The sequence below is a fragment of the Gluconacetobacter entanii genome (assembly GCF_003206495.1).
Lineage (GTDB): Bacteria > Pseudomonadota > Alphaproteobacteria > Acetobacterales > Acetobacteraceae > Novacetimonas > Novacetimonas entanii.
In genome coordinates this window covers 1-54,157 of sequence record NZ_NKUF01000021.1, presented here as the reverse complement: position 1 = coordinate 54,157, position 54,157 = coordinate 1, and the positions used below count along the sequence as shown (strand labels likewise).

General features: G+C 63.0%; 43 protein-coding genes and 1 pseudogene. 21 read left to right on the top strand and 23 right to left on the bottom strand.

Annotated features, from left to right (window positions below):
- The first annotated feature begins 98 nt into the window (after positions 1 to 98).
- From CFR72_RS10380 to CFR72_RS10355, 6 genes are all read left to right on the top strand, one after another.
- Positions 99 to 1,358 carry a PrkA family serine protein kinase gene (locus CFR72_RS10380; RefSeq protein WP_456303980.1) on the top strand — a complete coding sequence of 420 codons (1,260 nt, stop codon included), beginning with the start codon at positions 99 to 101 and terminating at the stop codon, positions 1,356 to 1,358.
- A gap of 26 nt (positions 1,359 to 1,384) precedes the next feature.
- Positions 1,385 to 2,695 (top strand): YeaH/YhbH family protein, encoded by a 1,311-nt coding sequence (locus tag CFR72_RS10375; RefSeq protein ID WP_110913876.1) that lies wholly within the window; start codon positions 1,385 to 1,387, stop codon positions 2,693 to 2,695.
- Positions 2,692 to 4,263 (top strand): SpoVR family protein, encoded by a 1,572-nt coding sequence (locus CFR72_RS10370; RefSeq protein ID WP_110913875.1) that lies wholly within the window; start codon positions 2,692 to 2,694, stop codon positions 4,261 to 4,263. The genes CFR72_RS10375 and CFR72_RS10370 overlap by 4 nt, the downstream gene beginning before the upstream one ends.
- A 154-nt stretch (positions 4,264 to 4,417) precedes the next feature.
- A complete protein-coding gene (guaB, locus tag CFR72_RS10365) occupies positions 4,418 to 5,920 on the top strand; it encodes an IMP dehydrogenase (RefSeq protein WP_110913874.1) in 1,503 nt (500 codons plus the stop codon).
- A 30-nt stretch (positions 5,921 to 5,950) separates the two neighbouring features.
- Positions 5,951 to 7,246, top strand: a complete 1,296-nt coding sequence (locus tag CFR72_RS10360) for an RsmB/NOP family class I SAM-dependent RNA methyltransferase (RefSeq protein WP_110913873.1) — start codon at positions 5,951 to 5,953, stop codon at positions 7,244 to 7,246.
- A gap of 143 nt (positions 7,247 to 7,389) precedes the next feature.
- Complete coding sequence (locus tag CFR72_RS10355; RefSeq protein WP_110913872.1) at positions 7,390 to 9,225, top strand: cation:proton antiporter; 1,836 nt, start codon at positions 7,390 to 7,392, stop codon at positions 9,223 to 9,225.
- 11 nt (positions 9,226 to 9,236) lie between these two features.
- Here CFR72_RS10355 and CFR72_RS10350 read toward each other — a convergent pair whose 3' ends face one another.
- The gene (locus tag CFR72_RS10350) at positions 9,237 to 9,704 is read right to left on the bottom strand and encodes a L,D-transpeptidase family protein (protein ID WP_110913883.1); all 468 of its coding nucleotides are present in this window, start codon (positions 9,702 to 9,704) and stop codon (positions 9,237 to 9,239) included.
- 219 nt (positions 9,705 to 9,923) lie between these two features.
- Here CFR72_RS10350 and CFR72_RS10345 point away from each other — a divergent pair, with 219 nt between their 5' ends.
- The gene (locus tag CFR72_RS10345) at positions 9,924 to 10,640 is read left to right on the top strand and encodes a response regulator transcription factor (RefSeq protein WP_110913871.1); all 717 of its coding nucleotides are present in this window, start codon (positions 9,924 to 9,926) and stop codon (positions 10,638 to 10,640) included.
- A gap of 102 nt (positions 10,641 to 10,742) precedes the next feature.
- On the opposite strand, the gene CFR72_RS10340 is transcribed toward CFR72_RS10345, so the two are convergent.
- Positions 10,743 to 11,537 carry an exodeoxyribonuclease III gene (locus CFR72_RS10340; RefSeq protein ID WP_110913870.1) on the bottom strand — a complete coding sequence of 265 codons (795 nt, stop codon included), beginning with the start codon at positions 11,535 to 11,537 and terminating at the stop codon, positions 10,743 to 10,745.
- A 487-nt stretch (positions 11,538 to 12,024) separates the two neighbouring features.
- On the opposite strand from CFR72_RS10340, the gene uvrC reads away from it, so the two are divergent.
- The 7 genes from uvrC to CFR72_RS10305 all read left to right on the top strand — a co-directional run bounded on the left by uvrC (position 12,025) and on the right by CFR72_RS10305 (position 19,377).
- Positions 12,025 to 13,896: an excinuclease ABC subunit UvrC gene (gene uvrC, locus CFR72_RS10335; RefSeq protein ID WP_110913882.1), complete on the top strand. Its 1,872-nt coding sequence runs from the start codon at positions 12,025 to 12,027 to the stop codon at positions 13,894 to 13,896.
- 93 nt (positions 13,897 to 13,989) lie between these two features.
- Complete coding sequence (gene pgsA, locus CFR72_RS10330) at positions 13,990 to 14,589, top strand: CDP-diacylglycerol--glycerol-3-phosphate 3-phosphatidyltransferase (RefSeq protein WP_110913869.1); 600 nt, start codon at positions 13,990 to 13,992, stop codon at positions 14,587 to 14,589.
- 106 nt (positions 14,590 to 14,695) lie between these two features.
- Complete coding sequence (locus CFR72_RS10325; RefSeq protein ID WP_110913868.1) at positions 14,696 to 15,202, top strand: hypothetical protein; 507 nt, start codon at positions 14,696 to 14,698, stop codon at positions 15,200 to 15,202.
- A 47-nt stretch (positions 15,203 to 15,249) separates the two neighbouring features.
- Positions 15,250 to 15,504, top strand: a complete 255-nt coding sequence (moaD, locus tag CFR72_RS10320; protein WP_110913867.1) for a molybdopterin converting factor subunit 1 — start codon at positions 15,250 to 15,252, stop codon at positions 15,502 to 15,504.
- A 7-nt stretch (positions 15,505 to 15,511) separates the two neighbouring features.
- Positions 15,512 to 16,030 (top strand): molybdenum cofactor biosynthesis protein MoaE, encoded by a 519-nt coding sequence (locus tag CFR72_RS10315; protein ID WP_110913866.1) that lies wholly within the window; start codon positions 15,512 to 15,514, stop codon positions 16,028 to 16,030.
- Between the two features lie 270 nt (positions 16,031 to 16,300).
- On the top strand, positions 16,301 to 18,157 hold the full coding sequence (locus CFR72_RS10310; RefSeq protein ID WP_227744381.1) for a ribonucleoside-diphosphate reductase subunit alpha: 1,857 nt from the start codon (positions 16,301 to 16,303) through the stop codon (positions 18,155 to 18,157).
- Positions 18,158 to 18,372: 215 nt separating this feature from the next.
- A complete protein-coding gene (locus CFR72_RS10305) occupies positions 18,373 to 19,377 on the top strand; it encodes a ribonucleotide-diphosphate reductase subunit beta (RefSeq protein WP_110913865.1) in 1,005 nt (334 codons plus the stop codon).
- An 83-nt stretch (positions 19,378 to 19,460) separates the two neighbouring features.
- Here the strand turns inward: CFR72_RS10305 and CFR72_RS10300 are convergent, their stop codons facing one another.
- Positions 19,461 to 20,219 carry a tRNA1(Val) (adenine(37)-N6)-methyltransferase gene (locus CFR72_RS10300; protein WP_244182249.1) on the bottom strand — a complete coding sequence of 253 codons (759 nt, stop codon included), beginning with the start codon at positions 20,217 to 20,219 and terminating at the stop codon, positions 19,461 to 19,463.
- A 194-nt stretch (positions 20,220 to 20,413) separates the two neighbouring features.
- On the opposite strand from CFR72_RS10300, the gene CFR72_RS10295 reads away from it, so the two are divergent.
- Positions 20,414 to 21,418, top strand: coding sequence for a polyprenyl synthetase family protein (locus CFR72_RS10295; RefSeq protein ID WP_110913863.1), 1,005 nt, complete (start codon positions 20,414 to 20,416; stop codon positions 21,416 to 21,418).
- A gap of 11 nt (positions 21,419 to 21,429) precedes the next feature.
- On the opposite strand, the gene murI is transcribed toward CFR72_RS10295, so the two are convergent.
- On the bottom strand, positions 21,430 to 22,233 hold the full coding sequence (gene murI / locus CFR72_RS10290; RefSeq protein WP_110913862.1) for a glutamate racemase: 804 nt from the start codon (positions 22,231 to 22,233) through the stop codon (positions 21,430 to 21,432).
- A 30-nt stretch (positions 22,234 to 22,263) separates the two neighbouring features.
- On the bottom strand, positions 22,264 to 23,025 hold the full coding sequence (locus tag CFR72_RS10285) for an orotate phosphoribosyltransferase (RefSeq protein ID WP_110093757.1): 762 nt from the start codon (positions 23,023 to 23,025) through the stop codon (positions 22,264 to 22,266).
- 234 nt (positions 23,026 to 23,259) lie between these two features.
- On the opposite strand from CFR72_RS10285, the gene CFR72_RS10280 reads away from it, so the two are divergent.
- Positions 23,260 to 23,499 (top strand): hypothetical protein, encoded by a 240-nt coding sequence (locus tag CFR72_RS10280; protein WP_110913861.1) that lies wholly within the window; start codon positions 23,260 to 23,262, stop codon positions 23,497 to 23,499.
- A gap of 158 nt (positions 23,500 to 23,657) precedes the next feature.
- On the opposite strand, the gene CFR72_RS10275 is transcribed toward CFR72_RS10280, so the two are convergent.
- The 4 genes from CFR72_RS10275 to CFR72_RS10260 all read right to left on the bottom strand — a co-directional run bounded on the left by CFR72_RS10275 (position 23,658) and on the right by CFR72_RS10260 (position 26,845).
- Positions 23,658 to 24,956, bottom strand: coding sequence for a citrate synthase (locus CFR72_RS10275; RefSeq protein ID WP_110913860.1), 1,299 nt, complete (start codon positions 24,954 to 24,956; stop codon positions 23,658 to 23,660).
- A 211-nt stretch (positions 24,957 to 25,167) separates the two neighbouring features.
- Entirely contained in the window at positions 25,168 to 25,719 is a 552-nt protein-coding gene (locus CFR72_RS10270; RefSeq protein ID WP_110913859.1) for a SixA phosphatase family protein, read from the bottom strand.
- Positions 25,720 to 25,729: 10 nt separating this feature from the next.
- On the bottom strand, positions 25,730 to 26,065 hold the full coding sequence (locus CFR72_RS10265) for a chorismate mutase (protein ID WP_110913858.1): 336 nt from the start codon (positions 26,063 to 26,065) through the stop codon (positions 25,730 to 25,732).
- 78 nt (positions 26,066 to 26,143) lie between these two features.
- A complete protein-coding gene (locus CFR72_RS10260; RefSeq protein ID WP_110913880.1) occupies positions 26,144 to 26,845 on the bottom strand; it encodes a metallophosphoesterase in 702 nt (233 codons plus the stop codon).
- Between the two features lie 751 nt (positions 26,846 to 27,596).
- Here CFR72_RS10260 and CFR72_RS10250 point away from each other — a divergent pair.
- On the top strand, positions 27,597 to 29,117 hold the full coding sequence (locus CFR72_RS10250; RefSeq protein ID WP_110913856.1) for an acetyl-CoA hydrolase/transferase family protein: 1,521 nt from the start codon (positions 27,597 to 27,599) through the stop codon (positions 29,115 to 29,117).
- Between the two features lie 67 nt (positions 29,118 to 29,184).
- On the opposite strand, the gene CFR72_RS10245 is transcribed toward CFR72_RS10250, so the two are convergent.
- The 6 genes from CFR72_RS10245 to miaB form a co-directional block, all read right to left on the bottom strand.
- Positions 29,185 to 33,741 carry an AAA family ATPase gene (locus CFR72_RS10245; protein ID WP_110913855.1) on the bottom strand — a complete coding sequence of 1,519 codons (4,557 nt, stop codon included), beginning with the start codon at positions 33,739 to 33,741 and terminating at the stop codon, positions 29,185 to 29,187.
- Positions 33,742 to 33,765: 24 nt separating this feature from the next.
- Entirely contained in the window at positions 33,766 to 34,386 is a 621-nt protein-coding gene (locus tag CFR72_RS10240) for a thioredoxin domain-containing protein (protein ID WP_110913854.1), read from the bottom strand.
- 158 nt (positions 34,387 to 34,544) lie between these two features.
- Positions 34,545 to 35,483: a hemolysin family protein gene (locus tag CFR72_RS10235; protein WP_110913853.1), complete on the bottom strand. Its 939-nt coding sequence runs from the start codon at positions 35,481 to 35,483 to the stop codon at positions 34,545 to 34,547.
- Complete coding sequence (ybeY, locus tag CFR72_RS10230) at positions 35,480 to 35,926, bottom strand: rRNA maturation RNase YbeY (protein ID WP_408869971.1); 447 nt, start codon at positions 35,924 to 35,926, stop codon at positions 35,480 to 35,482. The genes CFR72_RS10235 and ybeY overlap by 4 nt, the downstream gene beginning before the upstream one ends.
- 130 nt (positions 35,927 to 36,056) lie before the next feature.
- On the bottom strand, positions 36,057 to 37,208 hold the full coding sequence (locus CFR72_RS10225; RefSeq protein WP_408869969.1) for a PhoH family protein: 1,152 nt from the start codon (positions 37,206 to 37,208) through the stop codon (positions 36,057 to 36,059).
- Positions 37,209 to 37,225: 17 nt separating this feature from the next.
- Entirely contained in the window at positions 37,226 to 38,539 is a 1,314-nt protein-coding gene (gene miaB / locus CFR72_RS10220; protein WP_408869970.1) for a tRNA (N6-isopentenyl adenosine(37)-C2)-methylthiotransferase MiaB, read from the bottom strand.
- Positions 38,540 to 39,247: 708 nt separating this feature from the next.
- Here miaB and CFR72_RS10210 point away from each other — a divergent pair.
- Positions 39,248 to 41,131: an autotransporter assembly complex protein TamA gene (locus CFR72_RS10210; RefSeq protein WP_244182247.1), complete on the top strand. Its 1,884-nt coding sequence runs from the start codon at positions 39,248 to 39,250 to the stop codon at positions 41,129 to 41,131.
- Positions 41,131 to 45,318, top strand: a complete 4,188-nt coding sequence (locus tag CFR72_RS10205) for a translocation/assembly module TamB domain-containing protein (RefSeq protein WP_110913849.1) — start codon at positions 41,131 to 41,133, stop codon at positions 45,316 to 45,318. The genes CFR72_RS10210 and CFR72_RS10205 overlap by 1 nt, the downstream gene beginning before the upstream one ends.
- Positions 45,319 to 45,469: 151 nt before the next feature.
- On the opposite strand, the gene CFR72_RS10200 is transcribed toward CFR72_RS10205, so the two are convergent.
- Entirely contained in the window at positions 45,470 to 46,066 is a 597-nt protein-coding gene (locus CFR72_RS10200) for a CarD family transcriptional regulator (RefSeq protein ID WP_110913848.1), read from the bottom strand.
- Between the two features lie 75 nt (positions 46,067 to 46,141).
- The gene (locus CFR72_RS10195; RefSeq protein ID WP_110913847.1) at positions 46,142 to 47,017 is read right to left on the bottom strand and encodes a bestrophin family protein; all 876 of its coding nucleotides are present in this window, start codon (positions 47,015 to 47,017) and stop codon (positions 46,142 to 46,144) included.
- A gap of 243 nt (positions 47,018 to 47,260) precedes the next feature.
- On the opposite strand from CFR72_RS10195, the gene CFR72_RS10190 reads away from it, so the two are divergent.
- Together CFR72_RS10190 and fghA are read left to right on the top strand one after the other, a co-directional pair.
- Positions 47,261 to 48,376, top strand: a complete 1,116-nt coding sequence (locus CFR72_RS10190) for an S-(hydroxymethyl)glutathione dehydrogenase/class III alcohol dehydrogenase (protein ID WP_110913846.1) — start codon at positions 47,261 to 47,263, stop codon at positions 48,374 to 48,376.
- Between the two features lie 14 nt (positions 48,377 to 48,390).
- Entirely contained in the window at positions 48,391 to 49,266 is an 876-nt protein-coding gene (fghA, locus tag CFR72_RS10185) for an S-formylglutathione hydrolase (RefSeq protein ID WP_110913877.1), read from the top strand.
- Between the two features lie 35 nt (positions 49,267 to 49,301).
- Here the strand turns inward: fghA and CFR72_RS10180 are convergent, their stop codons facing one another.
- The 6 genes and pseudogenes from CFR72_RS10180 to rlmN all read right to left on the bottom strand — a co-directional run.
- Positions 49,302 to 49,721, bottom strand: coding sequence for a secondary thiamine-phosphate synthase enzyme YjbQ (locus CFR72_RS10180; RefSeq protein WP_110913845.1), 420 nt, complete (start codon positions 49,719 to 49,721; stop codon positions 49,302 to 49,304).
- A 16-nt stretch (positions 49,722 to 49,737) separates the two neighbouring features.
- Entirely contained in the window at positions 49,738 to 50,733 is a 996-nt protein-coding gene (trpS, locus tag CFR72_RS10175) for a tryptophan--tRNA ligase (RefSeq protein ID WP_110913844.1), read from the bottom strand.
- 47 nt (positions 50,734 to 50,780) lie between these two features.
- Positions 50,781 to 51,227 carry a c-type cytochrome gene (locus CFR72_RS10170; protein ID WP_233043044.1) on the bottom strand — a complete coding sequence of 149 codons (447 nt, stop codon included), beginning with the start codon at positions 51,225 to 51,227 and terminating at the stop codon, positions 50,781 to 50,783.
- Between the two features lie 140 nt (positions 51,228 to 51,367).
- The gene (locus CFR72_RS10165; RefSeq protein WP_110913842.1) at positions 51,368 to 51,862 is read right to left on the bottom strand and encodes an FKBP-type peptidyl-prolyl cis-trans isomerase; all 495 of its coding nucleotides are present in this window, start codon (positions 51,860 to 51,862) and stop codon (positions 51,368 to 51,370) included.
- A 41-nt stretch (positions 51,863 to 51,903) separates the two neighbouring features.
- Positions 51,904 to 53,133: an argininosuccinate synthase gene (locus CFR72_RS10160; protein ID WP_110913841.1), complete on the bottom strand. Its 1,230-nt coding sequence runs from the start codon at positions 53,131 to 53,133 to the stop codon at positions 51,904 to 51,906.
- A gap of 150 nt (positions 53,134 to 53,283) precedes the next feature.
- Positions 53,284 to 54,060, bottom strand: a pseudogene (gene rlmN, locus CFR72_RS10155) (23S rRNA (adenine(2503)-C(2))-methyltransferase RlmN); the annotation flags it as partial.
- Positions 54,061 to 54,157: the final 97 nt, after the last annotated feature.

Genomic DNA, 54,157 nt, shown 5'->3' with positions numbered 1-54,157 from the left:
GATGATCAGATGCCTCGAGCATGGTTCTGCCCTCCAGAGAGTTTCAGCAAGCACACTCTGACACGGCGCGGCTCGCTATCCACTCCTCATGGAATCTGGTGGGGAAAGTCGATATCCGGCAGTTGGAAAATTACAGCCAGAACGATCCCGATGCCTACAGCTTCTCCGGCGGGCTGAACCGTGCCAACCAGGGCATCCTTGAATTCGTGGAGATGTTCAAGGCCCCCATCAAGATGCTCCATCCGCTGCTGACGGCAACGCAGGAGGGGAATTATGTCGGCACGGAGAATATCGGCGCCATTCCCTTTACCGGCGTGATCCTTGCCCATTCGAACGAGGCCGAATGGCAGACCTTCCGCAACAACCGCTCCAACGAGGCCTTCCTCGACCGTGTCTGCGTCATCAAGGTGCCTTACTGCCTGCGCGTCAGCGAGGAGGCGATGATCTATGAAAAGCTGATCGACACCTCCAGCCTTTCGTCCGCCCCGTGTGCGCCCAACACGCTGGAAATGCTGGCGCGCTTCGCCGTCATGTCGCGGCTCAAACCACACCCCAACTCCACCCAGTTCGCCAAGATGCGGGTCTATGACGGGGAAAACATCCGCGAGACCGACACCAAGGCCCGCACGATGCAGGAATATCGCGACGCCGCCGGCGTGAACGAAGGGATGAACGGCATTTCCACCCGCTTCGCCTACAAGGTGCTGTCGGCCACGTTCAACCACGACCCCACGGAAATCGCGGCCGACCCGGTCCATCTGATGTATGTGCTGGAACAGGCCATCAGGCGCGAACAGTTCCCGGCGGAGGTGGAGGCCCAGTACCTCGCCACCCTCAAGTCCGAACTTGCCGGGCGCTATGCCGAATATCTGGGGCACGAGATCCAGAAGGCGTATCTGGAAAGCTATAACGACTATGGCCAGAACCTGTTCGACCGTTACCTCGAACATGCCGATGCGTGGATCGAGGACCAGGATTTCAAGGATCCCGACACGGGGCAGATGCTCAACCGCGACCTGCTCAATTCCGAACTGACGAAGACGGAAAAGCCCGCGGGTATCGCCAATCCCAAGGATTTCCGTAACGAGGTCGTGAAATTCGCCCTGCGCGCACGCGCGAACAATGCCGGCCGCAACCCGTCATGGACGTCATACGAGAAAATCCGCGACGTCATTGAAAAGCGGATGTTCAGCCAGGTGGAGGACCTGCTGCCGGTCATCAGCTTCGGGTCGAAGAAGGACAGGGAAACCGGGCACAAGCACGACGAATTCGTGGGACGCATGATTGCGCGTGGTTACACGGAACGCCAGGTCCGTCGATTGGTTGAATGGTACATGCGGGTCAAGCAGTCCGCCTGACACACGGAACATGGTGGTAATGCGCAGTGGACATCATTGACAGACGTTCCAATCCCCATGGGAAAAATATCGAGAACCGGCGCCGCGTGATCGAACGCGCCCGCGACGCCGTCCAGAAATCCGTGCGCGAAGCGATCGCACACGGCAGCATACAGGAGACCGGACATGACAGAAGCGTCACCGTCCCGGCGGACGCGCTGCACGAACCCTCTTTCCACCGGGTCTTCAGCGGGGGCAGCCGTCATTTCATCCTGACGGGCAACAAGGAATTCTGCCGTGGCGACAAGCTGCAGCGACCACCATCCGCAGGGCAGGGCGGTGGCGGCGCAGGCGAAGGCAACCCGTCGGAAACCGGGGAGGGGGAGGACAGCTTCCGCTTTGTCCTGAGCCGGGAGGAATTCCTCGACCTTTTCCTTGATGACCTTGAACTGCCGGACCTCATCAAGCGCGAACTCTCGACAACCGAGACGACGGCCCCCATGCGCGCGGGACTGAGCAACGAAGGCTCACCCTCGCAACTGGACCTGTCGCGCACGATGCGCCGTTCCATCGCCCGGCGCATCGGCCTGCGCCGCCCGCGTCCCGATGAAATGGTGCAGGTGGAGCAGCGCATCGCGGCACTGGAGGAACAGCGCCCCCTGAGCACGGGCGAGCTTGAGGAACTCCAGCAGTTGCGTGAACAGCGCGCGACCATGCAGCGCCGGTTGGCGCGCATTCCGTGGGTGGACCCGGTTGACCTGCGTTATCGCCGTCATGCCGTGGTGCCGCAGCCTGTGACACGCGCGGTAATGTTCTGCCTGATGGATGTCTCCGGCTCCATGACCGAGCGGATGAAGGACCTTGCCAAGCAGTTCTTCTCGCTGCTGCACGTGTTCCTCGAACGGCGCTACCGCACGCTCGACATCGTGTTCATCCGCCATGCAGAACGGGCGGAGGAAGTGGATGAGAACACGTTCTTCCACGACCCGAGCACGGGGGGCACGCTGGTCTCCTCCGCGCTGGAACTGATGGCCGAGATCCAGAAGCGCCGCTACCCGGTCCATAGCTGGAACATCTATGCCGCGCAGGTCTCAGACGGTGACAACCTGCCTTCGGACATGGCGCGCGCCTGCACGCTGCTGAGCGATGAGATCCTGCCGAACGTGCAGTATTTCGCCTATATCGAGGTCTCGGCCTCCGGCGCGGTGATCCGGGGGCAGACGGACCTGTGGCGTGCCTATCACGACATTTCCACCCATGTGCCCCACCTTGCGGTCCGGCGCGTTGCCGAACGCAAGGATATCTTCCCTGTCTTTCGCGACCTCTTCTCGCAGCAGCCTGAAAGGGAACACGCATGATGGACCTTCGCCCCGTATCCCCGCCCACGCGGGCACGCTCCGGCCTGCTGTATCAGGGGAATGACTGGAATTTCGAGATCCTGCGCGACTGCTACGACGCGGTGGCAGAGATCGCGGAGGGGGAACTTGGCCTTACGACCTATCCCAACCGGCTGGAGATCATCACATCCGAACAGATGCTCGATGTCTATACCGCCCACGGCATGCCACTTGGCTATCGTCACTGGTCACTGGGCAAGCGGTTCATCGCCCACGAAAACGCCTATCGCCTGGGCATGATGGGGCTGGCGTACGAGGTCGTCATCAATTCCGACCCGTGCATCAGCTACCTGATGGAGGAAAACTCCGCCACGATGCAGACGCTGGTGATCGCGCATGCCGCGTTCGGCCACAACCATTTCTTCCACAACAACCGCCTGTTCCGCGAATGGACCAACGCGTCGGAGATCCTCGACTACCTCGAATTCGCGCGTGGCTACATCCACCAGTGCGAGGAACGCCATGGCATCGCGGCGGTGGAGCGTATCCTTGACGCCGCCCACGCGCTGCAGGGGCAGGGGGTGCATCGCCATTCGGGCTCAAGGCGGCTTGACCTGCGGGGCGAGCAGCGCCGCGCGCAGGCCCGCCTCCTGCATGAGGAGGCGACCTTCAACGACCTGTGGCGCACCGTGCCCGTCGATGAGGAGCAGCAGCCCGACACGACACTGAACGACCCGCTGCGCCACCGCCTTGGCCTGCCGGAAGAAAACCTGCTCTATTTCCTGGAAAAACATGCCCCGCTGCTCGCCCCGTGGGAGCGTGAGGTCATCCGCATCGTGCGCATGATCGCGCAGTATTTCTATCCGCAGCCGCAACTCAAGATGATGAACGAAGGCTGTGCGACATGGGTGCATGACTACATCATGCGCCGCCTGCATGAAAACGGCCGCATTGACGACGCCGCGTATCTGGAGGCCATCCATTCCACCAGCAATGTCATCACCCAGCCCGATTTTGACGCAGGTGGCGGCCCGTCCTTCAACCCCTATGCGCTGGGCTTTGCGATGATGGGCGACATCGCGCGCATCTGCACGTCCCCGACCGAGGAGGACCGCGCATGGTTCCCCGACATCGCGGGCAACAACCGTCCCGTCGAGACACTGAAACATGCATGGTCCGAATTCCGCGACGAGAGCTTCATCCTGCAGTACCTCTCCCCCGCCGTGATGCGCAGGTTCCGCATGTTCCGTCTCCATGACGATACCTCGGCCCCCTATCTGCTGGTGGATGCGATCCATGATGATGCGGGATATCGCGACATCCGGCGCACGGTGGCGCAGAACCACGATCCCGCCAACATGAATGCGGAAATCGAGATCATCAGCGCCAACATGCACACTGACCGCCTGCTGACGATGGAACACCGCACGACGCGGGGGCACCAGTTCCACCCCGACGATGCGCGCAAGACCCTGCAGCATATGGCGGACCTGTGGGGATATGGTGTGCAGTTGATCGAACGCGACACGGAGGACGGCGCGGTGCTGGCCACCCATGAGGCGACGGGGCGCGGCGGCCCCGGACGCTGATTGCAGCGGACGATCTTTCTTTTCTGGACCGAATCCGGGCCGAAGGAAGCGCACAACGCTTGCAAGGCCCCGATTCACGGCTTATGAGGGTGCGCCAACGGTCGGGTACCCGCGGCACTGGGGACCCTCCACTGTCTGATGAGGTTCCTGCAGCATGTCTTCCACGACAAAACCGGTTTCCACTCCCCGTATCGAGGATCGCATCCGCGAGGCCCTGGCATTTGACGATGTGCTGGTGGTGCCGGACGAATCCAATGTCCTGCCTTCGGAAACATCGACAAAAACCCGTCTGACGCGCCGGATCGAACTGAACATCCCGCTTGTCTCCTCCGCCATGGACACCGTGACGGAAGACAACATGGCGATCGCCATGGCGCAGAACGGCGGCCTGGGCGTCATTCACAAAAACCTGACGATCGAGCAGCAGGCCGAGCAGGTCCGCCGCGTCAAGCGTTTTGAATCCGGCATGGTCGTCAATCCCGTCACGGTCTTCCCCGACCAGACCCTGGCGGAGGTGAACGCCATCATGTCGCGCCACGGCATCAGTGGCCTGCCGGTGGTCGAACGCGACACCAACCGCCTTGTGGGTATCCTGACCAACCGCGACGTGCGTTTCGCCACCGATCCGGGGCAGCGTGTCTATGAACTGATGACGCGTGAAAACCTGATTACCGTGCGCCAGAACGTCGCCCGCGACCAGGCGCGCCAGTTGCTGCACCGCCACCGCATCGAAAAACTGCTGGTCATTGATGACGAGGACCGCTGCGTCGGCCTGATTACCGTCAAGGACATGGACAAGGCGGTGATGCACCCCAACGCCAACAAGGACGAACTTGGCCGCCTGCTGTGCGCCGCGGCGACCGGCGTGGGCGAGGACGGACTGACCCGTGCGCGCGAACTGATTGACGCCGGGGTGGACGTGATCGTGGTCGATACCGCCCATGGCCATTCCCGCGGCGTCCTGACCTCCATCGAGAAGATCAAGGCCATCCGCGAGGATATCCAGATCATCGCCGGCAATGTCGCAACGCCGGAGGCCGCGCGCGCCCTGATCAAATCGGGCGCGGACTGCGTGAAGATCGGCATCGGGCCGGGGTCGATCTGCACCACCCGTATTGTCGCAGGCGTGGGCGTGCCGCAGTTTTCCGCCGTCATGGAAACGGCCGCCGCATGTCATGAACTCGACATCCCCGCCATTGCCGATGGTGGCATCCGGACGTCGGGCGATGTCGTAAAGGCCATCGGTGCGGGCGCGGACGTCGTGATGATCGGCTCCCTGCTGGCCGGGACGGAAGAAGCCCCCGGCGAGGTGTTCCTGTATCAGGGCCGGACCTACAAGTCGTATCGCGGGATGGGCAGCCTTGGCGCGATGGCGCGCGGTTCGGCCGATCGCTATTTCCAGCAGGAAATCAAGGACACCCACAAGATGGTGCCCGAAGGGATCGAAGGCCGCGTCGCCTACAAGGGCGCGATGGGCGCGGTCATCCACCAGTTGGTCGGCGGCCTGCGTGCGGGCATGGGCTATACCGGTTCCGCCACCATTACCGACCTGCAGCAGCGCGCACGCTTCCGCCGCATCACCGGTGCGGGCCTGCGTGAAAGCCACGTCCATGACGTGTCCATCACCCGCGAAGCGCCGAATTACCGGCAGGATTGATAGTACCATTACAAAAGCGATTACGATTCCATGACCCCCAGTGCACGGCTGTCGGCCGCCATCGACCTTATTTCCGCGATGGAGGCCACGCCGTACCGGCCCGCCGACGCCGTCGCCAATTCGTTTTTCCGCGAACGCCGGTATATCGGCGGGGGGGATCGCCGGGCCATTTCAGGCCGGGTGTGGGAGATCCTGCGTCACTGGCGGCATCTGTGCTGGTGGATTGAACAGGCCCAGGCCCCGGTCACGCCGCGCAATCTGGTTCTGGCGCTGGTGGTGCTGGCGCGACAGGACAGGATGACGCCGGACGAACTGTTCAGCGGGGAGCGTTATGCACCCGCCCGGCTTGACCAGCATGAACGCGCCCTGTGCGCCTTCCTGCGGGGCAAGTCGATGGAGCATCCCGAAATGTCGCGGGCCGTAAGGCTGGAGGTTCCGGACTGGCTGCTGCCACGGCTGGACGCGACCTTTGGCGCGCAGACCGATGCGGAACTGGCGGCGATGGCGGGGGAGGCGACGCTGGACCTGCGCGCCAACCTGCTCAAGACCACGCGGGAGGCCGCGCGCATCGCACTGGCGGAAGAAGGGATCGTCACCGAAGATACCAGCCTGTCGCCATGGGGGCTGCGGGTTGCGGGACGCCAGCCTGTTACCTCCACGGCGGCATTTCGCGCCGGGCTTGTGGAAATACAGGACGAAGGCAGCCAGCTGGTCGCCGCCGCCGTAGGGGCAAAGCCGGGCATGCGGGTGCTGGATTACTGCGCCGGGGCGGCGGGTAAGACGCTGGCGATGGCCATGACGATGAACAATCGCGGCCATATCGTCGCCTGCGACGTGTCCGAACCCCGGCTGGAGGGGGCGGTGCGGCGCCTGCGGCGTGCAGGTGTCCATAACGCGGAACGCCACCTGCTGAGCACGGGCGACAAATGGGCGCGCAGGCGTGCGGGCAGTTTCGACCGCGTGCTGGTGGATGCACCCTGCACGGGCACGGGCACATGGCGTCGCAACCCGGACGCGCGCCTGCGCCTGCGGGAGACGGACCTGCTGGAACTGATGGAAAAGCAGGCCGATATCCTTGACCGCGCCGCGACATTGCTGCGTCCGGGCGGACGGCTGGTCTATGCCACCTGTTCCATCCTGAACGAAGAAAACCGCGACCAGATCGCAGCCTTCGTGCAGCGCAATCCCGCGTTCCGGCTGGTCACGCCACCGGCAGGCGAAGGGGAAATGCCCGAGGGCCTGCTGGTGGGGGGGCAGATGAGCCTGTCGCCATTGCGGAACGGGACGGACGGCTTTTTTACCGCCGTCATGGAACGCACCGCCTGACAGGATTTTTTCACCCCTGACATATGCCTCTCGCCCCCATGCGGCCAGCCTGACTTCATACCCGCCGATGTGGCGCAACCCTGTCTTGTTTCCGACTGCGCCACTGGGGCTCCCGACAGGACATAACAATACGGGAAACGGACATGCAGCATAATCTGGCGATCGGACTTCTATGCGTTCTTGGCGGCGGCATCGCCGCACAATGGGTCGCGTGGAGGTTTCGCCTGCCAGCCATCGTCCTGCTGTTCGCGCTGGGACTGATCTATGGCCCGGGCCTTGGCCTGCTGCACCCGTCGGCCACGATCGGCGGTTATTTCCATCCCGTGATCTCGCTGGCGGTCGCCTTCATCGTCTTTGAAGGGGGGCTGGCGCTCAATGTGCGGCAATGGCGCACCTCGGGCGAGGGGGTACTGCGCCTGACGGCGGTGGCCCTGCCGATCAACTGGGTGCTGGGCACGCTTGCCGCGCATTTCGTCGGCCACCTGCACTGGGGCACGTCATGGCTATTTGGCGCCATCATCGTCGTCACCGGCCCCACGGTCGTCCTGCCCCTGCTGCGCCATACCAAGCTGCGGCCACGCGTCGCCGCCTTCCTGCGATGGGAAGCCATCGTCAACGATCCGATCGGGGCGATCCTGGCCACCCTTGTCATGGAATTCCTGCTGCTCCAGCCGTCCCCGACGGGGGATGTGTCCCTTGCGGCAATAGAGATCTGGCCGCATCTGCTGTTCAGCACCATGTTCGCCATCGGCTGCGGCATTTTTCCCGCCCTGCTGGTCAAATTCCTCTCCAGCCGCGATCTCCTGCCTGAAATCCTGCGCATTCCCATCATCCTGACCTTCGCCATGAGCATGGCCGCCATATGCAACCTGGTCATGGCGAGCACGGGCCTGATGGCGGCAACGGTCTTTGGCATGGCGCTGGCCAACCTGAATGTCGTGGGCATGTCCGAACTGCGCCGCATCAAGGAATCCCTTGGTGTCATCGTGGTGTCGTGCCTGTTCGTGATTCTTACGGCCGACCTTCACCGTGACGTGCTGCAGAAACTGTCCCTGCCGATCCTGGCGCTGACCCTGACGGTGCTGTTCGTGGTCAGGCCGCTCGGGATTTTCCTTTCCACCATCCGCTCCGACCTGTCGTGGCAGGAACGCCTGTTCGTCGGCTGGATCGCACCGCGCGGGATCGTCGCGGCGGCCGTCGCGGGGGCGGCGGGCCTGCAGTTGCGCGACGCGGGCGATCCCAGCGCGGCGCTGATCACGCCGGCAGTGTTCGCCGTCATCGCCACGACCATGATCCTGCACGGGTTTTCGCTGCGCCCGCTGGCGCGCTACCTGCGCCTGACGCTTTCGGATGAACCGGCGCTGGCGATCATGGGGGCCAATGCCTGGTCCACGAACCTGGCCACCACGCTGCATCAGCAGGGCATACCGGTGGTACTGGTCGATACCTATTCCGGGGCGCTGGAAAAGGCCGACCGCCAGGGGGTGCCGACGCTGAAGGCCGAACTCCTGTCCGAAGAAGGGCTCGAACGGCTGGAGGAGCGACCGGCGGACTACCTGATCGCCGCCACGCCCGACGCGATCTATAACGGGCTGGTCTGCGCACGGCTGGCCCCGGATTTCGGGCGCCAGCGCGTGTTCCAGGTCAGTCCGGGGATCGCGCGCCTGGACCTGTATCGTGGCGTCAGCCGGGAATCGCGGGGCAAGGTGCTGGGGGAACCGTCATGGAATTTCTCCATGATCGATTCCCTTTTCGACCGGGGATGGCGTTTCCACTGCCACGTTATAACAGACCCCCTGCAGGAAAATGACATCAGCGAAGGACATGCGCTGGTTTTCATGGTCATCCGCAAGGGGGTGGCGATATGGATCGTCTCCGCCGAGGACGAGATCGAGACCGAAGCCGCCGAAGGCGACATGGTCATCATGTTCCAGCCGCAGCCTGCCGTATCCCCGGCCTTACCCACCACGGCGGCATAGCGAACGCGGTTTCAGGGCCTCGTGCCCGGGGGCAGGACCTCGATTTCCGACAGGCCCATTGCCAGCAGGCGACGCAGTTCGGCCTCCGGCACCGCGATGCAGCCTTCGGTCGGGCCGCCACCCGCGGGGGGCAGGTGAAAAAAGATCGCGGAGCCGCGTCCGGGCACGGGCGGCGAATCATTGTATCCCAGCACGACCACGATGTCGTACACGTGATCGTCACGCCACAGACGCTCATGCCGACCGGCATGGGGAAGCATCACATACTGGTTATAATCGGCGTCGGCCGGATCGTCACACCAGCCGTCATGTGGCGATAACGGCTCCACCGGCAGGTGGCAGACAGGCGCCGCGACCCGGTCCGCACGGTAGAAAACCCGCCGCAACGGAAGGAGTCCAACCGGAGTGGCATGATCTCCTTCGACTTTATGCAATGTGACGCCACCTGCGCCGATGGAGGCGGGCATCCGCTCGTTCATGCAATGCAGTTGTGCGTCCAGACCGGTATTCGATTGCAAAATAGCGCGTATCATGAATTTCTCTGTGTAAGGTCGCATGTGTGTTATGTCCGGCCTGCGTATGGCTGGATATGGTTTCGCGATCATTGGGCGACAGCCTGATGCGAGGGTTATCGTATCATGAAAGTCGAATAACCGATTCCGAATCTCGGAACGGACAAAGTTATAAAAGAGGGTTCGATGGCGGGTGCACGTCCCATTCTGATAGCGGACGACGATCAGACGTTACGTCAAATGCTCGTTGAACAGCTGCAGGTTGAAAGTGAATTTGAAGCAATCGAGGCAGGGTCCGTCGCTGAAGCATGGGAAAAGCTGAATGCGCCGGGGGCCCGTTTCGATGCGATCATCCTTGATGTTTCACTGCCTGATGGTGACGGGCGGGATTTCTGCGCCGACCTGCGGCGCAAGGGCAAACGCATCCCGATCATCATCCTGACCGGTTCGGATGATGAAACGGACGTGGTGCGCGGGCTTGATGCCGGTGCCAACGACTATGTGGCAAAGCCGTTCCGTATCGCGGAACTCCTGGCGCGGCTGCGGGCGCAGATGCGGATTTTCGAAAACAGCGAAGATGCCGTTTTCGCCATTGGCCCGTACATTTTCCGCCCCTCGGCCAAGCTGCTGCAGGAGACGGAAAAGAACCGCCGCATCCGCCTGACGGAAAAGGAAGCCGCGATCCTGAAATTCCTGTATCGCGCCGGGACACGCCCCGTACCGCGTCAGGTGCTGCTGAACAAGGTCTGGGGCTATAACGCGGACGTGACGACCCATACGCTCGAGACGCATATCTATCGCCTGCGTCAGAAGATCGAACCCGATCCGACGAACGCCACGCTGCTTGTCACCGAAGGGGGGGGATATCGCCTCGACCCCGAAGGCGGCAAGAGCGCGGCCTGAGCCTCTGTCCTGCATGCCATGCGGTGAAATGTTTCCCACGTTTCACCGCACGGGGCATCAGCCTGACTGCCGCATCTGCCCCCGGATGCGCGCCTTACATCCCTATATCGCCAGATCGACCATGACCGGCACATGATCCGACGGCTTTTCCCAGTCGCGGACAGGGCGCAGGACCGACATGTCACGCAAGGTCGGCACAAGGTCGGGCGTCACCCAGACATGGTCCAGCCGACGCCCACGGTTGGAGACACTCCAGTTCCGGTTGCGGTAGGACCACCATGTGTAGAGCTTTTCCTCCGCCGGGACGAAATGCCGCATGGCATCGACAAAGCCACTATCCTGCCATGCCAGCAGGCGTGACGTTTCCTCCGGCGTGTGACTGACGATCTTCAGAAGCTGCCGGTGGCTCCAGACATCGTGCTCCAGCGGGGCGATGTTCAGGTCGCCCACCACCACCGTCCGGCGGACATCGCGCTGGGCGAACCAGGTGCGGGCTTCCTCCACGAACGCAAGCTTGTGCGCGAATTTCGGATTTTCCACCGGATCGGGGATATCGCCACCCGCCGGGACGTAAAAATCATGCACGATGACGGCATCCGGGCCTTCGCCATGCTGCACGGCAAGATGACGGCAATCCCCCTTGCCGCACCAGTCCGGCATGTCGGTCAGCATCCGTATGGGCTGGCGGCTGAGGATCGCAACGCCATTGTAGCTTTTCATCCCGCGAAAGCACACATGGGCAAATCCCAGCGCCTGCACCGCCTCCAGCGGGAACAGGTCGTCGGTCACCTTGGTTTCCTGCAGGAAGACAATGTCGGGCTGGTTTTCCCTGCACAGACGCTCCAGCAGGGGCATCCGCAGGCGCAGCGAATTGATATTCCATGTCACGATACGCATATGGGTGCATTACCCATCGCATCCCCCCTGACAAGGGCAATTCGCGACATGCGGGACAAACATTTCCCGAAAAAAGGATATGCGGATGCCGCGAAAAACACCGACATATCGCACGAAAGTAGAACAGATCCAGAAGAAGCCTTGAATTCACATGGGAAAACCTCGAAATAGCCAGAAGCGGCCTTCACCTGTGAATTTCATTTACCCGAGGGCTTGACATCATTGTTTTCCAGCAAGTTGCACGCTTTCGGGCGATCCTTTCATCCCGCACCCATCCATAGTTGTTTTATATCAACTGGTTATGCGTTGTGATGTTTTTTTGGGCAATCCAAGGGCAGGGGAGGAAAACCGCCATGCGCATGATTTTTTCTGCCTCTGCTCCACAGACTTATCCACAACATCGGTGGATGAACGATTTTCAATGACACCGGACGAAAAGACCATCACCACGACCCTCTCCCCCGTGGACCTCCCGCCACGCGACAGCATGCCTGCGGATGCACCGCCGATCGGCGTTGCCGCGATACACAGGGCCCTGCAGACCATGCCCCTGTCTCCGGGGGTCTATCGCATGCTGGGCCGCAATGGGGAGGTGCTGTACGTCGGCAAGGCGCTGGCGCTCAAGAAACGCGTCACGTCCTATACGCAGGTCCACCGCCTGCCGGAGCGGCTGCGTCGCATGGTGTCGGAAACGGCATACATGGAAATCGTGACCACCCATACCGAGGCCGAAGCCCTGCTGCTGGAGGCCAACTACATCAAGCGCATGCAGCCGCGTTACAACATCCTGCTGCGTGACGACAAAAGCTATCCATGGATCATCCTGACCGACAGACATGAATTTCCCCAGATTGCGAAACACCGGGGCAAGCCGGTCAAGGGCGCGTCCTACTGGGGGCCGTTTGCCTCCGCCTGGTCGGTCAACCAGACGCTGAACCTGCTGCAAAAGGCATTCCTGCTGCGCTCATGCACGGATTCCGTGCTGAAATCCCGCACGCGGCCATGCCTGCTGCACCAGATCCACCGCTGTTCCGCCCCCTGCGTGGACATGATCAGCCAGGAGGATTATGCCGACCTGGTCAAGCAGGCGCGCGATTTCCTGTCGGGCAAGAACCCGCGCATGCATGAAGAACTGGTCCAGCAGATGGAGGAGGCCGCAGGCGCGCTGCAGTTCGAACGCGCGGCGGCCATCCGTGACCGCATCCGCGGCCTGTCGGCGATGCAGCAGGACGCAAGCGTCATCAACCCGACCACGATGACGGATGCCGATATCGTCGCCATCTGGCAGATCGCGGGACAGTCATGCATCCAGGTCTTCTTCATCCGGGGGGGGCGTAACAACGGCAACCGCGCCTTCTTCCCCAGCCATGCCCGTGACGAGGACGCCGCCGACGTGCTGGCCGCGTTCCTGGCGCAGTTTTACGATGACAAGCCCCCGCCGGGCCAGATCCTGGTCAACCACGCCATTTCCGACAATGAACTGCTGAGCAGCGCGCTGGAACTCCGCCGCGGGCGGCGTGTTGAGATCATCCATCCGCAACGCGGGGAAAAACGCGCGGTGCTTGAACATGCCGAACTCAACGCGCGCGAGGCGCTGGAACGCAGGCTGGCGGAAAGCGCGGGGCAGGCCCGCCTGCTGCGGGGTGTGGCTGACCTCTTTGGCCTTCCCGAACCACCACGCAGGATCGAAACCTATGACAACAGTCACATCATGGGGGCGAATGCCTATGGCGTGATGGTCGTGGCCGGCCCCGAAGGCTTTGAAAAACGGGCCTATCGCAAATTCGGCATCAAGGGGCCGATCACGCCGGGCGACGATTTCGGCATGATGCGCGAGGTGCTGGAACGCCGTTTCAGCCGTGCCATGCGCGACCGCGAGGAGGGGACACGGCCTGACGACTGGCCTGACATCCTGCTGATCGATGGTGGCGCGGGACAGTATTCGGCCGTGCGCGCGGTGCTGGACGAACTCGGGGTTACGGATGTGACCCTGGTCGGGATTGCCAAGGGCATCGACCGCGACGCCGGGCGCGAGTGGTTCCATACTGCGGACCGCCCCCCGTTCCAGCTCCCCCCACGTGACCCGGTGCTGTACTACCTCCAGCGCCTGCGTGACGAAGCCCACCGCTTTGCGATCACGACCCACCGCGCGGGACGGTCAAAAACATTGGTCAAATCCGAACTCGATGATATTCCCGGTGTCGGTCCGGCCCGCAAGCGCGCCCTGCTGAACCGGTTTGGTTCGGCGCGGGGCGTGCGTCAGGCAGGTTTGGGGGAACTGGAATCCGCACCGGGCATCAGTCGGGATACCGCACGGACAATATACGGTTTTTTCCATCCCGAATGGACCGGGGAATGATCCTCATGTCATGCAGATGTGAGCAAATGAGCGGGCAGACCAGCGTTATAGATGTTTTTGTTTCGCGCTGTCCTTGGATATAGCTGGTGAACCATGCTTACTGACCTGCCTAACCTCCTGACCCTGTCGCGGATTGTTGCGGTGCCGGTCGTTGTGCTGCTGGTTGTCATCAACACACCGGGCACGGACTGCGCCGCATGCGTCATTTTCATCCTGGCCGGGATTACCGACTACCTTGATGGCAAGCTGGCCCGCGCGTGGCACCAGAATTCCGACCTTGGCCGCATGCTCGACCCCATTGCCGACAAGCTGCTGGTGGGGGCGTGCCTGATGGTACTGGCAGGGCTTGCGCGGCTTCCTTACTGGACGCTCTATCCCGCGATCATCATCCTCTCGCGCGAGATCCTGGTCAGCGGCCTGCGTGAATATCTGGCCACCACCAAGGTGGGGCTGCCGGTCACGCGCCTTGCGAAATGGAAAACCGGGGTCCAGATGACCGCCATCGGTTTCCTGCTGGCGGGGGACAGCACTGCCGGCCTGCTGCACATCACATGGCTTCCGGTCGATCTGATGGGGGCGATCATGCTGTGGATCGCAGCCGCGCTGACCCTGGTTACGGGGTGGGATTACCTGTCCACCGGCATCCAGCACGTCACCCGCAACAACCAGTCAGTGGGCAACATCGTTCCCTGATCCATCCTACGATGATTGTGTCACGCACATATACCACTTGTGGTTGCGGGAATATCCGGGCAAATTCTCCTTATGGTTGTATACGCCATGAACCAAGGAGAGTGCGATGCGTCCCAAGGCCCCGTTCCTGCTGCTGCTATGCCTGACGGGGTGTGGGGGGTTTGGCGACATCCTTGGCGACAGCACGGAACTGCCCGGCAGCCTTCCGAACATGCCCAAGATGGAATCCGAAAATGTGCGCCGTTCCATGGGACATGCCGTCGCGGAGCCACCGATCCTGTCGCAGGGACAGGACATATGGGCCAACCAGATCCAGTCCATGCCGACGCTGGCGGATATCAGTTCGGGCCGCGTGCATGCGGAATCCGGGCATTTCGTGCGCCGTTCCGCCAATGGCACGCAGCAACTGCTCGACGGGGGATCGCTGAGCATCGGTGACGACGACGACCTGCCGACCGACATGCCAGCCGTGCAGGACGGACACCACGGCACGGGCCATTCCACCATAAACCGTGCCGAGGCCGCGAATTCGGCCATCATCGTCCCCCATGCGGATGGCAGCAAAACCGTGATCCAGGCCGATGGCGCGGTGGTCGAGCAACCCCATCCCTGATATAGCGCTACGCACAGCAGAACCTGAGGCAGCAAAAGGGTGGGCGGATGCCGGACATTCTCTACTTCGCATGGCTACGGGACCGCCTTGGCCGTGATCGCGAAGCCATGACCCTGCCCCCCGGCGTGACGCGGGTCAGCGACCTCGTGCAGGTGCTGCATGGGCGTGGCGGCGAATATGGTGAAATCTTCGGGCAGCCGGAACTGGTGCGCGTTGCGGTCAACCAGTCCTTCGCGACGCTGGACGCCAGCATCGGCCCGGATGACGAGATCGCCTTCTTCCCACCGGTTACGGGGGGATAGCACTGCCATGCCGTGCATCCATGTCCGTGTTCAGACCGAACCGTTCGATCCCACACATGAAAGCTCCATCCTGCTGGCGGGACATTCCGATGTGGGGGCGGTGGCGTCGTTTGTCGGGATGGTCCGTGGGGACGGGGGGTTGTGTTCGCTGGAACTGGAACATTACCCCGGCATGACCGAATCGATGATGACGCGAATCGCCGAATCGGCGGCGTCCCGATTCGGGCTGTCGGGCTGCACCATCATCCATCGCGTCGGGCGGCTGACGGTCGGGGCGCCGATCGTGCTGGTCATCTGCACGGCCGCCCACCGTGGCGCCGCCTTCGCCGCTGTCGAATTCGTCATGGACTGGCTCAAGAGCCGCGCACCATTCTGGAAAAAAGAGGAATTCCGTGACGGTCGCATCCAGTGGGTGCAGCCGCGCGAACAGGACGCACAATGTCTGCAACGATGGGAGGGGGAGGAGGCGGACACCCCCGGACTCCCCACGCCATCTCCCCAGGTTTCGCCCACAAAAGCGGAGTAAAAAATAACTTTTTTCCCTTGACCCCGGATTTCCCGAGATTCGGGAGCAGTCACCCCGGCCATATATGTAGTGCATCGATGCGCGGTTTGGTCCATATATAGCGCCACAGCCGCAATGACCGGGCACACAGGAACAGGATCACCCGATCCTGCGACATGTCACGGCCAGCTTATGGAGTTCAAGTGGATGAGTCTGGATGGCATCACCGGTTCCGGGGTCGAGGGTTACGGTAATGAACAGGATGCCATCCACGGAAAGGATGCGGCCACCATGCCCGAGATGTTTGATGACGTCGTCCAGTTACCGGGCGGCTTCCCCGTTCGCGTCGATCGCAGCCGTGACGAACTGCTGACGGCGTTTGGCAAGGCGACGCTGGACAACCGTTACCTCCTGCCGGGTGAGGGATATCAGGACCTGTTCGGCCGCGTCGCGTCCTATTACGGCGCGGACGAGGGCCATGCACAGCGCCTGTATGACTACATCTCCCGCCACTGGTTCATGCCCGCGACACCGGTGCTGTCGAATGGCGGGACGACGCGCGGATTGCCGATTTCATGCTTCCTGAACGAAGCCAATGACAGCCTGCGCGGCATTGTCGATCTGTGGAACGAGAATGTGTGGCTGGCCTCCAAGGGCGGCGGCATCGGGTCCTACTGGGGCAACCTGCGTTCCATCGGTGAAAATGTCGGCCGCAATGGCAAGACGTCGGGCGTCATCCCCTTCATCCGGGTGATGGACAGCCTGACACTGGCCATCAGCCAGGGGTCGCTGCGCCGGGGATCGGCTGCGGTCTACCTGCCGGTCTGGCATCCGGAAATCGAGGAATTCATCGAACTGCGCCGTCCGACCGGCGGGGATCCCAATCGCAAGGCGCTCAACCTCCATCACGGGGTGCTGGTGTCCGATGCGTTCATGCGCGCCGTGGCCGCGGACGAGGAATGGGCGCTGTTGTCGCCCAAGGACGGCAGCCACATCCGCAAGGTCTCGGCCCGTGCGCTGTGGATCCGCATCCTGACGGCCCGCATGGAGCAGGGCGAGCCGTACATCATCTATTCCGACCATGTGAACAATGCGCGTCCCCAGCATCACAAGCTGGCGGGACTGGAGGTCAAGACCTCCAACCTGTGCGCCGAAATCACGCTGCCAACGGGCATGGACCATCACGGCAAGGAGCGCACGGCCGTGTGCTGCCTGTCGTCGCTCAACCTTGAGACGTGGGATGAATGGAAGGACGACCCGCAGTTCATCGAGGACGTGATGCTGTTCCTCGACCGGGTGCTGCAGGACTTCATCGACCGCGCGCCTGACGACATGGAACGCGCCAAATATGCCGCCGCGCGCGAACGCTCCGTCGGGCTTGGGGTGATGGGCTTCCACAGCTTCCTGCAGGCCAAGAACATCCCGTTTGAAAGCGTGATCGCCAAGGTCTGGAACAAGCGGATTTTCGAGCATATCCGCAAGCAGGCCGATGCCGCCTCGCACAAGCTGGCGCAACTGCTTGGCGCCTGTCCCGACGCTGCGGAATATGGCGTCATGGAGCGGTTTTCGAACAAGATGGCCATTGCGCCAACGGCGTCGATCTCGATCATCGCCGGCAATGCCAGCCCGGGGATCGAGCCGATCGCGGCAAACGTGTTCCTGCAGAAGACGCTTTCGGGCTCCTTTACGGTGCGCAACCGGCATCTTGACCGCCTGCTGACGCAAAAGGGGCGCAATACGGATGAGGTCTGGTCATCCATCACCCTGAACAAGGGCAGCGTGCAGCATCTGGATTTCCTGAGCCAGCAGGAAAAGGACGTATTCAAGACCGCGTTTGAACTGGACCAGCGCTGGGTCATCGAACATGCCGCCGACCGTGCGCCGTTCATCTGTCAGGCACAGTCGATCAATCTGTTCCTGCCCGCCAACGTGCACAAGCGCGACCTGCACCAGATCCACTACATGGCGTGGAAACGTGGGGTGAAGTCGCTGTACTACTGCCGTTCGCTGTCGGTCCAGCGTGCTGATGCCGTCAGTGACGGCAAGGGAAAGAACGACATCATGCAAAAGGAAAGCGATGCGGTCCTGCCGCCGCTGCCACCGTCTGCGTCCTCGACCGATTATGAGGAATGCCTTGCCTGCCAGTAAGGGCGCATGTGAAATAATGCGTTGATAAAAATAAAAGTTTTTGGGTGTCGCCTTTTTTTCAAAAAGGCGGCGTTCTTCGAAGCTTTTTGAAAAAAGCTTCACTAAAAACTTTTGATGGTTTGCATGACATTTTCCGGAGTGGTTTTTCAGGTTGCGTGCCGCCCGTCTAGTCGATAAGCCCTGACCCTATTTGGCTTCAGATAGGGCGAGCATCAATGAGCGACACACCATCCGGCCCGGAAACCCGGACCGAGCAGCATTTCGACCTGCTGACCGCGAACCCGGTTTACAAGCCCTTCCGTTACCCCTGGGCATATGATGCGTGGCTGACGCAGCAGCAGGTCCACTGGCTGCCCGAGGAAGTGCCACTTGCCGACGACGTCAAGGACTGGCACCGCAGCCTGACGGAAAGCGAACGGCACCTTGTCACGCAGATTTTCCGCTTCTTCACGCAGTCGGACGTGGAAGTGAACAACTGCTACATGAAGCATTACAGCCAGGTCTTCAAACCAACCGAAGTGCTGATGATGCTGTCGGCGTTTTCCAATATCGAGACGATCCATATCGCGGCCTACAGCCATCTGCTTGATACGATCGGCATGCCCGAAGCCGAATATTCCGCATTTCTGAAATACAAGGAAATGAAGGATAAATATGACTACATGCAGAAATTCTCGGTCTCGAGCAAATACGAGATCGCCCGTACGCTCGCGGCGTTCGGCGCGTTTACCGAGGGGCTGCAGCTTTTTGCCTCGTTCGCGATCCTGCTGAACTTTCCGCGCTTCAACAAACTCAAGGGCATGGGGCAGATCGTGTCATGGTCGGTGCGTGATGAAACGCTGCACTGTGTGTCTATGGCGCGCCTGTTCCGGGTGTTCATCCAGGAAAACCCCGAAATCTGGACGAACAGGCTACAGGACGACATCCGCCAGATCTGCCGCGACATTGTCGAGCATGAGGATGCCTTCATCGACCTGTCGTTTGAAATGGGACCGGTGGAAGGCCTCGATGCCGCACAGGTGAAGCAGTATATCCGCTTTGTCGCCAACCGGCGCCTGGGCCAGCTTGGGCTTGACGGGCTGTATGACGTCGCAACCAACCCGCTGCCCTGGGTGGATGAGATGGTCAATGCGGTGGAACATGCGAATTTCTTTGAAAACCGCTCCACCGAATATAGCCGCGCCGCCACGCAGGGCACGTGGGATGAAGCTTTCGACTGAAAGTTTCCGGGTGCCGCCTTTTTAGATCAAAAGGCGGCGCTCTCCGACGTCCTTACAATATTTTCCGGTGGCTGGATTCCGGCTCAGTCGAGAAGGGGCTGGCCATCACGCAGGACGGCGCACGCTTCGGGTGTGAAGGTGCCGTCCGCATGATGCAGCACGATCCCCGGCAGCAGCCGCGCAGGTGTGCGTGACCCCATACGCCCGCGTATCAGCACGATCTTCGCCGCGACCCCCTGACTGGGCCAGCAGGGGAATACCGTGACATCGCCCAGCCGGTTTTCCCCCATGCTGCTGATCGCATGGTCAAGCAGGGTCGCGGGCACCGCAAGCGTAAGGGTGCCATGATGGCGCAACTGCGCCGACAGGCTGCCCACCCATTGGGCCAGACCCGCCCGTGGCAGGCGACGCGCCCTGTCGCGGCGCGGCATGGGGGAGGGGGTACTGGCGTGGTCATGCCATGGCGGATTGGCAAAGGCATGGTCAATGCGCCGCACGCCCGGACCACTGAGCCGCGAATCATCGGGGATCACGGGAAGGGTCGCCTGCAGGATCCGAATCGCATCGAATCCATTATCCTCCACGTTCATCCGGCCCAGCAGGACGGTCGGGGAATCGCATTCCAGCCCGATCCCGCAAACCCCGCGCACCCGTGTTGCAAGACACAGCAGTCCTGCGCCCGCGCCGCATCCCCCTTCCAGTACATACTGTCCGGCGCGTGCGGGAACACAGGCGGCCATCAGGACAGGTTCCAGTCCTGTACGGTATCCATCGCAAAACTGACGGTAACGCACCCGTCCGTTCAGCAGCGTTCCCAGGGTCACGGGGGGCAGCGTATCCATGCACGAGATCGCCGTCATACGTGCGCATTAAGCATTCGGTTTCGTCCTCCGGCTTGACCGCCTTTCCGGCGCCGCTCATATACTCTGATAGATTGAACCTTCGGAACCGGGAGAATAACCTTTTGGGCCTTGCAGTTAGTCTGCCGGAATCCGATAAAACGGCAAGTCAGAAAGACAAAGGGGCTCGACGCCCGATGGCAGACGGATCTGAGGTTGCCCTGCGCGACCTGGCTGAATATCTCGCCGATGACATGGCGGCATGCAACCGTGCGATCGTTGAACGCATGGACAGTCCGGTCGCGCTGATCCCCCAGCTTGCGGCACACCTTGTCGCAGCGGGCGGGAAACGGCTGCGCCCGTTGCTGACGCTCGCGTCGGCGCGACTGTGCGGGTACAAGCCCGATGCCACACACCAGCGCCATGTCGCCCTTGCGGCGTGTGTGGAGTTCATCCACACCGCGACCCTGCTGCATGACGACGTGGTGGACGAGAGTACCCTGCGCCGTGGCCTGGCCAGCGCCAACGCCATCTTCGGCAACAAGGCATCGGTGCTGGTGGGCGACTTCCTGTTCGCCCGTTCGTTCCAGTTGATGACGGATGATGGGTCGCTGAAGGTCATGGGCATCCTGTCCTCCGCTTCCGCGACCATCGCGGAAGGGGAGGTGCTGCAGATGTCCACGCAGAACGACCTTTCGACCAGCATCGAAAAATACCTCGAAGTGATCCATGGCAAGACGGCGGCCCTGTTCGCCGCCGCCTGCCGGGTCGGTGCCGTCGTGGCCGATCAGCCGCTCAAGGCGGAAGAGGCGCTGGATTCCTACGGGACCAACCTTGGCATGGCGTTCCAGCTTGTCGATGATGCGCTGGATTACGCGGCGGATCAGGCCACGCTGGGCAAGACGATCGGCGATGACTTCCGCGAAGGGAAGATCACCCTGCCGGTACTGACAGCCTACACCGCAGGCACCGAGGAAGACCGCGCCTTCTGGCGACGCGTCATCGAAGAGAGCGAGCAGAAGCCCGGCGATCTTGAGCATGCGCTCGAACTGATTGCCCGGACCAATGCAATCGGCATCACGCTGGATCACGCCACCCGCTATGCCAACGCCGCGTCACAGGCGCTGGACATGTTCCCGCCGTCGCGCCTGAAACAACTGCTGCAGGATACGGCGTCCTACACCGTCAGCCGCCTGCGGTAATCAACCTGCCATCAGGCCCGCTCCGCAAAGGGGCGGGCGGTTTCATATCCCATACGGCGCAATCCCGGCAGCACTGCCCCGATATCCTCTGGCAGGGCAGTAAAGAATGCCTGTCCTGTCTCCTGCTGCTTCGCGGTGATGTTCCCTATACGGTGGGCAAGGCGCGCGGCCTGTCGTGATACGGCCTGTGCCGGGTCGATCCAGTTCAGGCCGGGGCGACCAAGCCGTCGGAAATGATCCAGCAGGAATGTGTAATGGGTGCACCCCAGCCCCACCACATCAATGGCATCGCCCCCTGGCTGGGAAAACAGCCCCGCCATTTCTGCGCTGATGGCCTGATCCGGGATCTGCTGCCCCCGAAAGGCCAGTTCGGACAGATCCGCAAGGTTGCGCGCGCCATAGGTCACAAGGGTGCAGTCCGGCGCAAACCGGTTTCGCAGGTCATGCAGATAGGAACGCGTCAGTGTCGCCCGCGTGGCCAGCAGGCCGATTGTCCTGCTTTGCGTCAGGTCGGCCGCCCATTTGATGGGGGGCACACAGCCCACGAAAGGCACGTCATGGCGTGCGCGCAGTTCACCAAGGGCCAGCGTGCTGGCGGTATTGCACGCGATGACGACCAGATCGGGCCGCAGGCGTGCAATGGCCTGCCCAACAAGCGTGACAATACGTGCGACCAGAAAATCATCCGCCTGTTCCCCATAGGGAAAGACAGCCGTATCGGCGAGGTAGTCGATGCAGGCCCCGGGAATGTCCTGCCTGAGGCAGCGTACGATTCCCAGGCCCCCGATACCTGAATCAAATGCAAGTATCCGCACGTCCCGTCACGCCATCCATCACATCTGGAATCAGGCGCCCTTGGCGGCGGCAAGCTTGCGGGCCAGGGCCTCCTCCGCGCTGGCGACGCCACCATGCTTGGCCGACCACGCGCAGGGATTTTCAAGGAAGCGGCGCACCTCATTCGCGTCCTTTTCGGAGAAATACGGCTTGCCAGAGCAGGCCTCAAGGATATCCCACCATGTGCACAGGGCATGCAGCGTGATGTCCATGTCCGCCAGCGTCTGGTACGCGCCGGGGAAGACGCCATAAAAGAACACGACAAACGTGTGGTTCACGATCGCACCCGCATCACGCAGGGCCTGCGCGAACTGCACCTTGGACGACCCATCCGTCGTCAGGTCCTCCACCAGCAGGGTACGCATGTTCTCCGGCACATCGCCCTCGATCTGGGCGTTGCGGCCAAAGCCCTTGGGCTTCTTGCGGACATAGGCCATCGGCGCCATCATCCGGTCGGCAATCCATGCGGCAAAGGGAATCCCCGCCGTTTCCCCGCCGACCACGGCATCGATGCTTTCGTAACCGACATGGCGGCCGATCTTTTCCACGCCCAGCTCCATGATCTTCTGGCGTGCGCGGGGAAAGAAAATGATCCGGCGACAGTCGATATAAACCGGCGATTTCCAGCCCGAGGTCAGGGTGTATGGTTCATCGGGACGGAAATTGACCGCCTTGATTTCCAGCAGGAGACGCGCGGTCGTCAGCGCGGCATCCCGATCCCATGCGGTTGAACCGGTTGAAAGACCAGCGCCATTTCCTGTTGCGTCGTGCATCTAACCTGACTCCAGATGAGGGATGATGAAATGTTGAAAAGACGCTTACCGGGAAAAGCGCCGAAAATCCATAATTAGAGCAGGCGGGCGCAACATTGTGCTGCGGAGATACGTTTTCCCTGAAAAAACATGAATTTGAGAAATGGTCAAAAGTGTTTTCTTGATTTCAGTGCAGGTTATCGACTAGACTTCACCTAGTTAATAATAATTCTCATTTTCGGGTGGTGTCTTATCGTGGGTTCTGAAACAAGCCATATCGTTCGCAACTGCGAACGGGCCGTTGTTACCGCGTACCAGGAACTGCGTCAGGTGGGGACAACCGATGTTTCCGCCTTTCATGCCTGCACAACGCTGTATCGCATTCACCATCCCGAGGCATCGCTGAACGAGGCACGGCGTCTGGTTTCCGAATGGATTGACCATCATGTCGTCCATCACAAGGCCGGCCCGACGGCCGGGTGCGACTGCGCCTGAACACGGCCAGCACCCGTCTGGCGGCATGCATGTCGCCAGACGGGTCTCCACACATGCGAACGGGCCTCTTTCATATATGAAAGAGGCCAGTTTTCATTGGCCCAGATGCGGCCCGTGCCTGTTTTCCCCGACCCGACGGGCCGGGGAAAGGGCAGGGATCAGGGACGTTCGGAGATAGGCGTGAAGTCGCGCTGCGGGGAGCCGATATAAAGCTGGCGCGGGCGACCGATGCGCTGGCCCGGTTCCTCGATCATTTCCTTCCACTGGCTGATCCAGCCGGTGGTGCGCGCCACGGCGAACAGCACCGTGAACATGCTGGTCGGGATGCCCATGGCCTTGAGAATGATGCCGGAATAGAAATCGACATTCGGATACAGGCTGCGCTTGACGAAATATTCGTCGCTGATCGCGATCTTTTCGAGTTCGATCGCAAGGTCGAGCAGCGGATCGTCCTTGATGCCCAGTTCGCTCATGACCTCGTGGCAGGTGGCCTGCATGATCTTGGCGCGCGGATCGAAGTTCTTGTAGACGCGATGGCCAAAGCCCATCAGGCGCACGCCGCTGCTCTTGTCCTTCACCTTGGCGATGAAGTCGGGGATGTTGTCCTTGTGCCCGATCGAGGCCAGCATCTTCAGCACGGCTTCGTTCGCGCCACCATGCGCGGGTCCCCACAATGCCGCAATACCGGCGGAGATACAGGCAAACTGGTTGGCCCCCGTGGATCCCGCAAGGCGCACCGTCGAGGTCGAGGCATTCTGTTCATGGTCCGCATGCAGGATCAGGATACGGTCCATGGCGCGGGCCAGCACCGGATTGATCTTGTACGGCTCGCTGGGAACCGCGAACATCATGGACAGGAAGTTTTCCGCATAGGACAGGTCATTGCGCGGATAGATGAACGTATCACCCTGCGTATAGCGATAGGCCCACGCAGCAATGGTCGGGATCTTCGCAATGATGCGCATGGCCGACAGGTTGCGGCTTGCCGCGTTCGAGATGTCGATCCCGTCATGATAGAAGGACGACAGTGCGCCCACCGTGCCACACAGGATCGCCATCGGATGCGCGTCGCGACGGAACCCGTTGAAGAAATTGCGGATCTGTTCATGCAGCAGGGTATGGTGCTTGATATCCGTCACGAAGGTGTCATAAGCCTTCTGGTCCGGCAGTTCGCCATTGAGCAGGAGATAGGCGACCTCCATGAACGTGGCTTTTTCCGCCAGTTGCGCAATGGGATATCCCCGATGCAGCAGGATGCCCTTTTCACCGTCGATAAACGTGATCTTGCTGGTGCACGACGCCGTCTCGCCATAGCCCGGATCAAAGGTGAATACGCCAGCCTGCGCAGGCAGCTTGCGGATATCAACGACATCCGGGCCCAGCGTGCCGGACAGAACCGGCAGCGTTGCGCTCGTTTCGCCTAGCGAGATAGTCGCGGTTTTTCCTGACTCGCTCATCAAACACTTCCTCCTGGTCGTCCGCCGTCGCTGTCGCGGTATGGCGAAACGTGTCTCCAACCTTGGGGCAGCCTGCCGTTCTGGCGACAGTTTCGTGCCTGCCCACGTTTTATGTGCCCACCCGTCCAATGTGGATCATGGCGGGCGTTGAAACCGAGATAAGGACGAAATGGCATCCATGGCAATCCGGGGCAGCCATGCCGCGCAAGCATCAGTCACACATGGCGCGATACAGTTTCATTTCGGAATTCCAGTTATTATTCCACGGAATTGCGCTGAAAAAGCACGCCATTGCGGCAGGGGGGAAGCCAAGCGACAGTGCGGGGGGAAGACTGCCCGAACCCGCGCGTCCCGCCAGTTCCACGACCAGGTTTCCAATACCCGGATTGTGAGATAAGACGATGATATTACAGTATTTTTCATCCACCTCCCACAGCACATCACGGATATGCTCCGCAGAGGTTTCGTAAAGTGCGTTCACATATTGGACATCGGGCGCGCGATCTCCGAAAAATGATCCCATTTCCGCCCATGTCTCCCGCGTGCGCAGGGAAGGGCTGATCAGTGCCAGGTCGGGAACGAACCCGATCCCGTGCAGGTCACGGCCCCGCTGGCGTGCAGACCGACGCCCCTGCGCGCTCAGGGGACGCCTGAGATCGGCATCCATTGCGAAATCACCAAAGGCCGCAGGTTGCGCCTGCGCATGGCGCATCAGTACAAGCCGGTGGGAGGCCCGCCGCCAGCCTTCATCAAGATCTGACATCCCCGGGATTTCAGGTCTGGGGCCTGTCATCGGCATGACGGGCGATGGCCTCGTGATGCCGGATGACTTCCTTAATGATGAAGGCGAGGAATTTTTCCGCAAAATCGGGATCAAGGTTCGCGCTGCGGGCCAGGGCGCGCAGGCGTTCGACCTGCTGGGCTTCGCGCGCCGTGTCCGCAGGGGGCATCTGGTAACGCGCCTTCAGGCGTCCCACGGCCTGCGTATGGCGAAAACGTTCCGCCAGCAGGTAAACCAGCGCCGCATCAATGTTGTCGATGCTGCGACGCAGTTCCAGCAGGGCATCGCGCGCCTCGTCCGGCACGGCGGTCACGGGTGTTTCATTCATGTAGGTCCAGGCTCCCAGTAAAATACTAGTAGAATACCAGCAAACGCAGGGTAAAAGCAGGTCTGTATGACGGGTCCGTCAGGATCGGGGGGCAGTTAGGTCGATCCCCGGCAGGTCGATCCATGCCAGATGCCCGCCCTTGCCCGCGCCGGTATCCGTAAAGATCGCCGTGCCCCCGGCGCGACCGGTGCGCACCCAGGGGCGCCCGTCCGTCGAACGCCGGTCATGACCGCAATAGACGGTATAGCCCGCAGGAATGTGATCCACCCAGTTCAGGCGCCGTTCGGGATATCCGTCCTTCTGCATCCGGCCGGTCGTCTCCCCGAACAGCGCGCTGGAAAGGAGGGGGGTGACCGTGCCAAGGCCGGGGGGCGGGGCCTCGTCCAGCATGCGCACATGGAATCCCCCATGCACGAAGACATATTTCCCCAGCACGATCCATGCGGGCGCCATCGACAGGTCATCGATCGCGCGCACCCGCACATCCTCATTTTCGGGCGCCAGAAACTGCGCAAGGGTCTCCATCAGGGGAGGATCACGCCGCATCTTGCGCCCGTACAGGGCACGGGCGAGCTTGCGGTCATGGTTGCCCAGAACGAACAGCCCGCGGCGTTCATCAATCAGTTGCTGCATCAGCCGGAACGTCCCCACGCTGTCGGGGCCGTAATCCACCAGATCCCCCAACTGTATCAGGAACCGGTCCGTTGCCGCCGCATGCCGGAAAGCATGCAGGTCACCATGCACATCCCCCACGATACGGATGCGCCGCCCACCGATCATCCGGGCAATGGCATCATTGTCGGGGGCCAGCGGATGGCGGGTTTCCCCCACCGGATCGGCACCCGTGGACACACCCGGCACGCGGGGGGAGAAACCGGGGGAGGATGCAACATCACCCGTCAAGGCCTGTGGGGAACGGGAGGGTAATCGACGTCTCAAACGAAAATCCTCTCCCTGAAACATGAATGACGGCCCATCGCCGCTTCCTGACCGAACCATAGCAGAACAGACGCACCAGAGATGCGCATATCTGGGCTATTATCCATCAGGATAACGATCCTTGCACTACCCACAAACACAGGGATGGCTTGCCTTGACGTCTCCACGATGTTGCGCATCGACAATAGATAACGCCCCGGATGCCCGGGTCATGCGAAAATCACATGGTCACATTGCACATAATCATATCCAGATCCGCCGCTAGAGCAATCGTGAAGCCGGTGATGCAGGCGCGACGCAACTGTCACACGCTTTTGTTGTGACGCCCGCCCCGAGACGGAGAACAGATGTCAGGAGGGAAAACGATGCGCATTCCCCCATATCGCCTGCACCGTAACAATCCTGTAAGGGAAAACGTCACGGCACGGATCGGCCGTCAGGGTCGGCAGGGGGAGGGCGCATCGGATGGCCCACGCGCAACAGGGGCGTAACGTAAACCGCCCCGGACCGCACGGGGGGCATCACCAACGACAACCGGCCCGGTGCAGCAGATGCGCTGGCGCACACAAAAAAAGACTTTGAGGGAAAGTTCATGATCGACCACACCCGAATCCGGAATACGGCGCTCCGGGCAAAGATCACGACCGCAGAACAGGCTGCGTCGTTCATCAAGCCCGGCATGACGGTCGGCACCAGCGGCTTTACAGGCGCAGGCTATCCCAAGGCGGTCCCCGAGGCGCTGGCCGCCCTGATGGAAGGCGAACATGCCAAGGGTAACGATTTCCGTATCCGCCTGCTGACGGGTGCCTCCACCGGGCCGGAACTCGACGGTGCGCTGGCCAAGGTCAACGGCATCTCCTTCCGCATGCCCTACAACTCCGACCCGACGCTGCGCGCGCGCATCAACAAGGGCGAGACCGAATATCTCGACATGCATCTCAGCCATGTCGCGCCGATGGCATGGGCCGGCTTCTTTGGCGAGATCGACACCGCCATCATCGAGGCCACCGCCATCCGCGAGGACGGCAGCATCGTGCCGTCCTCCTCGGTCGGCAACTCCAAGACATGGCTCGACACCGCGAAACAGGTCATCATCGAGGTCAATAGCTGGCAGGACAGCGCGCTTGAGGGGATGCATGACATCTGGACCGGCACCGCGCTGCCGCCGCACCGCCAGCCCATCCCCCTGATCCGGCCCGACGAACGCATCGGGGAGACGTCGCTACGTGTGGACCCGGCCAAAATCGTGGCCATCGTCGAAACCCACGCGCCCGACCGCAATGCGCCGTTCAGCCCGCCCGACGCCTCGGCCAAGGCCATTGCCGGACACCTGATGGAGTTCTTCCGCCACGAAGTCGCGCGCGGCCGCCTGCCGCAGTCGCTGCTGCCGCTGCAGTCGGGCGTGGGCAATGTCGCCAACGCCGTGATGGGCGGACTGGAGGAAGGACCGTTCGAAAACCTGACCGCGTTCACCGAGGTGATCCAGGACGGCATGCTGGGCATGCTGGAAACGGGCAAGATGCGCGTCGCCTCGGCCACCGCGTTCTCGCTCAGCCCCGAGGCTGCGGAATCGCTGAATTCGCGCATGCGGGAGTTCCAGAAGAAGATCATCCTGCGCCCGCAGGACATCAGCAACCATCCCGGCCTGATCCGTCGCCTTGGCTGTATCGCGATGAACGGCCTGATCGAATCCGACATCTATGGCAACGTGAACTCCACGCAGATCATGGGATCAAAGATCCAGAACGGCATCGGCGGCTCGGGCGACTTTGCCCGCAATGCCTACATCTCCGTCTTCATGACGCCCTCGACGGCCAAGGGCGGCAAGATTTCGGCAATCGTGCCGATGGCGTCGCATGTCGATCACATCACGCAGGATTCGCAGGTGCTGGTGACCGAACAGGGTCTGGCCGACATGCGTGGCCTGTCGCCCAAGCAGCGCGCCGAAGTCATCATCGCCAACTGCGCGCATCCCGACTATCGCCCGATGCTGCAGGATTACTACAAGCGTGCCCGCGCCGGGTCGTTCGGGCAGCAGTCTCCGCACCTGCTGACCGAAGCCCTGTCATGGCACCAGCGCTTCATCGAAACGGGCTCCATGCTTCCGTCCTGACCATAACGAACCGCCAGCCTGTCCCGCGGGACAGGCTGGTACGGCCTGTGCCGTGTCTTTATCGGCGTCAGGGTGATACGGCGTGCGCGGGGGATGCATTCTCCTGCGCCACCATGGCCGAGGCGCGTTCCAGGTCGATCGACAGCACGCGACTGACCCCGCGTTCCTGCATGGTCACGCCATACAATCGGTCCATATGCGCCATCGTCAACTGATGATGGGTGACCACCAGGAACCGCGTGCCGGCCTCCGCCACCATATCGCCAAGCAGGCCGCAGAACCGGCCGACATTGGCGTCATCAAGCGGCGCATCAACTTCGTCGAGCACGCAGATCGGGGCGGGATTGCAGCGGAACACCGCGAAAATCAGCGACAGCGCCGTCAGCGCCTGCTCCCCACCGGACAGCAGCGACAGGGTCGCCAGTTTCTTGCCCGGCGGCTGGGCATAGATTTCAAGTCCCGCCTGCAGGGGATCGTCATTGCCGACCATGCCCAGATGCGCACGACCGCCATTGAACATCCGCGTAAACAGGGACTGGAAATGGTGGTCGATCTGCGAAAAGACCGCCATCAGCCGCTCCCGTCCCTCGCGGTTGAGGTTGCCGATCGTCCCACGCAGCCGGGCAATCGCGGATTCAAGCTCCGCGCGTTCGGTCATGATGGTATTGATCTTCTCTCCCGCCTCGTTGGCCTCGATCTCCGCACGCAGGTTCACCGGCCCCAGTTCATCGCGCTGACGCACAAGGCGGCCGACCTTGCGACGCAATCCGGCTTCGGCCGATTCGCTCAGGTCGGTCGGCACGACACCGGCTGGCGGCTGCGATTCCGCTAGGAGTTGGGCAAGGATGGCATCGGCCTGCTCCTGCCTGCCTTCCGCGCGCAGCACATCCTCACGCATGCTGATCATCGCGGCATCCGCCTTTTCACGGGCAGCCTGCGCCTCGGCCAGCCTGTTTTCCGCGGCCTTCAGCGCCTCCGCCGACTGGTTATGCCGCTCCTCCGCGGTGGACAGGTCGGTGGTGACGGCTTCGCTACGCGATGTGATTTCCTCGGGCTGCAGCGCCGTGCGGGCATGATCTTCCTGCGCGACACGCAGGCGTTCCTGCGTGGCCGCCACGTCGCGCTGCGTCGCCTCCACCCGTTCGCGCCATTCCGCCAGGCCAGCCACGGCTGCGGAAATACGCTGCGTCAGGGCGTCATGTTCCGTCTCGATACGTCCCAGCAGGTCGCGCAGTTCCTGCTCCGCCTGCCGTGTTGCCGCTGATGCCCCGCGCAATGCTTCGAGTTCGCGGGCCAGCACATCCCGGTCGGGCAGGGCGGCCTGATCGGCGGCGATGCGTGCGCAGGTTTCGGAAATGGCGGCAAGTTCGCGCGTCACCTCGTCAAGGCGCGGTTCCTGCGCGTCGAGAATGCTGCGGATCTCATGCTGGCGGTTCCCGGCCTCGGTCCGGGCCTGCGTTGCGTCCTCAAGCGCCTTTTGTGTCGCATCCCTGCCGTCCTGTGCGGCGGACAGGCGTTGCGCGGCCGCTTCCGCCGCCTGCTGCGCGGCGTCCAGTATGGCTGCGGCCTGTTCTGGCGGCGGAAGCGAAACCTGATAGGCCTGTGCCCGTTCATGATCCTGCCAGGCCTGTGCAAGGTCCTGCGCCATGCGGGCAAGGGCGGGCGTGATCGCCTGAAGCCGCGTCTCCGCCTCGCCATGGCGGTTGACCGCTTCATTAAGGGCCCGCCGGGCCGATTCAAGCTTTGCCTGAGTGTCCTGGCGGGCCTGACGGGCCTGTGCTTCCTCCTGCCGGGCCGCAACCGCCGCCGCCGCCGCACGCTCAAGCTCCGCCTGCAGCAGGGCAGGGGCAGGCTCGGCCGCTTCCTCGCGCTGCGCGGCCTCCAGCGTCTGGCGTGCCTCGGCATCGGCGGCGCGTGCGGAATCGAGTTGCACGGCAATCGTATCCAGACGCGCGCGCACCGCCGCATCCTGCCGTCCCAGTTCGGATTCCTGCCGCCGCAACTGACCAAGCTTTTCCTCGACACCGGCCCGCCGGGCGCGGGTTTCCTTCATCGCGGCCATGGCCGCATCCAGCGCGGATTGTGCGTCACTGGCCGCCTGCCTGCGATCCGGAAGTTCAGCGCGCAGCCGTTCAAGTTCGGCGCGAATGTCACGCAGGCGGTTGATCTGGCGCAGTTTCAGGGCCGCACGGCTGGGCAGGTTTCCGGCAAGCCGGTACCCATCCCACCGCCACAACGCCCCGTCACGGGTCACAAGGCACTGTCCGGGTGCAAGCTGGCGCTGCAACGCATCGCCATCCGCCTCATCGTCAAGCAGTCCGGCAAACGCCAGCACGCGCGCCAGTGCTTCGGGCGCATCGATCAGGGTCCGCAGGGGACGGATGCCCCCTGCGGGAAAGGCGGGGACGTCAAGGGCAGGCAGGTCGCGCCACTGTCGTGCCGCCGCGGACGAAACCGAGGCTTCCAGCCCCTCCGCCAGCACCACGGCAAGGGCCGTTTCCAGTCCTTCGGGAATATGCAGCAGCGTGGCGATATCGGGGGCACCGCTGTCCTGCGCCGCGCCATCGGCGGCAAGGGCCTTGGCCAGTCCGTCGGCTTCGGCGTCCATGCCCGTCAGTGCGGCGGTCAGTTCACCCAGACGGCGGGCCTGTGCCTCGCTTTCGGTGCGGCTGTCGGCAATCCGCCGTTCCGCCGCCTGCAGGGCTTCTTCCGCACGGCCATGATCCTGCTCGGCCGCCTTGCGCGCCGCAATGGCTTCTTCCAGCTTGCCGGGGGGCAGGGCCTCACGCTCGATCCGGGCGGTTTCTTCCGCCAGCGACGCCAGTTGGGCCGCCGCGCGTGCACAGGCGGAACGCGCGGCACGGGTCGCCTGCTCCAGCGTGGTGCGCCGTGTGGCGGCCTGCTCCACACGGGCGCGGACTTCCATTTCCGTCGCCGCAAGTTCGGTGCGCACGACCTCCGCACGTTCAAGCGCCTCGCGCGCGGCATCAAAGGCGGCCTCGGACGTCGTGACATCGTGCCCCAGCGCCGCCATCCGGTCCTGCGCCACCAGCAGTTCGCGTGCCTCCGCCTCACGCCTGTTCAGCGCGGCATGATCGCGTTGCAGGGTTTCCAGCCGCGCGGTTGCCTGCGCCAGTTCCTGCGCGGCCTGCTCGTGCTGGCGCCGGGTCTCCGACGCCTCGTTGCGTGCGATATTCGCCTTGAGCACACAGTCGGACTGAAACTGTGTTGCCGTTTCCAGTTCGGCGCGGGCCTGCCGGGCGGCCTGCGTTGCCTCCGCCACCGTGCCGTCAAGGGCCGCCAGCATGTCCGCGTCGGGCATTTCCGCGCGCAGGCGCGTAACTTCCGCCGCGATCTCGTCATGGCGGGCCTGCAATTGTGCCTGCCGTTCGCTGGCGGCGGTGCGGGCCTCTTCCATCTGGGCAAAGCGCAACTGCGCTTCCCGCGCGGCGACACTCGTTTTTTCAAGGGCCTCGCCCTGATCGCGCGCCTGCGCCTCTAGCCGGGCGAGTTCTTCACGCGCCTGCGCCCGACGTTCGGGCAGGGCGTCAAGGGCGGCCTGTGCGTCCGCACGTTCCGTCTCCAGCCGTTCCAGCATGGTCCGGGCGTCGCCCTGACGTGCAAGGGCGGCTTCATGATCCTGCTGGCACTGCTCCAGGCTGGCCTGCGCCTCCGCCACGGCGGCGTTGGCACGGGCGACCTCGGCTGCGATATTTTCCGCCATCACCCGATGCCGTTCCAGCAGGCTGCGCTGGGTGTCGGCCTGCGTGCGCAGTCCGGTCAGGGCCTGCGTTGCCTCGAACTGCGCGATGGTGGCGTCTTCGGCGGCCTGTTCCGCCGCGACCAGCGCCTGACGGGTGGCATGCAGGGTGTCGCGCGCCTGCGTCACCGCATTGCGCGCACGCGCATGCAGCAGCGCGAGCAGCATGGTTTCGCTCTCACGCAGTCCCTGCGACAGTTCCCGATACCGCGCGGCCTGCGTCGCCTGCGCCTGCAGGTCACCGAGGCGTGCCTCAAGCTGAAGGCGCAGGTCCTCCGCACGTTCAAGGTTCGCTTCGGTTGCGCGTAATTTCAGTTCCGCTTCATGCCGCCGTCCATGCAGGCCGGTGATGCCGGCGGCTTCTTCCAAAATGGTGCGCCGTTCTTCGGGACGGGCATTCACAAGGGCGGAGACGCGCCCCTGGCTGACCATCGCGGACGAACGCGCCCCCGACGCCAGATCGGCAAACAGGGTCTGCACGTCGCGCGCGCGCATGGCCTTGCCATTGATGCGATACCAGCTTCCCGCGCCACGTTCGGCACGCCGGACGACCTGCAGTTCATCCTGCCCCTGGAACGGGGGCGGGGCGACCTCGGCCGTGCCCTCCAGCGACAGCGTGACCTCCGCCGTGTTGCGCGCGGGGCGTGCAGCCGTGCCCGCGAAGATCAGGTCATCCATTTCCCCCCCGCGCAGGGACCGCGCGGACGTTTCCCCCATGGCCCAGCGCAGGGCCTCGACCACATTCGACTTGCCACAGCCATTGGGCCCGACAATACCCGTCAGGCCCGGCAGGATTTCTATGGACGCCGGATCGGCAAAACTCTTGAATCCGGCAATGCGAAGGCGGGCGAAACGTGCTGTCATGAAGAAACCGGCTGCCTTGGGAAATCAGGAAATGGAATCGACTTTCTGGGCGAACTGCTCATAGGTCAGTTCCTGGGAGACCTGTTCCTTGTCGTTGAAACGGAATGTCGGGGTGCCGTCGATCTTGTACTGGGCCTGCGCGCGGTCTTCTTCGTCCATGATGGCGTGACGCAGCTTGTCATCGGCCAGCGTCTGCTGGAACTGCTCCGCCGACATGCCCGCCAGCGCCGCCATCTTGCGCAGTTCGTCCTGCGGGTTGACGTCCTTGCCAAACGCCCAGCGGTCCTGACTGGCGAGCAGGGCCAGCACGAACGCCTCATACCGGTCGCCGGGCAGGGCGCGCGCGATCATCGCGGCCGACAGCGCGACCTGGTCCAGCGGGAAATCACAGAAGATGTAATAGACCTTCCCCGTATCGATCAGCTTGCTGCGCACCTCGGGAAAGACTTCCTGCGAAAAGCGGGCGCAATGGGTGCAGGTCAGGGAGAACCATTCCTCCACATGCACCTTGGCGGACGGATTGCCCAGCGCGCGGATGGCAAGGCGCGGATCGGCCGCCTGTGCCCGCGCGCGCGAAGCCACCCCGGCGCCGAGCATCAGGGCAGGCGCGGCGGAAGCAAGCAGTGTGCGACGTTTGATAAGCATTGCAGCGGACCTCCGGATAAGAAAACGCATCGTGATATCGCAAAGAACTGTCAAAGGACGGGTGCGTCAAGGCCAATGACGCCCGGCCATGACCGCCAGCGGGGCTGACCGGCATGTCGGGCGTCAGCTGCATGTCATGCGGCCGTGACGGGCATGTCCTATTTCTGTGGCGCGGGCACCGGGTCCGCCACGGGATCGGCAACCGGGCGGACCCGCAGTTTGCGGATATGGCGGGCATCCGCATCAAGGATGCGAAAGACCGTGCCGCTTTCATGCGTCACGACCTCGCCCCGGGTCGGCACATGGCCCGCCAGCCGGAAGACAAGGCCACCCACCGTCTCGATTTCCGCCTCGCGCTCATCCTGCGTCAGGATGGGGCCGGTGCGCTGTTCGAACTGTGCGATGGGCAGGCGCGCATCGACGTCGAACGTGCCGTCATTGCGTTCCTGCAACATCGCCACCGTGGGTTCGTCATGTTCGTCGGAAATGTCGCCCACGATGGTTTCGATCAGGTCCTCGATGGTGACAAGCCCGTCGATACCGCCATATTCGTCAATCACAAGCGCGAGATGCACATGCCGCAACCGCATCTGCAACAGCAGGTCCAGCACCGGCAGTTGTGGCGCCACCATGAGGGGCTGGCGCAGCAGCGGTTCGATACTGAAGGCCTCGCTGGTGCCAAGATAGGCGATGAGGTCCTTCACATGGATCATGCCCACGATGTCATCAAGCTGGTCGCGATAGACCGGCATGCGCGAATGGTTTTCACGCCGCATCATCGCCAGTGCCTCATCCAGGCTGATGGAGGCGGGCATGGCCACGATATCGGCGCGCGGGATCATCACGTCATCGGCGGTGATGCCACGCAGGCGCAGGACATTGGCCAGCAGCGCACGCTCCTGCCGGTCAAGTTCCGAGGATGGGGATTCCGTCGTGTCATCGGCCGCCGCATCCGCTTCCTTGACCAGTGCCGCGATCGAATGCCGCAGGCCCTGGTCGCTGTTGCGCCGCCGCCCGAACAGGGACAGGAAACCACGTCCCCGGGGGGCAGGCGTGGCCGCACCGGATTCGGCCGGGGGAGAAGGGGGGCGGGTCATCGTGGCGCCCCGGCTTCGCGGCCATTACGGCGTTTCCACGGGTTGGGAATACCCATGCGCCCCAGGATGCGCGCCTCCTCCATCTCCATGGCGCGTGCTTCACCCGCATGGTGGTGGTCATATCCCGACAGGTGCAGCACGCCATGCACCAGCAGGTGCATCATGTGGTTGCGCACCGTCCGTCCCGCCGCCTGCGCCTCGCGCCGGACCGTGGGAAAGGCAAGGATGATGTCGCCACCCCACAGCCACGTGCCCGAACCCGCCGGGGCGTATTCGAATGTCAGGACATTGGTGGGTTTATTCTTGTCCCGGTGAAGATGGTTCAGGCGCTGGACCGTGCGGTCATCCGCCAGCACGACGGTCACGCATACGGATACGCCAAGTTCGCGCATCGCGGTCCCGACCGCACGTTTCACATCGCGCGCCGGATCGCGCATTGCCATATGCCAGCGCCGGTCGGTAATGCTGACATCGATGTCATCGCCAAAGGGCGATTGTGGGACCGGCCCGTCATCCTGACCGGCGGGCCTGGTATCTTCATGCACCCCGTCCGTTGAAGGGACGGGGGCTATTCTACTTCGCGGTTCCATTGTTCTCCTGCCGCGATCTGGTGCGCGAGGCGTCCTTGCTGGCCTCGGCACGCTGATCGTATGCATCCACTATACGCGCAACCAGCGGATGACGCACTACGTCACGCGATTCAAACCGTGTCATGGCGATTCCGGGCAAGCCCTCAAGTGTCTCCACCGCCTCGCGCAGGCCTGACGTCACGCCGCGCGGCAGATCGACCTGGCTCAGGTCGCCGGTAATGACCATGCGGGTGCCCGTGCCCATGCGGGTCAGGAACATCTTCATCTGCGCGGATGTCGTGTTCTGCGCCTCATCAAGGATCACGAAACTGTGCGCCAGCGTGCGGCCACGCATGAAGGCGAGGGGGGCGACCTCAATTTCCCCCGTGGCCATGCGGCGCATCACCTGGTCGCCCGGCATCATATCGTGCAGCGCGTCATACAGTGGCCGCAGGTAGGGATCGATCTTGTCCTTCATGTCACCGGGCAGGAAGCCCAGGCGCTCCCCGGCCTCGACGGCGGGACGGGACAGGACGATACGGTCCACCTGACCTGCCTGGAGCATGGCGACAGCCTGCGCCACGGCAAGGTACGTCTTGCCCGTCCCCGCAGGCCCGATGCCAAAGACCATTTCCTGTCGCGCCAGCATGTCCATGTAACGCGCCTGCCCGGCGGAACGTGGCGCGATCGCGCCACGGCGCGTCATGATGGTGGGAAGGTCCGACACGCGCGCGGCCGCGGCGTCCGGCCGCGCGAGGGGGGAGACAGGGGCCATGGGGCGCGGGTCCTTTGACGTGTCCAGTGATGTGTCCGGGGCGGAAAAAAGCTGGGCGGACATGCGGATGGCCGCATCCACCTCTCCACTGTCGAGGGCATGGCCATCCTGCAGGCGGCGGTACAGCGACGTCAGGGCGGACTGCGTCACCGCGACCCGTTCGGGGCTTCCGGTAATGGCGATCCTGTTCCCCCGGCATGACAGCCGCACATCAAAGCCACGTTCAAGATGGAGGAGATGGCGGTCGTGCCCCCCCACCAACTGGGCCAGCAGGGCATTGTCGTCAAACTGCATCGTCACGGTATGGGCGCCGGATGCCGCAGGCGGCCTGCCGGTGACGGAAGGAGTCCGGCCGCCCCCCGGGCGGCGGGAGGGGATCATGGATGCCGCGTGTTCTCTCAAGCCCTGTCTGTCTCCCCTGTCAGCACACCGCCAAGTGAATTGGTGTGCAGCTTCACGATCTCGACCTCCGCCACCTGTCCGATCAGGCTGTCGGGGCCTTCGACATGCACGGCCTGCAGATATGGGCTCTTGCCCGAAATCTGCCCCGGCTTGCGCCCGCGACCGGTAAACAGCACATCCACGCGCTGTCCCACGCTGGCCGCGTTGAAGGCGTCCTGCTGTTCACGCAGCAACGCCTGCAACCGCTGCAGCCTCGCATCCTTCACGTCCTCGGGCACCTGCGCGCCAGCGTTCGATGCAGGGGTGCCCGGACGTGGCGAGTATTTGAACGAATATGCCTGAGCAAAGCCGATGTCGCGGATCAGTTGCATCGTCTGTTCAAAATCCTCGTCGGTTTCGCCGGGATGGCCGACGATGAAGTCCGACGACAGCGCAAGGTCCGGTCGCGCCGCGCGCAGGCGCGCCACGAGGTCACGGTACTCCTGCGCCGTGTGCCCACGGTTCATCGCCGCCAGCACACGGTCCGAACCCGACTGCACCGGCAGGTGCAGGAACGGCATCAGCGCGGGCAGGTCGCGATGGGCGGCAATCAGGTCATCGCCCATGTCACGCGGGTGCGACGTGGTATAGCGGATGCGCTCCACCCCCACATGCCGCGCCAGTTCCGTCGCCAGCCGTGCAAGGTCCCATGTCGCGCCATCCGGGCCTCCTCCGTGATAGGCATTGACGTTCTGGCCCAGCAGCGTGATTTCGCGCACGCCATGCGCCACAAGCCTGCGCGCCTCCTCCAGCACGGCGGCGACGGGACGACTGGCCTCCGCGCCACGGGTGTAGGGCACGACGCAGAAGGAGCAGAATTTGTCGCACCCTTCCTGAATGGTCAGGAACGCCGCACCACCTTCTGGTACCTCGCGCTCGGGGGGCAGGAAGTCGAATTTCTGCTCCACCGGGAAATCGGTCTCGATCACCGCACCTGCGGCACGGGCAGCGCGGGCGACCATTTCGGGCAGGCGGTGATAGGTCTGCGGCCCCAGCACGATATCGACATAGGGCGCACGGGCCAGAATCTCGCGCCCTTCCGCCTGCGCCACGCATCCCGCCACCGCCAGGACGGTCTGCTGCCCGGCCTGCGCGCGGGCTTCCTTGACCAGCCGCAGCCGCCCGAGTTCGGAAAAGACCTTCTCCGCCGCGCGGTCACGGATATGGCAGGTATTGAGGATGATCATGTCGGCGCGGTCGGGCGCATCGACCGCCTCGTACCCCAGCGGGCGCAGGACATCGGTCATCCGCTCGCTGTCATACACGTTCATCTGACAGCCACACGTGATGACATGCAATCCACGTGCCTGCTTGCCGGACCGCGCGGTAGGGGCGCAGGGAAGGGGGGTCATCTCATTCACGCAAACGGGTTCCTTGACATCAGGCGGGACGATCCCGCGGGGCGGCGCAAACACATCGTGTCTGTCGCGCGGATGGTCAAGACCCGAAACCACATGTCATAAAGGACGAAGAACCCATATCGTGACATTATCCCCCGATGGGATGACCGACCCAGTGTATCTAGCAGGCCGATCATGACGGATGACGCGGGGGTTTTGTCAAGGACAGTTTTGGCATCCCGCCGTCCCGCCACATACGGGGACGCCATGCCGGGGACGACCGGGAACAGGCGCATGCCGGGCCACGTTACTTCTGCCGGCATTGCGTGGCCATATTCACCTTATGACCATATTTGACCCTTAATTCAGCCCTCGACCCGCATTACCTAAGTGAATATGGGTTTGAATATGCATCGCCGGAATGTCAGATACCCATTGAGAGGGATTTTCCATATCACCATGCGCAGACTCCGTGCTTAACATGCCCATGGCAGGTGGATGGATGACAGAACCGGGAATGGGGACGACTTGACGTTTTTTCGTCACTTTCTAACGACACGGCAATCGTGGTCCGCACCGGGTGAAACCGGGCCATTTTCATGTAGCCCACACTGGCGGTTTCCCGCATGCCTGAGCAGCATGACCCTGTGCATCGCCGCGCTGTGCGCGGGGACGGCACCTGCGCGCGCGGCCGACCCGCAGCCCTATGTCACCGTGATCCATCCCACCGGCAATGCGGATCTCGATGCTGCCGTGCGCGCGTCTTCCGACCTGCTGGGACTGCAGAAGACCCATACCGTCAGTCCCTTCGCCCTTGTCGGGCGGATTCACAACGATTACGCCCGCATCCGCAGCGCGCTGGAAAGCTTCGGCTATTACGCGCCCACCATCGCGATACAGGCGGCGATTGCGTCCAAGAATGGAACATCGACACCGCAGGACGGGCATGATCCCGACCTGCCAGAATGGATGCAGGCCATCCCGGCGAACCAGAAGATGGAAATCAGCGTTTCCATCACCAAGGGGCCACAGTACCATATCGGCGCCATCAGCATCGTCGCGGCAAAGGGACAGCCGCCGGTAAAGCTTGACCCCCACGAAAATGGCGCCATGGGCATCAAGACGGGCGACCCTGCGATCGCCGCCAATATCCTCAGGGCGCAGTCACAACTCCAGACGACGCTTGCCGAAGAGGGATACGCCCTTGCCGATGTCAGCACGCCGCAGGCCTGGCTGCGCCCCCAGACACGCACCATCGACGTCGCCTTTACGGTGACACGCGGCCCGGTGGTCAACCTCGGCGCTTTCAGCTTCAGCGGCCTGCGCCGGACCCATCCCGCCTATGTCGTGCGCCGCCTGACCATCGCCCCCGGTGAACTGTACCAGCCATCACGCATCGAGGCCGCCCGGCAGGGGCTGTCGTCAATGGGTGTGTTTTCCGACGTGCAGGTCCATCACGAGCAGAAACTGGCCTCCGACGGGACGCTGCCGCTAGACTTCAGTTTCGCGGAATCGAAGCTGCACAGCGTCGGGGTCGAAGGCGGATATTCGACGGACCTTGGCGGGCGCGTCGGCGTGTCGTGGACGCATCGCAACCTGTTCGGCAATGCCGAGCGCCTGCGCCTGACCGCCCTTGCGACGGGCCTTGGCGGCTCCGCCGAGCAGGGGCTGGGCTATGACCTGTATGCCGACCTGATGAAGCCGGATTTCGGCTCGCGCAACCAGAACCTCAGCGAGCGGCTCGAGGGGATCCGCCAGCTTCTGTATTCCTATCGCCAGACCGCCGTCCTTGCCCGCGCGGGCATCGTGCGCCGCATCAGTTCCCACTGGAATGTCGCCTTTGGCGGGGAGGTGGAGCAGGAACGCATCGACCAGATGTCACAGACGAACAGCTATTTCATCGTCTCCCTGCCGCTGAGCGCGACCTATGACGGGACCGGGGTGGACAACCCCATCATGCCCGCGACCCATGGCGTGCGCATCAGCATGAATGTCACGCCCTCCGCCTCGCTGGAGGACGGGACGTCGTTCTTCATGATCATGCAGGCGACGGTCTCGACCTATTTCGACCTTGCCAACCTCGGGCTGGCGCGCAAGGGGCGCAGCGTGTTTGCCGTGCGCGGGACGATCGGCAATGTCGAAGGGGCGTCCACCTATGCCATTCCCCCTGACCAGCGCCTGTATGCCGGTGGCAGCGCGACCGTGCGCGGCTACCGCTACCAGGGGGTGGGGCCGCAGTTCCCCAACAGCCGCTATGCCATTGGCGGCACGTCGATGGATGCCGGGTCGCTGGAATACCGGCAGCGCATCTTGCAGAAATTTGGCGCGGTCGGCTTTATCGACGCAGGCCAGGTATCCGACGGCAGCACGCCGTTCAAGGGGACATTGCGCGCGGGCGCGGGGGCCGGGGCGCGGTATTACACGCCCATCGGCCCCGTGCGGCTGGACATTGCCGTGCCGCTCAACCGTCCGCCACGCGGCGATAAATGGGAACTGTATGTCGGGCTGGGGGAAACGTTCTGATGAGCGAGACGCAGGAACCGGCCCGTCACATCACCTGGAAGACGCTGCTCAAGATCGCGGGGCTGCTCCTTGGCGTGCCAGCAGGGCTGGTCGTGCTGGCGTTCGCGCTGATCCTTGTCGGCGCCAATACCGGGGTGGGCCGCCACGAAATCGAACGCCGCCTGCCGGGCCTGACGGGCGGCAGCGTGCGGATGGCAGGGCTTTCGGGGCGGTTTCCTGATTCGCTGCGGATCGCACATCTGGAGCTTGACGACTATCGCGGCACATGGCTTGCGATCGACGACCTTGCGCTGGACTGGTCACCCACGCGCCTGCTGTTGCGCAGGGCGGTGGTGGACAGCATCTCCATCGCCCACCTGTCGATCCCCCGCCTGAGCGAGGAAGACCCCGCGCACCCGTCGCCGCCCGGCAAACCGGGCAATGACAACCTGCATATGGGCGTGGATATCCGCCATGCCCATATCGCCCGCATTGATGTCGGCACCCCCATTGCGCGCCTGCCCGCGACCTTCAGCCTGGACGGGCACGCACGCCTTGCGGATATCGCACCCGTCCTCAATGGCATATCGGTCGCGACGCTGCCGGCGGCCGACATCAACCTCATGGTCCAGCGACTGGACCATCCGGGGCTGCTGTCGGTCCGTACCCAACTGGACACCGGCACACTTGCCCTTGATGTCCATGCGCATGAGGAAAAAGAGGGATTCCTCGGCACGCTGAGCGGCCTGCCGATGCTTGCGCCGCTCAACCTCGACATGCATGTCAGTGGCCCGCGTGACCGCAGCACCCTTGCGCTGGCCATGCAGGCCGGCGCGGCGCAGGCGCATATCGACGGGCAGGTCGGGCTGGTCCACCACGCCATGCGCCTGCGCGCCAGCCTTGACGCCCCGGCCATGACGCTGGGACCGGATACGGGGTGGCAGTCGATTGCACTGCACACCGAACTCGGCGGGACGATGGAACGTCCCACCGGGCAGGGGACCCTCGATATCTGGCAACTGAACCAGGGGGCGGTGGGCCTCAATACCCTACATGCCGTCTTCAGCGGGCTTTCGGGCCAGACTGCGAATGATGCCATAAATGTCCATGCCGATATCGACGGGCTGAGGATACCGGGTGCACATCCCACCATTTTCGCAGCCCGGCCGGTTGCCATCGACCTGACATGGCGGCCAGATGCGCAGGGTGCACCCGCCGATATCACGGTGACGCACGACCTGTTGCAGATGAAGGGGAACATCCGCACCACCGCGCCCCGGCAGGGCGACGTGACGCTCGACCTGCCGCAACTCGCCCCGCTTTCCGCGCTGGCTTCAACCAGACTGGAGGGCAATGCGCACCTGCATGCGAATTTCGACGTGCCGGACGCGAAAACGGCGGGACGGGTCGCACTTGACGGGCAGGTGGCGCTGACGGGCGGGCAGGCACAGGCGGCCGGCCTGATCGGCAAAAGTGGACAGGTGCAGGTGATGGCCAGCCTGCCCCCCGCCGACGGTTCGCCGCGCGTGGTGCGCCTGCAGACCCTGAAAGTGGACGGACAGACCCTGCATCTGGACGCGGGAAACAGCACGGTCACACTGTCATCGCCCACGCAACTCGACCTTACGGCGCAGCTTGCGCTGCTGGACCTGCAGAAACTCGCGCCCTCCCTGCGCGGGCAGAGCAACCTGACACTGAGTGCGAAGGGACCGGTCAATGACCTTGCCGCCATCGTGCATGCACAGACACAGATCGGAACGCCGCAGATCCAGCCGGGACACCTGACGACCGACGTGAATTTCCGCCACCTGCCCGCAGTGCGTGAAGGGGAGGTGAGCATCACGGGCACGCTGGACCGCGCGCCGGTCGCCCTGTCCGCGTCACTGGCGAGCGGTACGGACGGGACGCGCCACCTGCGCCTTGCGCAACTGTCATGGAAAAGCCTGTCGGGGCAGGCGGACATGACCCTGCCGGAAGGGCACATGGTGCCGTCGGGCACGATGGACATCCATATGGCGCGACTGGCGGACTGGCGCGACCTTCTGGGGCATGACATCACCGGGCATGTCGCAACCGCCGTCCACACCACCGCCGGCACGGGGACGACGCCCCCGGTCGTCTCGCTCAACCTTGATGGCGGCATCGGTTCGCCCTGGGCCAATATCGGGCGGCTGCAGCTTGGCGGCACGATCCGCGACCCGGTGGATGCGCCGCACCCGGACCTTGACCTGCGCATTGATGATGCGGCCATCAACGACATCCGTGGCAATGCCCATGTCACGGCCAAGGGACCACTGAATGCCCTGATGGTCAGCGCCACATCACGCCTGACGACGACACAGCTTGGTCCGGCAGCCTTCGATACGGCGCTGCTGCTGGATATTCCGGGGCACAGGGCCACGGCCCGTACCCTGTCGGGCGAATTACGCGGCGAACGGCTGCAACTGCTGGCGCCCGCCACCGTCAGCTATGGCCCGACGATGGGGGTTGACCATATGCGCGCGACCCTTTCCCCACCGCAGGGACAGGCCGCCAGCATCGACATCGCCGGCTCGGTTCGACCGGCCCTTGACCTCAGGGCCGAACTTACACATGTCACCCCCGCATTGCTGCGGCCGCTGATGCCCTCCCTGCGCGCGGAAGGCGAAATCTCGGCACAGGCGCGGCTGACGGGAACGCTGGCGCGGCCGGGCGGGCAGGTCACGCTGCGGGCCAGCGGGCTGAAATACCATACGGACTATACCTCCTCCCTTGCCGCTGCCAGCCTTGATGCGACCGCCGTGCTGAACGGGGCCACGGCGCGGGTGGACGCCAGCCTGAATGCCGGGCAGCAGGCCAGCCTGAGTGTGAGGGGGGATGCACCAACCAGCATGAACGGCCCGCTGGCGCTGCATTCTGCCGGTACGATCGACCTTGCCGCGGCGAACGCCTATCTCGGTGCGCAGGCGCGGCAGGCGGGCGGGATGCTGCGGATGAACGTGGACGTACGCGGCACGCCGAAACTTCCGCTCATCTCCGGCACGCTCGACCTTGCGGACGGCACGTTCCATGACTACGCACAGGGCGTCCAGCTTTCGGCCATCAAGGGCAGCGTGCTGGCGCAGGGCAACCGGCTTGTCATCCAGTCCCTTGGCGCCACCGCGGGCAAGGGGACCATCACGGCCGCCGGTTCCTATGGCATCTTCGAACCCGGCCATCCCATTGACCTGACCCTTACGGCACGCAACGCCCGCCCCCTGGCCAGCGACCTCATCACCGCGACCCTTGATGCCAACCTGAACGTCAAGGGGCAGCTTGCATCGCGCATCAACGCGGGAGGGGACATCACCCTGTCACGGGTGGACGTGAACATTCCCGATTCCCTGCCGACATCGGTCGCGCACCTCAATGTCATTCGCCCCGACGATGCCGCTGCCGTGGCCCAGCAGCCGCAATCCCCGCTGGTCATCGGCCTTGACCTTGCCCTGCGCTCCCCGGGGCAGTTCTTTGTGCGCGGGCATGGGCTGAATACCGAAATGCACGGCAACCTGCATCTGGGCGGGACCACCGATACGCCCGTGGTGACGGGGTCGTTTTCCATGGCCAAGGGAACCTTCGCCCTTGGCGGGATTTCGCTCAATTTCAGCAAGGGCAAGGTCGGGTTCGATGGCATGGGCGTCACCCACAGCATCGACCCCAGCCTTGATTTCGTGGCGGAGCGCAGCACGAACGAAGGTACGGCGCGGCTGAATGTCGGCGGTTACGCCAGCGCGCCGAAAATCACCTTCTCCTCCACCCCGCCGCTGTCGCAGGACCAGATCCTGGCGATCCTGCTGTTCGGGACGGATTCACAGTCGCTGTCGCCCACGCAGATGGCGGAAATCGCCTCGGCCATCGCCACCATCAGCGGCGGTTCGGCCTTTGACCCACTAGGCATCGTGCGCAAGACGCTGCATCTCGACCGCCTGCAGATGAGCAGTTCGTCCAACGGGTCGGGCGGCAACGACACCGGCAGTATCGAGGCAGGGAAATACGTCATGCGCGGCGTCTATGTCGGGGCGAAACAGGCAACATCGGGATCGGGCACGCAGGCGCAGGTGCAGGTGGACCTGACCAAGCGCCTCAAGCTCAACACGACGGTCGGGACCGGCGGCAACGTGACCGGCTTTACAACGCCCGAAAACGATCCCGGCAGCAGCATCGGCCTGCTCTACCAGTTCAATTACTGAGGCATGTCCCGCAACGGGATGATGACCGGGTGGAAACTCTCCTGAAGCTTTGCAGACAGAAAGCTTCACCCGAAACCCTGTCATGAAAAAGCCTGCCAGACGACGGGGTCTGGCAGGCGGGGAAGACGCATAAAGGTGGGCGAAAAAAAGGTCAGGCGGCCTTCATGACGGCAGTCAGCGTTTCCAGCACGACGGCAGGTTCCTTGCCTTCGAGCACCGCGACCTCGGCCACGAAACGCTCCTGCGCGGCTTCGAACAGCTTGCGCTCGCTGAAGCTGCCATCGAGGCTATCGACATTGCGGCGCAGGTCGCGCAGCACTTCGGCAATCTGGACCAAGTCGCCGGAGTTGATCTTTTCCTGATAGGCGACGGCGCGACGCGCCCACATGCCACGGCTGACATGGGGCTTGCCCTTGATGATCGCCATGGCCTTGTCCACGATCTCGCGTGAGACGATCTTGCGCAGGCCGGACTTGCGGGCCTTGGACAGGGGGATACGCAGCGTCATCTGGTTGCCGGGGAACGAAATCTGGATCATTTCCAGCTTCGTTCCCGCGATCTCGTCAATGCCGATCCGGTCAACCCGTCCCACGCCATGCGCCGCATAGACGATGGCGTCACCTTCGCGGAACGGATCCTCGTCCTTTTCCGGCTTGCTGCTCTTGGCTTCGGCGGCGGTTACTGCTGCTGCGGTCCGCGCCATTGCATCGGTCACACTGCCCTTCGGGGTCGTTCTGAACATGCTCATGACATGTCATATAGCATAAATTTCCCCATATGTCTTGACTGATCGAAAGCCATGGCGGTGCATCCGCCGAATGTTTCAGTTCTGCACACCACGCACGGCGGCAAGGGCAGGGGGGGCTGGCTGTCCGCACGACTGCAGCAGGTCGATTTCGATGGTGCGCGCGATCGTGCGCATCGGCATGCCATGCGGGGTGGTGGCAAAGGGTTCCTGAAGGTCGCTGCCGATCTTGTCCAGCGCCACGAACAGCAACCCGACCAGCGACGATCCCAGCGGCGTGATCCAGCCCAGGGTCTGCACCATTGACAGCGGCAGGATGATGCAGAAAACCGCCGCCACCAGCTTGGGCAGCACGGAAAACTGGATCGCCAGCGGCGTGTTGCGGATCCGTTCCAGCCCGCCCTGCGCATTGCTCAGGTCCGACAGGATGCGGTCGATCTGTCCCTGCAGCGCGCCATCGATCCCCAGCGCGCGGGCACGGGCATCAACGCCCAGGCCAAGCTGGAACAGGATGGCGGCCGGGATGTTGGCATGTCCCTCGATCCCGCGCAGCATGTCTTCGGGCAGCAGGCGCCTGACATCCTCCATCGTGTCGGTGCGGCCCAGCGCACCGCGCAGCGCATGCGGGTAGGCCGCCATCGCACGCGCCAGTTCGGGGCTGCCACGCAGGATCGTGCCGACCTGCCGCCCGAAGGAACGGCTGTTGTTGGTGACGGCCCCCCACAGGGTGCGCGCCTCCCACCAGCGGTTATAGGCGGTGTTGTTGCGAAAGCTCATGAACAGGACCAGCGCCGAGCCGATCAGGGAGATCGGCAGCGTCGGCTGCTCCATCCAGTCCTGATGATAGATCTGGAACATGACGACAACCACCACATCCCACGCGCACAGCAGCACGAGGGACAGCAGGCTTTCGCGCATGAGTATCCACAATCCGATCCTGCGATTCACGATCATCTGGGCAATGTCCTGAAATGATGGGGTCGATGGAACAGGTGCGGACCGGATGGTCCGTACCATGATTCCGCACATACCATATCGGCATGGATGGAAACGTCCCGCCCTCACGATTGCATAATTTGTAATACCCGCCACACATTCCCACACTGTCGCATCGACATTGACGCAAGGGGTGTCGGACGTTTCTTATGTGTCCCAGCCACCCGTCACTTTATCTTGCTGGAAAAGGGTTTACAGATCATGGATGTCAGGGCCGCCGTTGCGTTCGAAGCCGGGAAACCGCTGGAAATCGAGACCGTGCAGCTTGAAGGACCGCGTGAGGGCGAGGTGCTGGTGGAAATCAAGGCGACGGGCCTGTGCCATACCGACAAGTACACCCTGTCCGGTGCCGATCCCGAAGGGCTGTTTCCCGCGATCCTGGGTCATGAAGGTGCCGGCGTCGTGGTCGAGGTCGGGCCGGGCGTGCGTCACCTGAAGCCGGGCGACCATGTCATCCCGCTCTATACCCCCGAATGCCGCGAATGTAAGTCGTGCCTGTCGCGCAAGACCAACCTGTGCACCGCCATCCGCGCAACACAGGGCAAGGGCCTGATGCCCGACGGGACATCGCGCTTTTCGTTCAAGGGGCAGCCGATCCACCATTATATGGGCTGCTCGACGTTTGCGAACTATACGGTGCTGCCCGAAATCGCGCTGGCGAAGATCCGCCCCGACGCGCCCTTCGACAAGGTATTCTATATCGGCTGTGGCGTGACCACCGGCATCGGCGCGGTCCTGTTCACCGCCAAGGTGGAGGCCGGGGCCTCCGTCGTGGTCTTCGGGCTGGGCGGGATCGGCCTGAACGTGATCCAGGGCGCGAAGATGGTCGGCGCGGACAGGATCATCGGCGTTGACATCAACCCCGCGCGCGAAGCCATCGCCCGCAAGTTCGGCATGACCGACTTCGTCAATCCCAACGACCTTGGCCCCAATGGCGACATTGTCGGGCATCTGGTCGAACTGACCGGGGGCGGGGCGGATTATTCCTTTGAATGCGTCGGCAATCCCACCCTGATGCGCCAGGCGCTGGAATGCGCGCACCGGGGATGGGGGGTGTCCACCATCATCGGCGTCGCGGGGGCGGGGCAGGAAATCAGCACGCGCCCGTTCCAGCTTGTCACCGGGCGGCGCTGGATCGGGTCGGCCTTCGGCGGCGCGCGCGGACGCACCGACGTGCCGAAGATCGTGGACTGGTACATGGAAAACCGCATCGACATCGACGACCTGATCACCCATCGCCTGCCGCTGGAGCGCATCAATGAAGGCTTTGACATGATGACGCGCGGCGAAAGCATCCGCACCGTGGTCGAATTCTGACCATGGATGCGACGATGCTGTCCGATCCCGGCGGGGAACTGACGACCCGTGCGGAACATGCCTGCTGTGGCGGCCGGGTCGGCTTCTACAGCCATGCCTCCCGCGCATTGGGACTGGAGGCGCGTTTCGCCGTGTTCATGCCCGCCGGGGCCAGCATGGCGCGGCGTGTGCCGGTCATCCACCTGCTGGCGGGCCTGACCTGCACAGAGGAGACGTTCCTGATCAAGTCCAACGTCATCCGCTTTGCCGCGCGTCATGGCATCGCGCTGGTGGCGACCGATACCTCGCCGCGCGGGGCAGGGGTGCCGGGCGAAGACGACGCCTATGACCTTGGCACTGGCGCGGGTTTCTACCTCGACGCCACGCGCGCGCCATGGGATGCGCATTACCGCATGGGAACCTATGTGGGCGACGAACTGCCCCACCTGACGGAGCGCCTGTTTGCACTGGATGGGTCACGGCGCGGGATCATGGGACATTCCATGGGCGGGCATGGCGCGCTGGTCCATGCCCTGCGCGCACCGCAGAAATGGAAATCGGTCTCCGCCTTTGCCCCGATCGTCCATCCGGCCATCGTGCCGTGGGGGGAAAAGGCATTTTCCACCTATCTCGGGGCCGATCGCACCACTTGGGCCGCGCATGATGCAACGCTGCTGCTGAAGGCGGGGCATATGCATCCCACCACCATCCTGATCGACCAGGGGGAGGCGGACCAGTTCCTGCATGACCAGTTGCGCCCGGACCTGTTCCGTGATGCCGCGACATCAGTCGGGCAGGCGCTGGACCTGCGCCTGCATGCGGGATACGACCATTCCTACTGGTTCATACAGTCCTTTATCGAGGACCATGTCCGCCATCATGCCGCGATCCTGACCGGCACACCTGCCTGATAAACGATGCCGGCGGGCATGGACCCGCTGGCATGTCAGGTGCCGATGATATGCAGCACGATGTCGCGCCGGTGGGCCATGCGCCTGTGTTCGAACAGATACAGGCCCTGCCACGTACCCAGCACCGGACACCCGTCCGCAACAGGGATCGAAAGCTGCGTATTGGTCAGCATGGTGCGCAGGTGCGCGGGCATGTCATCCGGCCCCTCGTCATCATGGATATAGCGCGACGGGTCCTCGGGTACCAGCGCCTCGAAATAACGGGCAATGTCCTCGCGCACCGTGGGATCGGCGTTCTCCTGCACGGTCAGGCTGGCCGAGGTATGCCGGCACCACAGCGTCAGGAGCCCGGTGCCGATACCCGTGGATGCGACCCAGTCGATCACCGGACGGGTAATGGGCACCAGTCCCTTGCCATGCGTCCTGACATGCAGAGTGTGCAGTTCCTGACGCATGGTGTGCTCCTTTCGCTTATTTCAGGAACCCGACAAGGGATTCCGCCTCGGCCACGATGGGTTCGGCAATCACGTTGGCGCGGCGCGCACCGTCACGCAGCGTATCGCGCAGGAATCCGGGTTCCTTGAGCAGGCGCGTCGTCTCGTCCGCGATGGGGGCGATATGCTGCACCAGAACATCGGTCAGCGCCTTCTTGAAGGGACCAAAGCCTTCGCCGCCATGCTGGTTCAGCACATCCTGAATGCTGCACTGCTGCAAGGTGGCATAGATCGTCACGAGGTTACGGGCCTCGGGACGGTTTTCCAGACCGGCTTCCTCGCCCGGCAGTGGCTCGGGGTCGGTCTTTGCCCGGCGGATCTTCAGCGCGATCGTATCGGCGTCGTCCGTCATCTCGATCCGGCTCTGGGCCGAAGGGTCGGATTTGGACATCTTCTTCGTGCCGTCACGCAGGCTCATGATCCGTGCGCCCTGCGGCGGGATCAGCGCCTCGACGATGGGGAAGAAGTCCAGCCCGTAATCATGGTTGAATTTCTGCGCGATATCGTTGGTCAGTTCCAGATGCTGGCGCTGGTCATCGCCCACGGGCACCGCCGTCGCCTTGTAGGTCAGGATGTCGGCCGCCATCAGGTCGGGATAGACATACAGCCCCGCTGAATGGTTTTCACGGTCCTTGCCCGCCTTGTCCTTGAACTGCGTCATGCGGTTCAGCCAGCCAAGGCGCGCCACACAGTTGAAAATCCACGCAAGGCGCGCATGCGCCGTCACGGCGGACTGGTTGAACAGGATGTGGCGCTGCACATCAATGCCCGAGGCCAGCAGCACCGCCGTCTGCGCCAGCGTCTGTTCCCGCAGGGCCGCAGGCTCCTGCCAGACGGTGATGGCATGCATGTCCACAAGGCAGAATATGCATTCATTGTCACGTTGCAGCCCAACCCAGTTGCGTATCGCACCGAGATAGTTGCCAAGCTGCGGAATTCCAGTCGGCTGGATGCCGGAAAATATGCGTCGCATCCCGCTGTTTTCCGCTCTTTCCCGCCCGCACGTCAAGCGCGTTGATATCAGGGGAGACGATGAATCTGATCAAGCCGCCGCCGCTCCTCCGCCACGGCACTGGTGGGAAGGGGATGCGCCCGTACGGCCGCGATTTCATCGGCGGTAAAGACCGGCGGCGTCGGTGAATCCCCACGCGCCGCCAGATAGGTCAGGATGGATGCGATTTCGTGGTCCGACAGGCGGGTGCGGAACGATGGCATCGAGAAATTGTAATGCACGCCCCTGATATCGAGCGGGCCGTTCAGGCCGTTGAGCAGGACATCCGCCAGGTAATGCCGCCCTTCGGCAGAGGAGGCGATCAGGTCGATCCGTCCGATCAGGGGCGGGATCTCGCCCTTCATGCCTTCGCCATTATGGTGGCAGATACCGCAATTGGTGCGATAGCGCGCGGCCCCTTCATGCTTGCCCGAACAGGCGGCCAGCGAAAATGTCCCGAGACAGAGGAGAATCATGCCTTTCGCGATGCGACGCATGTCTGGAAAAGTCAGCATGCCGCACGATACCCCCGCCAGGCGGGAAGGGATATGAAAAACGCCACCAGAGGGACCCTGGTGGCGTTTCCAAAAAACCATGACCCGGATGTCCGTCTCCCCTAGTGGGAGCGCGATACACCAAGAAGCTGGATCTTGAAGATCAGCGGGCTGTCAGGCTGGATGATCCCCATCGACTTGTGCCCATAGGCCAGTTCCGGCGGGACGTAGAGCATCCAGACGTCACCCACATGCATAATGGGGACCGCCTCCTGCCATCCCTTGATCACCATTTCCAGCGGCATCTGCATATAGGCGCCATGCCCATGCTGGTCCGAACTGTCAAAGATCCCGCCATCGGGCAGGCGACCTTCATAGATGACCATGACGCTGTCATTGACCGTGGGCTGCGCCCCGTCCTTCGGCCCGGACTTCAGCACCTTGTACGCCAGTCCGTCCGGCAGGACCTTCACGCCGGGCTGCGTCTTCACGTTCGCCATAAACTGCGCGGGCGTCAGTTCAGGCTCATCTTCTTTTTTGCTTCCGCCACACGCAACCAGCGGCACCTCCAGCGCAGTCGCCAGAAGAAAGGGAATGACGCGTGAAAAACGTTTCATGACACCTCGGTTGATGGAATGGAAATGAACGGCGCGACTCCTCAAAGGGCGCCGCCACGACGGCCGATCTTGGCGCCAAGGCGCAGGCGCAGGGCGTTCAGGCGGATAAAGCCCTGTGCATCGGCCTGGTTATACGCACCTTCGTCATCCTCGAACGTGACGACGCGGGTGTCATACAGGCTGTTGGGGCTTTCGCGACCAACGCAGATCACGTTGCCCTTGTACAGCTTCAGGCGCACGCGACCGCTGACCGAATGCTGGCTCTGGTCAATCAGGGCCTGGAGCATCCGCCGTTCCGGGGAGAACCACAGGCCGTTATAGATGATCTCCGCATAGCGGGGCATCAGGCTGTCCTTGAGGTGCATCGCCTCGCGGTCGAGCGTGATGCTTTCGATGCTACGATGCGCGGTCAGCAGGATCGTACCACCCGGCGTTTCATAGATGCCGCGCGACTTCATGCCGACGAAACGGTTTTCCACCAGGTCCAGGCGCCCGATGCCATTCGCACGGCCCAGTTCGTTCAGGCGCGTCAGCAGCGTCGCGGGCGACAGGGCCTCGCCATTCAGGGCGACCGGATCGCCGGAGACGAAATCGATCGTGATTTCCGTCGCCTTGTCGGGGGCTGCCTCGGGGGAGATGGTGCGCTGGAAGACGATCTCGTCCGGTCCGACCGCCGGATCCTCCAGCAGCTTCCCTTCGGACGAGGAATGCAGCAGGTTGGCATCGACGGAGAAGGGGGCCTCGCCACGCTTGTCCTTGGCGATGGGGATCTGGTGTTCCTCGGCAAAGGACAGCAACTTCGTGCGTGAAGTCAGGTCCCATTCACGCCACGGGGCGATCACGGTGATATCGGGCTTCAGCGCGTAATAGGCCAGTTCAAAGCGGACCTGGTCATTGCCCTTGCCGGTCGCGCCATGCGCCACGGCGTCGGCACCGACCTGCTCGGCGATCTCGATCTGGCGCTGTGCGATCAGCGGGCGCGCGATGGAGGTGCCCAGCAGGTACTGGCCTTCATACAGCGCATTGGCCCGGAACATCGGAAAGACGAAATCCTTGACGAACGTCTCGCGCAGGTCCTCGACAAAGATTTCCTTCACGCCGAACATCTCGGCCTTCTTGCGCGCGGGTTCCAGTTCCTCGCCCTGACCAAGGTCGGCGGTAAAGGTTACGACTTCGCAGCCATACTCGGTCTGTAACCATCGAAGAATCACGGACGTATCGAGACCGCCTGAATAGGCGAGCACAACCTTCTTGACGTCCTTGGCGGCCATGGGGAGAGGTCTCCTGTCGACAAAACTGAAAATTTCCTGCCGACCACCCTGTCGGCAGCATACCGTCCTAGCATCCCCGGACGCCCACGGCCAGCAGCGAGACGCGGTTTTATCCGCACCATCGCGCAGTCATGCGCCCGGCCGGTGCGTTCAGGCGCCTTCGACGGCCGTGGGGGAAGGCTGGCGACGCGCGCGCTGGCTTTCGGTGCGCAACTGCCCGCAGGCGGCCAGGATATCACGCCCGCGCGGCATGCGGATGGGGGAGGCGAAGCCGGCGTCCATGACGATATTCGCAAAACGGTCAAGCTGTTCGCGCGTGGAGGGCTGGAACCTGCTGCCGGGCCACGGGTTGAACGGGATCAGGTTGACCTTGGCCGGGATGCCCGCAATCAGGCGGACCAGTTCGCGTGCATCGGCTTCGCTGTCGTTCACGCCGCGCAGCATGATGTATTCAAACGTGATGCGCCGCGCATTGCTGGCGGCCGGATATCGGCGGCAGGCGGCAATCAGGTCGGCAATGGGATATTTGCGGTTCAGCGGCACCAGTTCATCACGCAGGTCATCACGCACCGCATGCAGCGAAATGGCGAGGTTGATGCCAAGTTCATCACCACACTGGTCCATCATCGGGATGACGCCGGACGTGGACAGGGTAATGCGCCGCCGCGACAGGCCGATCCCTTCGCCATCCATGATGATCTTCATGGCCTTGGCGATGTTTTCGTAATTATACAGTGGCTCGCCCATGCCCATCAGCACGATGGTGGACAGCAGGCGTGGCGTTTCGCCCTTGGGGCTGGGCCATTCGCCATAGCTGTCACGCGCGGCCATGAACTGCCCCACGATTTCCGCCGCACCCAGATTGCGCACCAACCCCTGGGTTCCGGTATGGCAGAAGGTGCATGACAGTGTGCAGCCAACCTGTGAGATGGGGTGGTTGCCGTCCTCCCCGCACGGCATCGCAATGTGCCAGAATGGTCGTTGGAAGAAACGACTGCGCGAAAGGACGGCAGATGAAGGATAC

Excerpts from the sequence above, each read along its gene's own strand:
- CFR72_RS10200 (WP_110913848.1), bottom strand. The coding sequence starts at position 46,066 with ATGAGCATGTTCAGAACGACCCCGAAGGGCAGTGTGACCGATGCAATG.
- CFR72_RS10245 (WP_110913855.1), bottom strand. The coding sequence starts at position 33,741 with ATGACAGCACGTTTCGCCCGCCTTCGCATTGCCGGATTCAAGAGTTTT.
- CFR72_RS10370 (WP_110913875.1), top strand. The coding sequence starts at position 2,692 with ATGATGGACCTTCGCCCCGTATCCCCGCCCACGCGGGCACGCTCCGGC.
- CFR72_RS10360 (WP_110913873.1), top strand. The coding sequence starts at position 5,951 with ATGACCCCCAGTGCACGGCTGTCGGCCGCCATCGACCTTATTTCCGCG.
- CFR72_RS10180 (WP_110913845.1), bottom strand. The coding sequence starts at position 49,721 with ATGCGTCAGGAACTGCACACTCTGCATGTCAGGACGCATGGCAAGGGA.
- CFR72_RS10210 (WP_244182247.1), top strand. The coding sequence starts at position 39,248 with ATGACCCTGTGCATCGCCGCGCTGTGCGCGGGGACGGCACCTGCGCGC.
- CFR72_RS10160 (WP_110913841.1), bottom strand. The coding sequence starts at position 53,133 with ATGGCCGCCAAGGACGTCAAGAAGGTTGTGCTCGCCTATTCAGGCGGT.
- CFR72_RS10225 (WP_408869969.1), bottom strand. The coding sequence starts at position 37,208 with ATGATCCCCTCCCGCCGCCCGGGGGGCGGCCGGACTCCTTCCGTCACC.
- CFR72_RS10300 (WP_244182249.1), bottom strand. The coding sequence starts at position 20,219 with ATGGATACGCTGCCCCCCGTGACCCTGGGAACGCTGCTGAACGGACGG.
- ybeY (WP_408869971.1), bottom strand. The coding sequence starts at position 35,926 with ATGGCAATGCGCGATCCGGCGCGCGATGTGAAACGTGCGGTCGGGACC.
- CFR72_RS10170 (WP_233043044.1), bottom strand. The coding sequence starts at position 51,227 with ATGATTCTCCTCTGTCTCGGGACATTTTCGCTGGCCGCCTGTTCGGGC.
- moaD (WP_110913867.1), top strand. The coding sequence starts at position 15,250 with ATGCCGGACATTCTCTACTTCGCATGGCTACGGGACCGCCTTGGCCGT.
- CFR72_RS10325 (WP_110913868.1), top strand. The coding sequence starts at position 14,696 with ATGCGTCCCAAGGCCCCGTTCCTGCTGCTGCTATGCCTGACGGGGTGT.
- CFR72_RS10195 (WP_110913847.1), bottom strand. The coding sequence starts at position 47,017 with ATGATCGTGAATCGCAGGATCGGATTGTGGATACTCATGCGCGAAAGC.
- CFR72_RS10235 (WP_110913853.1), bottom strand. The coding sequence starts at position 35,483 with ATGACCCGCCCCCCTTCTCCCCCGGCCGAATCCGGTGCGGCCACGCCT.
- CFR72_RS10340 (WP_110913870.1), bottom strand. The coding sequence starts at position 11,537 with ATGCGTATCGTGACATGGAATATCAATTCGCTGCGCCTGCGGATGCCC.
- trpS (WP_110913844.1), bottom strand. The coding sequence starts at position 50,733 with ATGCGACGCATATTTTCCGGCATCCAGCCGACTGGAATTCCGCAGCTT.
- CFR72_RS10285 (WP_110093757.1), bottom strand. The coding sequence starts at position 23,025 with ATGCACGACGCAACAGGAAATGGCGCTGGTCTTTCAACCGGTTCAACC.
- pgsA (WP_110913869.1), top strand. The coding sequence starts at position 13,990 with ATGCTTACTGACCTGCCTAACCTCCTGACCCTGTCGCGGATTGTTGCG.
- CFR72_RS10270 (WP_110913859.1), bottom strand. The coding sequence starts at position 25,719 with ATGTCAGATCTTGATGAAGGCTGGCGGCGGGCCTCCCACCGGCTTGTA.
- CFR72_RS10295 (WP_110913863.1), top strand. The coding sequence starts at position 20,414 with ATGGCAGACGGATCTGAGGTTGCCCTGCGCGACCTGGCTGAATATCTC.
- CFR72_RS10315 (WP_110913866.1), top strand. The coding sequence starts at position 15,512 with ATGCCGTGCATCCATGTCCGTGTTCAGACCGAACCGTTCGATCCCACA.
- CFR72_RS10350 (WP_110913883.1), bottom strand. The coding sequence starts at position 9,704 with ATGAACGAGCGGATGCCCGCCTCCATCGGCGCAGGTGGCGTCACATTG.
- CFR72_RS10240 (WP_110913854.1), bottom strand. The coding sequence starts at position 34,386 with ATGCTTATCAAACGTCGCACACTGCTTGCTTCCGCCGCGCCTGCCCTG.
- CFR72_RS10275 (WP_110913860.1), bottom strand. The coding sequence starts at position 24,956 with ATGAGCGAGTCAGGAAAAACCGCGACTATCTCGCTAGGCGAAACGAGC.
- CFR72_RS10250 (WP_110913856.1), top strand. The coding sequence starts at position 27,597 with ATGATCGACCACACCCGAATCCGGAATACGGCGCTCCGGGCAAAGATC.
- CFR72_RS10305 (WP_110913865.1), top strand. The coding sequence starts at position 18,373 with ATGAGCGACACACCATCCGGCCCGGAAACCCGGACCGAGCAGCATTTC.
- CFR72_RS10190 (WP_110913846.1), top strand. The coding sequence starts at position 47,261 with ATGGATGTCAGGGCCGCCGTTGCGTTCGAAGCCGGGAAACCGCTGGAA.
- guaB (WP_110913874.1), top strand. The coding sequence starts at position 4,418 with ATGTCTTCCACGACAAAACCGGTTTCCACTCCCCGTATCGAGGATCGC.
- CFR72_RS10355 (WP_110913872.1), top strand. The coding sequence starts at position 7,390 with ATGCAGCATAATCTGGCGATCGGACTTCTATGCGTTCTTGGCGGCGGC.
- miaB (WP_408869970.1), bottom strand. The coding sequence starts at position 38,539 with ATGAACGTGTATGACAGCGAGCGGATGACCGATGTCCTGCGCCCGCTG.
- CFR72_RS10165 (WP_110913842.1), bottom strand. The coding sequence starts at position 51,862 with ATGAAACGTTTTTCACGCGTCATTCCCTTTCTTCTGGCGACTGCGCTG.
- fghA (WP_110913877.1), top strand. The coding sequence starts at position 48,391 with ATGCTGTCCGATCCCGGCGGGGAACTGACGACCCGTGCGGAACATGCC.
- CFR72_RS10345 (WP_110913871.1), top strand. The coding sequence starts at position 9,924 with ATGGCGGGTGCACGTCCCATTCTGATAGCGGACGACGATCAGACGTTA.
- CFR72_RS10260 (WP_110913880.1), bottom strand. The coding sequence starts at position 26,845 with ATGATCGGTGGGCGGCGCATCCGTATCGTGGGGGATGTGCATGGTGAC.
- uvrC (WP_110913882.1), top strand. The coding sequence starts at position 12,025 with ATGCCTGCGGATGCACCGCCGATCGGCGTTGCCGCGATACACAGGGCC.
- CFR72_RS10265 (WP_110913858.1), bottom strand. The coding sequence starts at position 26,065 with ATGAATGAAACACCCGTGACCGCCGTGCCGGACGAGGCGCGCGATGCC.
- CFR72_RS10310 (WP_227744381.1), top strand. The coding sequence starts at position 16,301 with ATGCCCGAGATGTTTGATGACGTCGTCCAGTTACCGGGCGGCTTCCCC.
- CFR72_RS10205 (WP_110913849.1), top strand. The coding sequence starts at position 41,131 with ATGAGCGAGACGCAGGAACCGGCCCGTCACATCACCTGGAAGACGCTG.